The organism is Holdemanella biformis DSM 3989, from assembly GCF_000156655.1.
Lineage (GTDB): Bacteria > Bacillota_I > Bacilli_A > Erysipelotrichales > Erysipelotrichaceae > Holdemanella > Holdemanella biformis.
On record NZ_DS996841.1, the window covers coordinates 598,624 to 653,920 of the forward strand.

Here is a 55,297-nt window from a genome sequence, read left to right on the forward strand (position 1 = left end):
TTTAATTGCAGCTGTCAAAGGACGAATGTTAGTCAATTTTCTTGGAGTTAAGCTATCCATTTCCTGAATTGACATACGTTCTTTAACAACACGTTCCATACGAGATAAACCAATACGGAATTGGTTTTGAATCAATTCACCAACAGAACGAATACGACGGTTACCCAACATATCGATATCATCTGTTGTTCCTACACCTTCCATAACATTTAAGCTATATGAGAAGAATGCATACATATCTGAAACTGTAATTGTATGTTTATTTGCGAATGGGTCATTTCCAGCAACACGTACTTCATCCCCATTGTTATCAATAATATATACTTCTTGAACACATGCACCAATCAACCATGCCGTAATATCTTCGCTTAAAGCACGTTGCTTAACTTGTGTTTCAACATCACTATCGATGGCATCTGGACTTACACCAACCATATAACGGTTCGCAACTAATTCCATATCTGCATCAACAATATCTTCACCTTGCGCATTTGTTAAACGTCCAAGAGCATATAAACGTTGACCATAGTTAAATACAGAATCCATATTTTCGGCTGTTAATTTAACTGGTTGTGCAAACAATCCTGCAAAAATATCAACATTTTCAACAACCTTTTGGATTGCTAAAACATCTTGTTCAGTTAATACTGTACCAGCATCTAAATATGCATCTTCCGTTTCCACATCACTAGCCAATACACGACCAATTAATCCTGTAGTCCAGCTTGTTGGAATTGAAACGATATCTTCTTCATGGAATTCTGAGCGGAATGGATAAGCGACACAATAAGTACCTTTCGCTAATTCTTCACGCAATGCATTTCTTTCATCACGGTGAACCATTGTACCTTTTTCCATGAACACATTGCCATTTACATCAACAATATCATGAGCAAGGCTCATACCATACATACGATCGATCGCATTTAATTTCTTGCGTAATTTATAACGGCCAGCCTTTGTCAAATCATAACGACGGTGATCAAAGAATTTAGCCTGCATCAAAGTGATTGATCCATCTAATGTAGGAATTTCATCACTTCTCTGGTTTTCATAGAAAGAAAGTAAAGCTTCCTGCGTTGTTTTAACTTTATCGTTCAATAAAGAATTTTCGATTTCTTCATATTTTCCAAAGAAGGCAGTGTACAACAACAAATACATATTCATGTATTCGCGATCTTCTGCATCTGTAGCTACATCAGACCAGTTACGTCCCATTGCACGTAAGAACGTTTCCATCATTGATGTATCATGAGTATCTTCATTTACCCCAATATTCAAAGACATACCTATAGCCTTGAATAAGATACTGAATAATACTTTACGACGACGGTCAATAGAAACGTTGATCAAACGTCCATTTGTAGTTTTCTTTTGCTCAGTCATGAACTCTAACCAAGTACCACGACTTGGAATTAATTCACAGCTAAAGTTTTGTTTACCAGTCTTTTCATCATAACTATCCGCAAAATATGCGCCAGGAGAACGTACGATCTGACTAACGATTACACGTTCTGCACCATTGATGATGAATGTACCAGTTTCTGTCATTAAAGGGAAATCCCCTAAATATACTTCTTCACTCTTAGTTACTACTTCCCCAGTTTCTGAGTCCGTAACTTCTAATTCCATATCTGCATATAGAGGTGCTGCAAAATTGCATTCTCTATACATAGATTCCTCAGCGTTATATTTTGGTTCTTCAAAATGATAACGTAAGAAATTTAAGCGAATGTTTTTTCCATAGTTTTCAATTGGATAGATTTCTTCAAATACTTCTTGGATACCTTGTTGCGTAAACCATTTAAATGAATCTGTCTGGATTTCGACAAGATTAGGTAACTCTAATTTACCACTAACCTTTGAGTAATCTCGGCGGGAAGATTTTTTTCCACACGAGACAATACGATATGCTTTGTTGTTGTCCATGCATGCCATCCTTTCGTTCGAATTTGTACTATATTAGGAAGTTTTCATTCGAAAACTTACACTATTATGCAATTTATTATACTACTAGTAAAACCACCAAATGTCAAGAAAAACTTGACAAAACTATAAAAATGGGTTATAAATATTGCCTATCCTTTTTTAGCACCTTCACAAATTAGGTGCTTTTTTATTTGTCCATTTTGACAACCCATATATTTATGCATACAATAAAGAAGTTAAAAGGAGTCTTTAATGAAAAAAATATTAACTATAATCTTAACTTGTTTTTTATCACTTAACCTTGCAGGATGCTCGGCCTCAAAAAACAATGACGATATCCTTGCATTCTTCAATGCATTAGATAATACACTAAATTTAAAAAGTGCCCAAATCAATGGAACACTTGCAATGAAAGATTCAAAATTAAATATTGATGCACAAATTCTTCAAAAAGACGAATTACAGGTTTCTAGTTCCATTGGTCTTGTCGCAGGAAAAAATGTGCAAAATAACTTTTTGAACTTCTATATCAAAGATGGAAAAACATATTTAAATTCCATGGGAACAAAAACACAAAGTACAGTCGATAAAATTGGGTTAAAAAAGAATTCAAAATTAAATGCATACAACCCATTTCTAGATTTAACCGACGATCAATTATGTGAATTGTTTGATTCTTCTAAAAAAGAAAATGACACCTACACATTTAAAGTCAATACAAGCAAATTAGCAACACTACTCGATAACATGGGATCCGTTAAACTAGATCATGCTACACTTGTTGCAACCATCAAAAACGAAAAAATCTCACATATGATTTTAAGCTTTACCGGAACACAAACCGTTGATGATGCGAGTGCTGATATTGATGTTTCAATTGAACTAAGTATCAAAAAACTAAACAAAATCAACTTCCCAAACGATTTAGACAATTATAAAAACGAAACTGCAGAAGATTAATTCCTCTGCAGTCTTTTTATTTATTCACTTTTTCTTCAATCTCTTTTTGTTTTTGCATAACCTCATTAATTTTTTCTTGAATTAAATGAGCATATGCATCAGCACCAGATTCCATCGGATGTATTCCATCCTCTTCTAATAAATCTGTATGCTTAGAAATATAAGAGTTCCAATCTATAATTGTGACATTTGAATGTTTTTTAGCCAATTCATTCAGATATTTATTGTTGCTAGCTTCCCATTCAACTCCAGGCGCATATACATTGACCCAGAAAATAGATTTATCTGAACCAATCATTTCTAATGTTTGTTCAACCGTACTCTCATCCAATACCCCATTTGTTCCTAGTGACATCACAACTGTATTATGCACAGCCCCTTTTGACTCGTACCAACGCAAAACATCTGGTGCTTGTGACATTTGTCTTGAAACAGCTGCATCGACAGTTGCATCTGGATAAACAGCTTGTATATTTGTATATGCTGACAACATAACGGAATCTCCCAAACAGAATAAACCTTTATCAGATACTTTCTGTGAATTTCCACTAGGACTATAATCTACACTTTTAGCCTTTTCCATTTTGCCATCTGATTTTGCATTCTTTTTCTTATTCTTGATAGTTTCTTCATTTTCAGCAATACGTTTTTGCAACGCACTAGAATCCACTTCTTTTGAAGTTGCTAAAGCAATAACACCTGTGGCCTGAAATACAAACCCAACGATTCCACAAGCCAACACGGCTTTTTGAAATTTTGGTTTGATTTGCTTATATTTAAACACCTTTAAGAAATAATTTGTCCATACAACAAGTGCAATCAAAATTACAAATTCAAATAAATATATGATGAAATGTTTATTCCAATCCTTATACTGAAACAAATAAATGACTGGATATTGCCACAAATAAATTTCATAACTATGTTTACCAATCCAATCTAATATAGGCACATCCAACGAAACTGAGCTATTTGCCGTTTTCTCAATTAAGAACATAGACAAAATTGTCGTTAGTGTTAACACCAATAAATATACAATTGGCATTTTACCATCAAAAATAAAGTAAGAAGCTACTAATATAGCTATTAATGAAAGTGAAATGTAAAAATTCTTTTTCGTTTCTTCTTCCTTTGTATATATCCAACCCAAAAGCATACCCGCGAACAATGCATAAATTCGAGTATCCGTTCCATAATACAATCTTGTGACATTCACTTTACATAAATAAAGTATTGGCATTATTAACGCAAAAACAACAGTGACTCCAAGCATTGTCTTGATTGTATTCGACTTTCCTTTTTTTTCTTCCAACTTATATAATCCAAATAATAAAAGCGGAAAAATCAAATAAAACTGCATTTCAATAGACAAGAACCATAAATGAGAAAATGGTGAAGTATTCGCAATTCTAGTAAAGTAATCCAAACTTTGTGAAATCTGCCAAAAGTTATTAAAACCCGCAAATATACTTAATACTTGCATCTTCATTCCACGCAAACTATCATTAGCCAAAAAGAAATAAACACCTAAAGTTGTAAAAACCATTACCAACAATGGTGGATACAATCTTTTTATTCTTGATATATAAAATTTGATAGTAGAAAACTCTCTGTTCTCCATTTTTTTCTTATTTGTGATAACCATTAAAAAACCAGTTAAAACAAAAAATAAAACAACCCCTAAATAACCACCTTTAAACACATTAGGAAACATATGAAATAGCGTAATTCCGATAATCGCAATACCACGCAATCCATCCATTCCCTTTATACGATTTCCTTTTTCTTTCATATCCACATATCCCCTTATAACGCTATTATTAGCACTTTATATTCTAACACAAAAAAACCTTAACAATTATTAATAAATATATAAATTTTTAATATCCCTTTTTAAAAAAATACAATATAATATATTAAGATTCTGAAAGGATAATAACATGCAAAGTATTAAGACAATTTATAAAATCGGACCCGGACCTAGTAGTTCACATACATTCGGTCCAATGATGGCTTCTAAGTATATCAATGAGCATTATCCAGATGCCACACACTTCAAAATCACTTTATTTGGTTCCTTAGCACTTACAGGAAAAGGACACCTTACAGATAAAATCATTTTAAAAACATTGGGTGCTAGTAAATGCGAAATCATTTTTGATATGAAAACGGCTGTCGAACATCCAAACACAATGATTATTGAAGTATTTGACAATGATACAAAGGTTGCACAACACACATTTGTTTCAATCGGTGGCGGCAAAATTGAAATCGATGGTAAAAAAGGCAATGTAGATCCAGAGATTTATCCACACACAAAGATGGATGATATTCAAGTCTATTGCAACGAGCGTCATTTACGTTTAGACCAATATATCGATGAAGTGGAAGATTCTGATTTTGATTCTTATATGAATCAAATCTTTAAACAAATGCTAAAAACAGTAAATACAGGATTAAAGAAGACAGGTGTATTACCTGGAAGCTTAAAAATTGATCGTGTAGCCCATGCATTACACCAATCCGCACAAAGTTGTAGTGATATTCAAGATAAAAACAGTTTATTACTAAGCAGCTATGCCTATGCAGCCAACGAACAAAATGCCAGTGGAGGTATTGTCGTAACTGCTCCAACAATGGGTAGTTGCGGCGTTTTACCAAGTCTTGTATATCATTTCTATCACGATCAAAAATATCCTAAAAAGACACTTATTCAAGGTTTAAAGGTTGCCGGATTAATTGGAAATCTAATCCAGACAAACGCTACTATTTCAGGAGCTAAAGCTGGATGTCAAGCAGAAGTTGGTGCCGCTTGTTCTATGGGTGCTGCTTTTGTTGCTTATTGTCAACTTCAAAACAACGAACAAATTGAATGTGCTGCAGAAATTGGATTAGAACACCATCTAGGACTTACTTGCGATCCAGTTGGTGGATACGTAATGATTCCTTGTATTGAAAGAAATGCAGTAGCTGCACAAAGAAGCGTGGATGCCGCAAGACTTGCCAAATATTTACGCAACGTAAAAAAGAATCGTGTTAGTTTTGATATGGTTGTTAAAACCATGAATCTAACAGGAAAGAAACTTCCAATTGAACTAAAAGAAAGTGCACTTGGCGGCTTAGCCGTTGTTGTACCTGAAAAAGCATAAAGGTCTAATTCATATGAATTAGACCTTTTTCTCTATTTATCACGAACAAAACACTCTAACACTTTATAGCCCTTTCGCTCTAGATCTGCCTGCAAATCATCCGGATCTGTTGTATCACAACGAATAACTAGATTGGCAATTCCATCTTCAAAAGAATACACACCAATATGATTGATATTCACTTTGTTTTCAACAAAGATTTCCGACAACTTACCAATGGCACCAATTTCATCTTTTACGGAAACCGTAATTCTTGAACCCACTTCATCCCATCCAAGAACATTCAAGAAACATTTAAATACATCATTTTGCGTTACAATACCCGTAACTTCACCCGATGCATTGATGACCGGCAAACATCCAATATTGTTTTTCAACATTTTCTGTGTCGCATATTCCATCAATTCATTTTCATCCACAGAAATGACTTTTTTTACCATCACAGTACTTACAGTCGTTTTTGACAACAAATAATTTAATTCATATATACTTAAGCTTGTCGCATTCGTTGTACCCGAATTTGAAATCATACCCTCAGTAATCAATCCAACAAGTTGACCTTTTTCAACAACTGGAACACGGTGAATTTCCTTTTCCTTCATCAAATCAATGATTTGTGAAATCGTTGCATCTGGTTCAGCACATATAACATTTTTTGTCATATAATCCTTAACTTTAAACATCTTATTATCCTCCTAGATATGCCTTTTGAACATCCGAACTTTTGGCAAGTTCTTCCCCTGTACCTGACATTACAACTTTACCCGTCTCTAAAACATAGGCACGATGCGCAATTGACAAAGCCATCTTTGCGTTTTGTTCTACCAATAAAACCGTTGTTCCCGATTTATTGATTTCTTCAATAATATTAAAGATTTCCTTAACTAATATTGGAGCAAGACCCATGCTTGGCTCATCCAAAAGTAACAATTTAGGCTTAGCCATTAAAGCACGTCCCATCGCTAACATTTGTTGCTCACCACCAGATAAAGTAGAAGCATCCTGATTCATACGTTCTTTTAAGATTGGAAACTGTTCACAAACCTTTTCATAATCATGCTTAATTCCATCTTTATCTTTTCTTAAAAAAGCACCCATCATCAAGTTTTCATATACACTCATACCCGTAAAGATACGACGACCTTCTGGCACTTGCGTTAAACCCATCTCAACAATATGTTTCGGATTGGCCTTCATAATTGATTCATTTAAAAAGTTGATTTCTCCAGCCGACTTTTTAACAATGCCACTAATGGACTGCATCATTGTCGTTTTTCCAGCACCATTGGCACCAATCAACGCGACAATTTCACCTTCATTTACTTCTAAACTGATGCCTTTTAAAGCTTCAATAACACCATAATGCACATGAAGATCTTTGATTTCTAACATTGCCATACTAGATCTCCTCTCCTAAATATGCCTTAACTACAAACTCATTTTGCTTAATTTCTTCAGGCGTACCATTCGCTATCATTTTACCATAGTTCAAAACATAAATACGCTCGCAAATCTTCATAACCAAAGACATATCATGCTCAATCAGGATTACAGTTAATTTATATTTTTCTCGAATATGATCAATCAATTCCGTTAACTCTTTTGTTTCTTGCGGATTCATACCTGCAGCTGGCTCATCCAAATATAAAATTTTGGGCTGAATTGCCAAAGCACGAGCAATCTCCAATCGACGTTGTTTACCATAAGGAAGATTTGTCGCCAATTCATTTCTTAAAGAATACAATCCAACTTCTTTTAATAATTCTTCTGCCTTTTCTTCGACCCACTTCTCTTCTTTATAATATGTAGGCAAGCGCAAAATTGCAGCTAATGTTCCATAACGAATATTTTTATGCATCGCAACCTTAACATTTTCTAAGACTGTCATCGATTTAAATAAACGAATATTTTGAAAAGTTCGGGCAACACCTAAGTTTGTGATTTTATAAGGCTTCAATCCCCCAATCTGAATACTTTTATTTTGATCCATCAATTCAATCAAACCACTACTTGGTTCATAAACACCTGTCAATAAGTTGAATAATGTTGTTTTCCCAGCACCATTTGGACCAATCAAACCAATAAGCTCTCCCTCATTGATTGTCATAGACACATTAGAAACTGCACAAAGGCCACCGAAATTCTTTGTCAAATTTTTTACATTTAAAATTGTTTTCATGCAGATTTCTCCTTTCGCTTATCAAATAATTTCTTAAATGACAATTCTTTTGTGCCTAAAATTCCCGTTGGCTTAAAGATCATGATTCCAACCAATGCCAAGCCATAAATAATCATTCGAATTTCTGAAAAGTTTGCCAAAACAACATTGATAATACCAATCGCAACAGCTGCCAAAACACTCGATGTCATAGAGCCCATACCACCAAATACGACCATAACCAAGATATCGATGGATTTATTAAATGTAAATTGATCTGGCTTAATAACATAGAAGTTACAAGCAAACAATGCTCCAGCTAAAGAAGCTAATAACGCACCAATCACAAAGGCAATAACTTTATATTTCGTGGTATTGATACCCATTGCCTCACTAGCAATCTCATCTTCACGAATCGATAAACAAGCTCGTCCTGGAGCGGAATGCGTAAAGTTACAAACAACTAAAATTGAAATAACAGCACACACAAACAACAATGGAAATGTTGTTAATTTGGGAATTCCATTTAGTCCAGCTGCTCCATTTGTGATTTCCATATTCTGTACTAGGATACGAACAATTTCTGCAAATCCCAATGTTGCAATCGCCAAATAATCCCCTTTTAAACGTAATGTTGGAATAGAAACAATCAAAGCTACAATGGTTGAAAGAACAAAACCAATCAATACTCCAATAACCAAACCTGTCATATTTGGCATCATTTTAACCATAATACCAGCACAATATGCTCCAATACACATAAATCCAGCATGCCCTAAAGAGAATTGGCCACATACACCAATAACTAAATTTAACGAAACAGCTAAAATAATATTAATAAAAATATTATATAAAGTAATTGAATAATAAGATCCAATAATTCCAACTTTCATTAAAATTGTTAAAACTACAAAAGATACGACAGAAAGTAAAAGCCAAGCAAAATTTGCCTTATTCAATAATTCTTTACGCATGACTTACACCTTCTCTCTCACGTTTTTACCTAATAAACCAGCTGGTTTTAAGATCAAAATCAAAATCAAAATAATGTAAACAATCGCATCCTTATACAAAGAACTACCATATGCGGTAACCATCGTTTCGGCAATACCAATAAATAATCCACCAATCATGGCTCCTGGAATACTTCCAATGCCACCAAATACAGCGGCAATAAATGCTTTTAACCCTGGTGTCATACCCATTAATGGATTGATTGAGTTATAGTAAATACCAACTAGAACACCGGCAACACCTGCTAAAGCAGATCCTAATAAGAATGTAAAAGAAATTGTTTTATCTACATCGATTCCCATCAAACGTGCAGCATCTTCATCGACACTTACAGCACGCATGGCACGGCCCATTTTTGTCTTCTGAACAATAAATTGCAAAACAATCATTAAAATTACGGTAATGACAAAAATATAGACTTGTTGCATCGTAATCGTAACGGGGCCTAAATGAAAAGAGGCACTCGTTAATAATTTAGGATAGGTTCTTACTTCACTTCCCATAATATATTGTGTTGCATATTCCAACACATAACTTACACCAATAGCTGTAATCAATGCGGTAATTCGAGTCGCATGACGAAGTGGCTTATACGCAATGCGTTCAATCAAAACACCAACGACTCCACAAAAAACCATTGAAATCAATAGGGCAGGAATAAATCCCAATCCACAATATGTTGTTATTAGAAATGCACAATAAGCTCCTAACATATAGATATCTCCATGTGCAAAGTTGATCAATTTAATAATTCCATAAACCATAGTATATCCCAAGGCAATCAAGGCATAAATACTTCCTAAGGATAGACCATTGACTAGTTGTTGTAAAAAAGCAGTCATATTAACCTCCTTATTAAAAAAGAGGGGGAATTGTCCCCCTGAACAAATACTTATTTATTTGGATCTACTGATACGGCTTCAGTTTGAACACCATCTACTAAGTTAACAACTAATACAGATTTCTTAGGTGAATGTGTCTTATCAAATGTGAATGAACCCGTTAAACCTTCAAATTTAGCATCAGCGATAGCCTTTTGTAGATCTGCACCTGTTTTACCAGCTTTTTCTAAAGCTTGTAAACCTAAGTTAGTAGCATCATATGTTAATGCAGAGAACATATTTGGAGCTTCCCCATATTCTTTTGTATATGCATCTACAAATGCAGTTAAATCATCACTTGCGTTAACTGTAGTATAAGCAGTTGAATAGTAGCAGTTATTTAAATTTTCTTTACCTGCAAGTTCAGCTAATTTTTCTGATTCAAATCCATCAGCGCCTAAAATTGTGCAATCCATACCAGCTTCACGAGCCTGTTTAATAATTAATCCAGCTTCTGAATAGTAACCAGCGATGAATAATACATCTGCTCCTTTATCTTTTACTTTCGTAATGATACCTGCAAAGTCAGTATCTTTCGCATTATAACTTTCAGTAGCTACAACTTCTCCACCTAAATCTTCAAATTTTTGTGTAAATACTTTAGTAAGACCCTTTCCATAATCACTGACTTCATTGATAATAACCGCTTTTTTCTTACCTAAATTTTCATATCCAAACTTAGCCATTGCCTTACCTTGATATGAGTCTTCAAAACAAATACGGAACGCATATTCATAAGGAGAATCTCCATTCATTGTTGCATCGACCTGAGTAGCTGATGGTGAAATAACTGGAACCTGGTTTTGATCCGCTACTGGATATGTTGCGATAGAAGCACCAGAAGTTGCAGGTCCTACCACAAAGGCTACACCATCTTCAGTCATCAATTTTGTAGCCGCACTAGTCGATTCACTCGCATCTCCTTTATTATCCATTTTAACAGCTTTAATTTTATACTTTGAATCCTTATTTGCGTTATATTGTTTAATCGCAAGAGAAGCCCCTTTATACTCCGCTTGACCATAAGAAGCTACAGCACCCGATAATTCATAGTTCAAACCAATTTTGACTGTATCTCCCTCTTTTAATTCTGTACTAGCAGTTCCACTTCCCGAACTACATCCGACTAACATGCTTAATGCGACAACACTAGAAGCAAACGTTTTTAATAATTTACCTTTCATAATCTATACCTCCCTCGAGTTGTACTGATATAATAGCGCAAGCGGAAAACGTTTTCAAGTGCTTTTTACATTTTGTTACATTTGATTTTACATTGCATTTTACATTTTACATCGTTTTCAGGCATTTTCTTGGACAAAAAAAATAGCCAAGGTTTATTAAACCTTAGCTATTCAATCACCTATTAATACATTCCTTGAGGCATTGCAGGTGCAGCTTCTTCTTTATCGATTTTTGCCACTCCAGCCTCTGTTGTTAAGAACAAGGCTGAAATACTAGAAGCATTCATCAATGCATTACGAGTTACCTTTGTAGGATCAATAATTCCAGACTCAATCATATTAACCCATTTACCATTTTTGGCATCGAATCCTACATTTTCTTCAGCTGCTTTTTGTCTTTCAACAATCTCTTCACTGTTATATCCAGCATTATCGGCAATCTGAGTAATTGGAGCTAATAATGCATCAAATACAACTTTAATACCCTTTTGAACATCCACTACATCCGATTTCACTTTATCTTTTAAAGCCCCATAAGCCTTTACTAAACAAGCTCCACCACCAACTACAATACCTTCACTAACGGCAGCACGAGTTGAGTTCAATGCATCTTCAATACGAAGTTTCTTTTCTTTCAATTCACTTTCAGTTGCAGCACCCACTTTAATAATCGCAACACCATTTGATAATTTACCTAAACGCTCTGCCATACGTTTCTTATCATAATCACTTGTTGTGTTTTCCATTTGTGCTTCAATTTCAGATACACGAGCAGCCACTTCTTCTTTGCTTCCAGCTCCGCCGATCATTGTTGTATTATCTTTTGTGACAACAATCTTTTTAACTGTACCTAAATCCGATAACTGCATATCTTTCAATTCCATATTCAAATCTTTAGAATAGAATTTAGCACCTGTCATGATCGCAATATCTTGCAACATTTCTTTTTGATTATCACCAAAACCAGGAGCTTTTGTAGCTACTACATTGAATGTTCCACGAAGTTTATTCAATGCCAAAGTAGAGACAACTTCATTTTCTAAATCTTCTGCAATAATTAATAATGCACGATTTGCCTGAACCAATTGTTCAAGTAATGGCAAGATTTCCTGAATATTTGTGATTTTTTGATCCGTTACTAATACATAAGCATTTTCCATTGTAGCTTCCATCTTTTCACGATCACTAACCATATATGGAGAAACATAACCCTTGTCATATTGCATACCTTCACTAATTTCAAGTTCTGTTTCAAAGCCTTTTGAATCATCCGTTGAAATGACACCATCACGACCAACCTTTTCCATCGCATCCGCAATGATCTTACCAATTTCTTCTGAACCTGATGAAATTGTCGCAACATTAGCAATATCCTTACTGCTTTCTACTTTCTTAGAAACAGATAAGATATATTCACTTACAGCCTTAGCTGCCTTTTCAATACCTTCACGCATCAATACAGGATTTGCCCCACGATCAACTTGACGCAAACCATTTTCAATCATACTTTGAGCTAAAATGGTAGCCGTTGTCGTTCCATCACCCGCTGTATCATTTGTCTTATTGGCAACTTCATATACCAATTTAGCACCCATGTTTTCAAACTTATCTTCCAATTCAATTTCTTTGGCAATACTTACACCATCATTAGTGATTAATGGTGAACCATAATCTTTTTCAAGAACAACATTACGTCCCTTAGGACCTAGAGTAACACGAACTGCATTTGCCAATGTGTTAACACCTCTTAACATGGATTCACGAGCATCTTTTGAAAAACGTACTTCTTTAGCCATAATATATTACCTCCTACTATTTGCTTACCGCAATAATATCTTCATCTTTGATGACAATAAATTCTTCATCATCGATCTTCATTGTAGTACCTGAATATTCTTTATATAAAACCTTGTCTCCACAAGCATATCCAGCCTCTTTGACATCAGCTCCAATACTTGCGACAACTGCAAGCTTTGATTTCTCTTTTCCACTTGTCAAAATGATTCCACTTGCCGTAGTTTTTTCTTCTTTCTCTTTCTTTAATAAAACATAATCATGTAAAGGTTGTAACATAATTCATCCTCCTTTTAGCACTTAACTATTCTAACTGCTAAATACTATTATACTCATTTTTAGCACTGATGCAACAAGTTTGCTAAAATTTGACAAAAGAAAATGGCGAGGATTACTCGCCATATACATGAATTCTATTAATAGCTCTTTCTAAAGATAATTGAGCTCTTTTTAGATTCGTGTTTGAATCTTTCTTTTCTAAACGCTCTTTAGCACGTTCCATTGATTTTTTAGCACGCTCAAGATCGATATCTTTTTTACCCTCGATCGCATCAGCTAGAATCATGCCTTCATTTTTATTGAATTGTAAAAAGCCGCCAGAAATCGCATAGACTTCTTCTTCGTCATTTTCATTCTTTAAAACAAGTTTACAAGGAACTAAAGATGCAAAGATTGGCATATGATTCGGTAAAATCGTAGTTTCACCAATGACTGTCTTTACATGAATACTCTTTACGTCTTGTTTTAAATATTCGCCTTTAGGTGTTACAACTTTAAAAGCAATCATGACTATTCACCAGCCATTTTTTCAGCTTTTTTTTGTGCTTCTTCAATTGTTCCAACAAACATGAATGCTTGTTCAGGAAGATCATCGAATTCACCAGCTAATAAACGTTCGAAACTACGAATTGTATCTTCCAAAGGTACATATTTTCCAGGAATACCTGAGAATACTTCGGCTACATTAAATGGTTGTGACAAGAAGTTACGAACACGACGTGCACGGTTTACAACTTTCTTATCTTCTTCACTTAATTCATCCATACCTAAAATGGCGATGATATCTTGAAGATCTTTATATCTCTGTAGGATATTTTGAACTCCACGAGCTACTTTATAGTGTTTTTCACCAACCACAAGTGGATCCAAGATACGTGAACTCGATTCAAGTGGATCTACGGCAGGATAAATACCTAATGCCGCAATATCACGGTCCAATACGGTTTTTGCATCCAAGTGAGAGAATGTTGTTGCTGGAGCTGGGTCCGTTAAGTCATCCGCAGGTACATAAATAGCCTGTACAGAAGTAATAGAACCATCTTTTGTTGATGTAATTCTTTCTTGTAACTGTCCCATTTCTGTAGCTAATGTAGGTTGATATCCTACGGCACTAGGAACACGTCCTAATAAGGCACTTACTTCAGATCCTGCCTGTGTAAAACGGAAGATATTATCAATAAACAACAATACATCTTGATGTTCTACGTCACGGAAATATTCTGCCATTGTAAGACCTGTTAATCCAACACGCATTCTGGCTCCTGGACTTTCATTCATCTGTCCATAAACCAATACAGTCTTATCTAATACACCACTATCTTTCATCTCGTGATACATATCATTTCCTTCACGAGTTCTTTCGCCTACACCTACTACAACGGATTTACCACCATGCTCTTTGGCAATATTGTGGATCAATTCCTGAATCAATACGGTTTTACCAACACCGGCACCACCGAACAATCCAATTTTACCACCCTTTGCGTAAGGACATAATAAATCGATTACTTTAATACCCGTTTCTAATGGTTCACTCGTCGTACTTTGTTCATCAAATGCAGGTGCTTTTCTATGAATTGGCATAGTATTCGCATCTACATCACCTAAACCATCAATTGGCTTACCTAATACGTTAAACATACGACCCAATACATTTTCTCCAACAGGAGCTTGAATTGGCTTTCCTGTATCAATGGCATCCATACCACGTACTAAACCATCTGTACTTCCCATCGCAATACAACGTACTCGATCTGAACCAATATCTTGTTCGACTTCTACAATTAGATTTTCTTCATTTGGGCGTTCAATTTCAATTGCCGTTAATAAATCTGGTAAATTGTTTTGTGAAAACTGAATATCCACAACTGGACCAATGATCTCAACGACTTTTCCAATATTTTGACTCATCTTTACCCTCCTTTATGAAAGTGCATTTGCACCACCGACAATTTCAGTAATTTCTTGCGTAATTGCACCCTGACGTACACGGTTATATGCAAGTTCAAGATCATTCTGCAACTCTTCTGCATTGTCAGTTGCACTCTCCATTGCCATTCTTCGAGAAGCCTGTTCGCTAGTTTTACTTTCTAAATAACGAGAGTAAAGAATTGATTTTGTCACCATAGGAATCATGTTTTGTAGCATTGTTTCCTTATCTGGTTCAAAAATCATATCCGCATGCATGCCTGACTTCTTTTCTTCCTGAGGCTTAGAAACAGGTAAAACCGTTTCTAAAGTAGGAACAAATGTCAATGTATTTTTATAGTGCGTATATAAAATTTGAATTTTTGAAATTTCTTTCTTTTCAAACAAGTCTAATGCATCCTGCATACATTTCGATAAAGCATTATATACATCATCCTCGTCAAGATCACTTAATACAGTTTCAACATTATAGTCACGTTTTGAAATCCATGCAGCACCACGAACTCCAACCATAACTATATGATCCTCATTTGAAAACTCATCTTGTATCATACGATACACGTTCGCATTGTAGCCTCCACAAAGTCCCATATCGCTCGTAATCACAAAGATAAAGCTTGGCTTTCCTTGATTCTCATTTAAATACATGGAATCATTTCCAGCACTACGAAGTACCATTGTGAAAAGTTCTTGAAGACCTTGTGCATAACTACGGTTTTCTTCCATAATTTGTCTTTGTCTAGTTAATTTACTTGAAGCAATCAGTTGCATTGCTTTTGTGATTTTCTTTGTTGAACTAACGGAACTGATTCGAGCCTGAATAGCCTGTCTACTTTGTGCCATGTTGCGCACCCTTTTCTAGCGCATATTGATTTGCGTAGGCATCTAAAGCCTTCTTAATATCGGCTTCTAATTCATCGTCAATTGCCTTTTTCATTTCAATCTGATCTAGAACATAAGGATATTCACGATGTACATATTCCAACATTCCTTGTTCAAATTCACCAACTTGGTCTACTTCAACAGGTTTTAAATATCTATTTTTTGCAGCATATAAAGATAATACTTGTTCAGGCACTGTTAATGGTGAATATTGTTTTTGAATCAATAATTGAGTCAATCTTGCACCATGATCCAGTACATCTTTTGTACTTGCATCTAAATCAGAACCAAATTTCGCAAAAGATTCCATTTCACGATATTGGGCAAGCTCTAATTTTAATGAACCAGATACCTGCTTCATAGCCTTTGTTTGTGCAGCACTACCTACACGGCTAACACTTAAACCGCTATCTACACTTGGACGAATACCTTCATTAAACATATCTGTCTTTAAGAAGATCTGTCCATCTGTAATTGAAATTACATTTGTAGGAATATAAGCAGAAATATCTCCGGCTTGCGTTTCAATGATTGGTAAAGCGGTTAAAGATCCACCACCATAATTTTCATTTAAACGAGCAGCACGCTCTAATAAACGAGAATGCAAATAGAAGACATCTCCAGGATAGGCTTCACGTCCAGGAGGACGACGAAGAAGTAAAGACAGTGTACGGTAAGCTACGGCATGTTTTGATAAATCATCATAAACAATTAGTACATCTTCTCCATTTTCCATCCATTCTTCACCCATAGCACAACCTGCATATGGTGCAATATATTGTAATGGCGCTGCCTCAGATGCAGTAGCCGCTACAATTGTTGTATACTCCATAGCTCCATGTTGTTTTAATTTTTCAACAATTTGAGCTACAGTACTCGCTTTTTGTCCAATCGCTACATAAATACATTTTACGTTTTGACCTTTTTGATTCAAAATCGTATCAATTGCGATAGCTGTTTTACCTGTTTGACGATCCCCAATGATCAACTCACGCTGACCACGTCCAATTGGAATCATAGAGTCAATAATTTTTAAACCCGTTTGTAATGGAACAGAAACACTCTTTCTTGTCATTACACCTGGGGCAACACGCTCAACCGGACGTGTTTTATCTGTTTGGATTTCACCTAAACCATCAATCGGCTGCCCTAATGCATTGACAACACGACCCATCAAACTATCACCAACTGGAACTTCAATGATGTGACCTGTACGTTTTACAACGTCACCTTCTTTGATATCTGAATTATCACCTAAAAGTACAACACCTACTTGTTCATCTTCTAAGTTCATGACCATACCATATACATCATGAGGGAATAACAACAATTCACTCATCATGGCATTTTTCAATCCATATACCGTTGCGATACCATCACCAACTGTAAGAATAGTACCACTTTCATTCATTTCAAGATCCTGGTCGATACTTTGAATCTGAGCTTTGATTAATTTTGAAATCTCTGCTGGATTTAAACTCATCATATCACCTGCTTATCTATTAATTGCTTCCTTCATTGCGTTAATCTTCGCAACAAGGGTATTATCCATCACCAAGTCACTTGCCTGTACTTTAATACCTGCAATCAAAGATGGATCCACTTGCACTTCAAGTTCAAGTGTTTTATTTAATTTTTTCTCTAACATCTCTTTCAATCTTGATAATTGATCTTCATCAAGCTTCGATGCACTTGTAACCTTAACAATTTCAATTCTATGTCTCTTTCGATAACACGCTTCATAAGCATCACTAATTTTATCAAGATGAGAAAGTTCATTATGCTCATTTAACACAAGCAAAAAACGAAATACAGTTGTATCTAATTCGGATTCAAAAGCTGTCTGGATGATTTCCTTTTTCTTTACTCGAGGAATACTTGGATGTGCTAAAATTTGACTCAATTCTGACACTGAAGTAATCACTTGCGCTACTTGTTTTAGCTCAGACATCCAAGCAATTTCTTGTTTTGAATCTTGTGCTAATTCAAATAGAGCCTCGGCATAAGGCGTGTAATCTACCATTGTTTATCGCCTGCCTGTTCAATAAAATCTTCCACGAACTGCTTCTGTGTTTTTTCATCCATTTCTTTTTTGATCAACTGACTTGCAGCACTTAAAGCAACATCACTGATTGCTTTTTTCATTTCTTTTTGAGCGTCACGCTTTTGACGTTCAATATCTTCATTTGCGTTTTTCTTAATACGCAAAGCTTCATCATTTGCTTCTTTTATAATCTGCTGTTTTTCTTGATCCGCATGTGCTCTAGCTGAAACAAGAATGGTATGAGCTTCTTGCGAAACATTACGCAATTTTTCATCATACTTCTCTTTAACATCTTCAGCCTGCTTTTTAATAGCTACTGAAGAATCGATATTTTCTTGAATTAAATCTTGTCGTTTTTGAATTAAAGTTAGTAATTTATCCCAAAAGAATTTTTTGGCGAACATTACAATCAAAAATGTAGAAATACAAACTAAAACAACATCGGTCAATGAAATACGCAAATAATTGTCAATATTAAAGTCAATCATTACCGATTCTCCCAATCATTAACCTTTGATGAAAATTAATAAAATCGCAATGATCAACGCATAGATACCAGTTGTTTCGGCTAAGGCAATACCAAGTACCATGATTGATTGAATTTTACTTGCTGCATCTGGGTTACGACCAACACTTTCTGCACCTTTACTAGCTGCAATACCCTGACCAATACCAGGACCTAAACCAGCAATCATCGCAATACCTGCACCTAAGCAAGCCATACCACGTACGAAAAATTCATTAAACATTTTATTTTCCTCCTATTTATTAATCTTCCTGAATCGCTACTTGTTGTCCTAAGAAAAACGAACTAAGCGTAAAGAAGATATATGTCTGAATTACACCTGAGAATATATCAAAATACATATGTAAGAAAGGCGTTACTAATAAACCTAAAAGTCCTACTGGCATCAGCATTTTAATTAATGTATAGACCAACATAGAAATGATATATCCTGCCAAAATATTACCAAATAAACGCATTGTTAATGAGATAGGCAACGCCAACTCTCCTATGACATTCAATGGTGTCAACAAAAACATTGGTTCCGTCAACTCTTTCATTCGCGCTAATAATCCACCTTTTTTAATACCATTACCTTGGATCATCAACCACATTGTGACAGCCAATGTCGCATTAAAACTTACATTGCTCGTTGGATTTTGAAGTCCAATCAAACCAATTAAGTTGCTTACAATCATCATCACAATCAAAGTACCAAACAATGGAATATACTTCTTTGTTGTTTCCCTTAAATTATCTTTAATTACGTAAAGTACTAAGTTGTACATCTCCTCACAAATATACACAATCCCCTTACTTGATTTGGATGGATCCTGTGCCTCAATTTTCTTCCCCGCAAAATAAAAGAAGAACGCAAAGAAAACACAAATTCCAAGCCAAACAAGAATCGATTGCTGAATCTGTAAAGAGAACTTTCCTATGTGAATGATAATTGCACTTACATCACTCATGGAAATCCTCCTTTTCTTTTAGTGCATATAAAAGAATCGCTCCTTTATTACACATTAGCCCAACAAGAACAGCCAATATAGGCAATTCCATCAATTGACAAACAACTAGAACTAGACCATACATTAAATATCGTTTCATATATTCTTGTGTACCAATCTTTTTTCCAGCCGCTTCATCCGTTGGGATATTTAAAGCCATTTGAACAATCTTATGATATCCAACTAAACCTGTCAGACATCCAATCCAAACCGCTATAAATACTTGAATCATTTGAGAATGAAAAATCATTGCACAAGCTATAGAACAAAATAAGCTAAAAGCCAAAGTATACCTTTTTATTTTTTTATTCATTTGCTGCATTGTTCTACCTCGATTTTTTAATCAATAAAATTACGCTACCAATTATGCTATATAATAAACCAATAATCACAAATAGTGGAGTTGTATGTAACCAACCATCAATATTGTAACCAATAAGGCCAAATATCAACATACTTGTGCATAGCATTCCCGAAAAAGCATAAGGTTTCATCAACTATTTTGTACCGAAAATACGATCGCCTGCATCTCCTAAACCAGGAACAATATATCCATGCTCATTTAAATGATCATCTAATGATGCCAAATAAATATCTACATCTGGGTGTGCTTCTTCAACCGTTTTCACACCTTCAGGAGCTCCAACCAAACAAACTAATTTAATATTTGTAGCACCTTGTTTTTTAACCATATCAATAGCCGCAACACTAGATCCACCTGTTGCCAACATTGGATCCACAACAATTGTAATTGCTTCTTCTAAATTTTTCGGATATTTTTCAAAATAAGTGTGTGGTTCTAAAGTTTCTTCATCACGATACATACCAACATGTGCAATTTTAGCAGTTGGAATTAAATCTTGAATTCCATTTACCATACCAAGTCCAGCACGTAAAATTGGTACAATAACCACTTTTTTAGCCAATTCATAGCCAGTGTACGGACAAATTGGAGTTTCAATCTCAACTGGATTTAATGGTAGATCACGCGTGATTTCATAAACCATTAATCCTCCAATTTCATCTAAGTTTTGACGAAAATCTTTCGTCCCCGTATCCTTTTTTCGCATAACTGTTAGTTTATGCTTAATTAAAGGATGATCAATAACTGTTAACATTTAAATTACCTACCTTTATACTCATAATTATAACATCCTTATCCATAATAGAAAACACTGAAAGAAATGGATTCCTCCAAAAACTTCCAGTGTTATATTATATGAATATTCTATTTTTTATCATTAAACAATTTTACTCAATTGTCAAAATTTCAAACTGCTTTGCCGCCCTTACATCCACTTTAGAAGGATGTAAGTCCTTTCTAAGTAAAACATCTGAAAAAGTATCTAACGCCAAATCTTGCGTATTTGCCTCTTCACTCAAATGTGCCAAGACAATATTTTTTGTCTTCATATTGATCAATGAAGTTAGATTTAAACTTGAATCTTCATTATTCAAATGTCCACTATCACTTAAAATTCGCTGCTTCAAAAACATAGGACGCTTTGTCTGCATCAAACGATTGACATCATGATTACTTTCAAAAATATAATGATCGGCATTGGCAATATATGGCTTGATTTGATTAGGCACATACCCTGTATCCGTTACATATACTAGCTTTTCCGTTTCTGATTCAACCACAAAACCAATGGTGTGTGGTGAATCATGGGATAAACCAATAAATTGAATACTTAAATCGTTAATAATCATTTTTTGATTTGGGAATACATCATGCTTATCTAAAGCATCCTTTAAATCACAATAGGAATATACATCCAAATGTTTAAAATGTTTTAATTGCGAAACATGATCTGAATGCGCATGACTAATTAAAACGCCATTTGTATCATCCACACAAGCCCCAACCTTTTGAAAGCTTTCCATTAAATACTTTTTGGTTGAACCACAATCAATCAACAATTGCGTATCTTTATGTCGGATCAAACAACTATTGCCTTTTGAACCACTACACAACAAATCAATGCGCATAAATATCATCTCCGGATGCTTCTAAATTTGTAAAGCGAGATATGTTTTTTTCAAAGGCCAATTGAATCTTTCCAATACCACCATTACGATGTTTTGCCAAAGACAAATCTACCACTTCCGTTTCTTCTTGTGATTCCTTATCTTTATCATAATAATTACTACGATATAAAAACATGACAATATCGGCATCCTGCTCGATGGATCCAGACTCACGTAAATCGGACAACTGCGGTTCATGATCTGTTCTTTCTTCAACCTTACGAGAAAGCTGAGAAAGCGCAATAACGGGACATTCCATTTCTTTTGCCAAAATCTTTAAATTACGCGAAATATCACTAACCTCTTGTTGACGAGAATCGGCACGTGTTCCGGTAATCAGCTGCAAATAGTCAATTACAACTAAAGAAATAGAGCCATTTTCACTCTTTAATTTACGACACTTTGAAAATATCTGAGATACCTTGATACTACTTGTATCATCAATATAAATCTTTCTTTCACTCAAATGTGAACCTGCCTCATATAAACGAGACATTTCTTCATTTGTCAATTTACCACTACGAAGCTTATCTGAATATACCTGAGATTCAGAACTCATTAAACGTTTCATCATCGAATCACTCGGCATTTCCAGTGAGAATATCGCAACAGCTCCTTCGTTACGTTTTGCAACCTGGGCTGCAAAATTCAAGGCCAAGGCACTTTTACCCATGGCCGGACGAGCTGCAAGAATAATTAAATCACCTCGTTGAAAGCCATTTGTCATACGATCCAACAAGACATAACCCGTTTCGATTCCAGTTACACCTTTCATCGTACGAAGCTCTTTTAATTCATTAATAACACGAGTAACGATTTCTTCACTCGATTCAAATTCGCTTCCCCTACGATGCCTGGTTACATCCATAACTAAACGTTCCGCATCATCTAAAACTGTATCAATATCTTCACCAGATGAGTATCCTTCTTCACTGATTTTATCCGCAACATAAATCAATCTTCTCAATTGCGCCTTATTCTTGATTGTTTCAATATACGATCTTGATGTTGCACTTGAAATAGCTGAATCGGCCAAACGAATAATATAATCTGTTCCTTGACTAGACTCTAACTGATCTGTTTCCTGTAAACGCGTAACCACTGTATTCATGTCAATAGGCTGACCATTTTCATGAATTGTACAGATAGCCTGATAAATCTGCTGATGAGAAGGCAAATAAAATTCTTCTGCATGTAAATCAAGTTCCTGACAATCTTGAATGACTCTTGGATAAACCATTAAAGAACCAAGAACAGATTGTTCTAAGGAAACCGCATTAGGCATTTCACGAGACATATTATGCCTTTTCACTTACATGAACAACAATTTCACCAATCACTTGCCCATGATATAAGTCAACTGGAACACGAGTTACACCCAAAGAAGCAATTGATTGATCCAATTGAAGTTTTCTTTTATCAACACGAACTCCTTTTTTAGCCAATGCCTCAACAATTTGTTTACTTGAAACGGAACCAAAAGTAGCTCCATTTTTTCCTGTACTCAATCTAAACTCTAAAGTAATACCCTTTAAAGTTTCGCTTAAAGCCTCAGCTTCTTTTTTCAATTCTGCTTCATGCTCCGCTCTTTCTTCCATTTGTTTATCTAAAACTTTGGCAGAACCCTTTGTGTAGGCAATGGCAGACTTATTTTTGAACAAGAAATTTCTTGCGTACCCATCACTTACTTCTACTACATCGTCTTTCTTTCCTAATTTACGAATATCTTTAAGCAATATTACTTTCATTATTTTGTTCCTCCTCTATACATTTTAAGATCATATCCTTCATCTGTTGTACGGATACATCTGCCCTTTCAACAGCAGCCGCACTAAAGTGACCACCACCATTTAATTTTTCCATAATCTTTTGAACATTGTATGAACCATCACTACGAGCACTTACCGCAACCGCATTTGAATTGTTCTTAACTTTCGCAATTGTAAAACTTGCGATACAACCTTTGATCAAAAGCAACGCTTGTGATACTTGAGCCATCATCGTTTTTTCTAATGTTTCATCTTCAATAGCCGCAATCATAAAATGATTATAATAAGGCTTAGCTTGCTGAATCAATGCATTCTTCATTGAGAAATACAAATAATCTTCGCACAATGCTTTTTCGGCACGTTTTGTATTAGCACCCCAATTTTGTAAAGCAGCTGCAGCTTCAAATGTACGCGCATCCGTATGCATTTTAAAACGATTTGTATCCACTAAAATACCCAAATACATAATCGTTGCTTCCATTTCATAAATAGGAATATGATTTGGAATATTTTGAAGCAATTCAACAATCAACTCACAAGCTGAACTCGCACTGCTTTCAACATATGTCAACAAAGTATTCTTAACAAACGCATCACTACGTCTATGATGATCAATCACAAGAATACGATTGCACTGATTCACAAATTCTTTAACACTTGAAATAGCTGGAATACCATGATCTGCCATAATCAATAGATCTGAATTGAAATCCATAGAAGCCATTGCCTCATCTGGAGTAACCAAATTATGCCTTTCTTGAACAACTGAGCTAAATGAATTCATCACTTCTTGAAGTTGCTCATCTCTAGGTACATCTTTTAAAACGATATATACTTCTTTACCCAACGCATGCACCCAACTTGATAAGGCAAGACAGGCACCCATACAGTCAAAATCACTCATCACATGTCCAGAAATATAGACACGATTGGATTCCATAATAGCTTCTTGAATCGATTGTGCCATAATACGGACACGCACTTTAGAACGAGTCGAACTTGTCTCTGAGTTTCCACCCACAAACTGCACGGTTCCCCCACTAGCACGAATGGCCGCTTGATCTCCACCACGACTTTGAGCTAGTTCAATCAATTCATTAACCATATCATCTAAAACCGTGAAATCATTGGATCCATACGCAAAAGCCATACTTAAAGTAATCGAAACATCCAATTTATTCGCTTCATCTTTGATCAACTGTAGAATTGTAAAATTCTGCTTGCGTACTTGAGCCAATATCTCTTTATTTAAAATAACTAAGAAACGATCTGAACGCAAACGTCTGACAAACATTTTATTTTCTTTTGCCCAAGTAACTAAAGACGCTCTTAAATGCGTATTGATTTGTGCCATGATCTCTTCATTTTCATAAGATTGATATTCCATATAATTATCGAGTTGCAACAAACCAATCACAATTTCATTATCTAAATATTGTTGGCGCATATTATAATAATCTGTAATATCTTTTACATACAAAATTTGTGCATCTCTTTTACGCGTGATTTCATAGATACGACCTTCACTTTTTCCTATAACCATATCTACATCATCATCAAATAAAGTACGAATATTACTGATCCAGCTCGTTAATTTATCATTTGTTAGATTGATTCCTTTTTCTTTAAAGAAAGGAGAAGCCCACGTTACAATATATTCTTCATTGTATGTTACAATACCCACATCTCCAAAATTTAGTGCGTCCTTGGCATCTTTACCTAACACTCTTGATATATCGACTTCTGTTTTCATGCCATGCTTCTTTAATGACTTCCAAAAGCCAAAAAAAGCACACATTAAAATAATCCATATAACTAAGGCTGCAACCATGAATATATATTCTTTTTTCAAAAATAACAGAAACGATAGTATGCCACCTAAAACAAGGCCTGTAACGCATAGGCTACGCCACTTTTCAAATTGTTTCATATAGAAAACCTCTATTCTTTTCTCAACTGTAAAAGACAGTCTAATTCTCCCATAAACATCCACAATAAATTAAGTCCAGGTATAAAGGCACCAAAAATAGATAGAAATGACCATTTCTTTTTTTGATACTTTACACATAAACTCATAAAATAAACAACACCAAAATATAAAAGTAAAGCACAATCCACAAAAAATAAAATTTGTGCTAAATCTTGAATCCCCGTTGGACATTTTAACACATTTTGAATAAAAAAGAACGCAATCCATACCACAATAGAGCATACTCCAACCCATCTTGGACTTTGTACCTTTGATAATGGTTGTAAAGGAACAATATCCATATGCATACGCATGCATACCATTAATGCGACTAGATGTATACATAAAGCTTGTAAAAGTCCTAACATTCCTATCATCAAGTATGTAAATACTTTTAAGCTAATAAATGGAATGTATTGTGAAATTAAGCGGAAATCTTCATAGAAATCAATACCGAATAATGTACTCCACAATAGAATAATACATAAATTAGCCAAAACAGATAGAATAAAACAGAAAATAAAATTTGTCATATTCTTAACATGTTTAGACACCCCCACACCATATAAAAAACCAATCAATAATGATGTCCAACTATAAAACCAGGTCGTGAAGCCACCAAAAAACATGGTCATCAAGCCCATACAAATGGTTACCAAAATTCCCATTTTGACTCCGCTCATAGCTGTATAAATGAGTACAGGGAAAGCAAAAATCCAGGAAGCACTGGATTCAATCATTAATGCACTCTGTTGATTTAAAAATAATAAAGCTCCATAAATAGCGCAAACCATAGCGCCTTTTGTGATTTGTTTCGTTTTAATCATATTCTTATTATATAAAAATAAAAAAAAGACTTCAATATATGAAGTCTAATTAGTCAACCACGTAAGGTAACAAAGCCATTTGACGAGCACGTTTAATAGCTGTTGCTAACATTCTTTGGTATTTTGCACGAGTTCCAGTCACACGTCTAGGAATGATTTTTCCATTAGCGTTGATGAAACGTTTTAATAATTCTACGTCTTTGTAGTCGATTTCCTTAATTTTGTTCTTAGTGAAGTAACAAACTTTTTTACGACCCATACGTTGTTTTTTAAATGCCATAAGTAAGTCCTTCCTTTCTAGAATGGTAAGTCATCACTAGCAATATCTAGTGAATCATTCGCATTGAATGTTGAATCAAATGCGTTGTTTGTATTCTGCACAGGATTTGAGTATGAATTTTGATTATATCCATTCTGTGCAGGAGCAGTATATGTATTTTGAGCAAAACCTTGATTCATTCCATAATCTTGGCTTCCAGCTGAGTAATTTGATTGTGCATTTTTTGGTTCTAAGAATTGAACACTTTCTGCCACAACCTCTGTAACATATACCCTTTGTCCTTGTTGATTATCATAAGAACGAGTTTGGATACGTCCCTCTAAACCAATCAATGAACCTTTGTGTAAATACTGTGTCATCAAATCAGCTGTTTTATTCCAAGCTACACAGTTAATAAAATCTGCATCTGGCTGTCCTTGCGTTGAAACACGACGGCCAACTGCCATTGTGAATGAGCAAACACTTGTTCCACTTTGCGTTTTACGTAATTCAGGATCACGTGTTAAACGCCCAACTAATACTACTCGATTAATCATATTTATTTAACCTCGATTATTTTTCGCTTTCAGTTTTTACAACCATAATACGAATAACATTGTTGCTGATACGAGACAAACGTTGGAATTCGAAAACTCCCGCATTGTTTGCAGTTACGTTGATAACTACATAGTGTCCCTTCTTCATGTGATCGATTTCGTAAGCGAATTCTTTCACACCCCAGTCATCTACTTTGTCAATTGAACCACCGTTTTCAGTGATTGTTGCATGTAAACGATCTGAAACTGTTTTGAACGCTGCATCATCTAAAGATGCATTCACAATGTACATAATTTCATATTTTTTCATGTGTACACCTCCCTTTGGTCTTTTTTGGCTTCTTTCGAAGCAGAGAACAGGCATAAACCTGCTTTGTTATTATAACAAAAAAAGACTTTGCTTGTAAACCACAAAGTCTAATATTTTTTTAATTGATATTGCGCATTATAGTAAAGCTCATTAAATTTAGTTCCCGCAAACACTTCAAGCACATCGCTTAAGCCTGAAACCAACTTATAATCCTGAATATTCGATAATGGAATCCAATAGGATTCTTCATTTATCTTTCCATTAAACACATTCGTTTTATATAAGAATACAATATGTCTACAATTATCACTTGTGATAAACTGTTTAGTTCCACAAAGCTCTAATTGATCAACATCCAAACCTGTTTTCTCTTTTACATCACGAATTGCCGATTGCACAAAGGATTCACCAAGTTCAATATGACCTGATGGTAATGTGTATCCATTTGGATTTTTGCTATTTTGAACTAACACATTTCCTTTTTCATCTTGAACCATGACCATATTTGTTAATTCGCAATATTCAGCTTGCTTATTCGCATTCAATCGTCTTCTTTCAAGTGCTAGTTTACCATCTGCTACAATATTACGAATCTCTGTAGAAATACGACGTTCTGGGAAAGCTTTTGAAATATGTTTTTTTGCTTCTAAAGAGAAGTTATCTAAACTGCTTTGGAATTCTTCAATACGCTGGGATAAATCAGGACGAGACAACATCCATTCTTGAAAAGCTTCTTGCGCTTCTTGAACACGCAATTGACTTTCGGCTTCGAAATCCTTTTTGAAAGCTTCCATTTGTGTTTGCACCTTTTGGAATACTTTCTTGCGACGAAGTAAAGCAAGCACAGTAAATACACAGTCAATACCAAAACCAATCGTAAAGGCTGACAAAAAACTCATCAATGCCGTAAGTGGAATATCTAACACGATATCTTGAATCACTGGATGAATGATATAAACCACCACAATAGACATAATGCCAAATAAAGTGGAGTTCAACAAACATACGCGTCCATTAATATTCATAAATCTTTTAGAGTAATCCCACCATCTTGTTTTAAATAAAATTTCCATTACCCAACTCGTAATATATTCCAAAGTACTTGTGATAATGACACCCAAAATAAATACAAGTATTGGATAATCTTTCACAAATAACAAAGGATATAAAACCAATAAAGCACCTACTCCATAAATCGGACAATATGGACCATAAAAGAAGCCTCGGTTAATAAACTTCTTTGCGGGAATCCCACAATATAAGTCTTCACACACCCATCCTAAAAAGGCATACAAAATAAAGTAGGCATAGGCATATACAAATTCCATCATACACTCGCCTTCATTTCTTCACTTAATTTAGCGTTGGCCAACATCAATCGTATACGATTTTCCTGATTTACTTTAGATGCACTTGGATCATAATCAATCGCAACAATATTGGCTTCTGGATACCCATCCTTAATTTTACGAACCATACCTTTGGCAACAATATGATTTGGCAGACAACCAAATGGCTGTGCACTAATCACATTGGTAACACCAGATTTAATAAGTGAAACAACTTCACCCGTTAAAAGCCAACCTTCACCCATTTTTACACCTGGATCAATAAAGGCTTTTCCATTATCAATCACTTCACTAAAATCATCTGGTGCAATAAAAGTACCCTCTTTTTTCACCATATCTCTAAATGTTTTCTGCATGCGCATAATTACATCTTTTACTATATTATATATATAGTGATTTTTTTCGTGCATATGATAATATTCATAATCAATAATTGAATTTTCTACACAATATAACGCAAAATCCATCACGCCGGATAGAACGGGTTCAAAACCTTCTTCAATTAAATAGTCTTCTAAATGTTGATTTCCTAATGGAGAATATTTCATATAGATTTCTCCAACAATTCCAATACGAATCTTTGTCTGACTACGATCTTGTGGAATGAACTTAAACATTTCTAGCATTTTTTTATAAATACGCTTAGATTGTTTATAAGAACCATGTTCAAACATTGGAATCAATTCATCAATAAATTGATTGACCGCCTTATCTGTAGATCCTTTTTCAAGTTCATAAGGCTTCACCTGATTGCCTAGCCACATTAAGGCATCTCCATATAAAGCTCCATAAAGAATGCGAAGAATCAACGGCATTGTAAATTCGACACTGCTGCCTTTTTCTAGACCATTCGCATTAGCAGATAAACAAGGAATGTGTTGCCATCCTTCCATAGCCAAAGCTTTTCTCAATAAAGAAAGATAATTGCTAGCACGACATCCTCCTGCTGTTTGTGTAATGGCACAAGCTACATGATTCATATCATACTTACCACTTTTTAATGCGTCAATCATTTGACCAATTACTAATAATGCTGGATAACAAGTATCATTATGCACATGAGCTAAGCCTTCTTCACGTACTTGCTCCCCTTCATTTGTCAAAACTTCTAATTTATACCCACTTTTCGCAAAGACAGGTGTCAATAAGCGAAAGTGAATAGGAAGCATAGAAGGAACTAAAATTGTATAATCCTTCTTCATATCCGAATTAAATAATGTATATTCTAAACTCAATTTTAGACTCCTTTCCTTTGGGCAATCGCCTCTTTTAAAGAACGCAAACGAATTTTAGCAGCACCCAAATTATCAATTTCATCAATTTTGATTTGTGTATAAAATTTATTTCCATCCTTTAATATATCTCGAACCTCATCACTTGTAATGGCATCAATACCGCATCCAAAGCTAACAAGTTGAATTAAATTCATATCTTTATTGTCAACCACATAGTGTGCTGCTTGATATAATCTTGCATGATAAGTCCATTGATTTAAGACATTCACTTTATGTCCAATTTGGCGAGGAACACTTTCTTCACTAACAACCACAAAACCAAGTTGCGTCAATAATTGATTCATCTGGTGATTGATTAGAGGATCTAAGTGATATGGTCTTCCACAAAGAACAATAATTGGATGATTGTTTTCACGTGCATACGCAACGGCTTTAAGATGTTCCTTTACTAATTGTTCATGAAAAGCTTCATATTCATTTGTAGCTGCATTTTTCGCAATAATAATATCCTTTTCACTAAAATGAATACCCACTTTTTCAAAATGCATACAAATGGCCTTCGCAAAAGTTGCATCATGATCAAAATTAATAAATGGGTATACAATTTTTGTCTTACCAAAATCCATATTGGCCGCGATCACTTCTGGATAATAAGCAACCAATGGACAATTATAATGATTATCCGATTGATGTTCATCTACATTATATGTCATACATGGATAGAATATTACATCCACATCTTTATCAATCAATTGTTGAATATGCCCATGCACAACCTTGGCTGGAAAACATGCCGTATCACTTGGAATACTTTGTTGTCCTGAATGATACATTTCTTTAGTACTCGGTGTTGACCACACAATTTCATAGCCTAAACTATCAAAAAAACGCGTCCAGAAAGGTAATAAGTCATAATTATTTAAGACGAGTGGCATACCAATCTTTTTATTATGTTTGAATTTCTTTTTTTGTGCATCCAACATATCTGTTTTGATCTTATATAAATCTGGAAGTTCTTCCTTCTTTGTATCTAAATTATGCACCATCTTTTCACATTTGTTTCCTGCAACTAAACGCGTTCCATCATTGAATGTATTAATTGTCAATGAACAATGGTTGTTGCAACCTTGGCAAGCAACAGATTGTGATTTATGCGTAAATTTAACAAGTTGTTCATAGTTCAAAACATTACTTCTTGTTCGATGTAATTTTTTCGCATATAAAGCCGCTCCGTAAGCACCCATTAAAGGTGCAATGCTTGGTCGAATGACTTCAAGACCTAGCTCTTGTTCAAAACAACGAAGTACAGAATCATTTTGGAAGGTTCCACCTTGTACAACGATATGTTTTCCAATATCATCTTTATTTTTTGCACGAATCACTTTATATAGTGCATTCTTTACAACAGATTTACAAAGTCCAGCTGAAATATCTTCAATACAAGCCCCATTCTTTTGGGCTTGTTTAACCCCTGAATTCATAAATACAGTACAACGCGTTCCTAAATCGACTGGGTGTTTTGACTTTAATCCAAGTGTCGCAAATTCTTTGGCATCATACCCTAGTGATTTTGCGAACGTTTCAATAAATGAACCACATCCACTTGAACAAGCTTCATTCAGTACAATATCATCGATATGTCCATCACGAATTTTAAAACACTTAATATCCTGCCCACCAATATCTAGTATATAGTCTACTTCTGGATTGAAAGATCGAGCAGCTGTATAGTGTGCCATTGTTTCGACAATTCCACCATCTAAATGGAAGGCATGACGCATCAATTCTTCACCATATCCTGTGGCATAGGCTCCATAAATCTTAATATTTGGATTTGTTTCATAGATCTTCTTTAAATCCTCTAACACAACATCTAATGGATTTCCCTTATTCGATGTATAAGAATCATATAGAATCGCATCGTTTTCATCGAGTAAAACGAGTTTTGTGGTCGTTGAACCGGAATCGATTCCTAAATAGGCTTTACCTAAATAATCTTTTAACTGAGCATACTTCGCATCATGTGATTTATGACGTTCAATAAATTTTTGATAGTCTTCTTCACTTTCAAACAAAGGTTTTGATTCTGTTAATTTAGCTGGTGCATGCACTAAATCTTCTAAAGCCTTATACAATTCATCATATGTATATTCTTGATCTGCGCAAATGGCAGTTCCTAAAGCCACAAAGTTTATGGCTGTTTCAGGACAATTCACTTGTACATCACTTAATTTCAAAGTCTCAACAAATCGTTTTCTAAGTCCACTCATAAAATAAAGTGGTCCTCCTAAAAACAATATATTTCCTTCAATCTTTCTTCCTTGTGCTAGCGAAGTAATGGTTTGATCCACAACAGCTTGAAAAATACTCGCACACAAATCGCATTTATCCACACCTTGATTGATCAATGGCTGAATATCTGTTTTCGCAAACACACCACAACGAGATGCGATGGGATATAAACGATGATAGTTTAAACTCGCTTCATTCATTTCTTCCAAAGACATATTTAATAAGGTAGACATTTGGTCAATAAATGCACCTGTTCCACCAGCACAAGTTGAATTCATTCTTTGTTCTACACTTCCTTGAAAGAAAAGAATTTTCGCATCTTCTCCACCAAGTTCAATTGCACAATCGGTTTCTGGATATAATTTACTGACTCCAGTCGCACTTGCGAATACTTCTTGAACAAAAGGCAACTCGCCTTGTTCACATAATCCTAAAGCACCCGATCCACTGATCGCAAATTTAAATGGTTCTTTTGTATATTTCTTTAATTCTACTAATTTATCTAAAGCTTTTTGACGCACTTGCGCCTTATGTCTTTCATAACTTTTATAACAGATTTGGTTATTTTCATCTAAAACAACCGCTTTGATTGTTGTACTTCCAATGTCGAATCCTATACGATAACCCATAATCTCCTCCATTTTCTTTTCTTATATCAGTATTATTATACTCATTTTTCATTTTTTTTCATGTTTTCAGTTCAAAATTAAGACAACGCAATAAATATGTTCACTTTGTTGTAGATTATTCGCGACAAAACATATATCATTAAATTAACAAATAGTTAACAAGTTCAATACACAGGATTGTTATAATTATTTTTGGAAAGTTGGTAAATCAAATGAAAAACAAATTAACAAAACTTGAATTCAAGTGGATTTGTTACGACATGGGAAACTCTGCCTTTATTTTATTAGTCGCAACAATTCTTCCTATCTATTTTAATTATCTTTCAAGCTCACAAGGTGTAGCCGAATACAACTACCTAAGTTATTGGAGCTATGCTGCAAGTATTTCGACATTAATTGTTGCACTTGCTGGTCCAATTCTAGGAACACTTGCTGACTATAAAGATCACAAGAAGAAAATCTTCTTAACTTGTGCAATGCTAGGCGCATTAGCATTAGCTTGTTTCTGGATTCCAAGTTCTTGGTTTGCATTTCTAGTCCTATTTATTGCTGCCAAAGTTGCCTATTCTTTATCTTTGATTGTATATGATTCCATGCTTACAGACATTACTACTGAAGATAGAATGGATGCCGTAAGTTCAAAAGGCTATGCTTGGGGATATATCGGTAGTGTTGTTCCATTTATTATTAGTTTAGTCTTTGTATTAATGTATGACAAAATGGGCATGACATTAAAGGCGGCCATGATGATCGCATTTATTTTAAATGCTGTATGGTGGATTGCATTTACACTTCCTTTAGTAAAAAGCTACAAACAAAAATTCTATATTGAACCAAAGGCACATCCTGTTTTAGATACATTCGCTCGTTTAAAAAACACTTTAATGAAGGCAAAAGAACAAAAGAAAGTCTTCTTATTCTTATTTGCGTTCTTCTTCTATATTGATGGTGTTTATACAATTATCGATATGGCTACAGCCTACGGAACAAGTTTAGGACTAAATACAACTGGCCTTCTATTAGCTTTATTATTGACGCAAATTGTTGCCTTCCCTGCAAGTTTAACATTCGCTGTATTATCCAAAACAAAAGATACGGCTTCATTAATCAAGGTTGCGATCATCGCATACTTCTTAATTGCCTTATTTGCCATACAATTGGATAAACAATGGGAATTCTGGGTATTAGCGGTTGCGGTTGGATGTTTCCAAGGTGGTATTCAAGCTTTATCTAGATCATACTTTGCAAAAATCATTCCAGAAAATGCCAGTGGTGAATACTTCGGTTTATTTGATATCTGTGGTAAAGGTGCTAGCTTTTTAGGAACTATGTTGATTGGTGTTGTAACACAGATTACGGGTAAACAAAACTTAGGTGTTGCCGCTCTTTCCATCATGTTTGTGATTGGATACCTAATTTTTAATAAAGTATCTAAAATGGACGACTAAAAAAGATTGTACAAACAAAGTACAATCTTTTTATTTCTCTAATTTCATGATCATTCTTACAATTCCATACATGGCTGCATATAAGACGGCAGCAACAGGCCAAATCATATAGGTTACATCCCATTGTTTTGTCCATAAGCTCCAACCAAGATAAATAGCTGTCACAAGACACCAATACACACCTGTGAATGTTTCCGTTTTCTTCTTTGCGAGCTTTTCTTTTTTCGTATAATCACCTTCTTGCAACAATGTATCATAGCTACTTTTTATTGTGGAAACACGAATCAGAATATTCACACCAACGGAAACCAAAATGAGTAATACAGCTAAACATAATGTACATATATAATCAGATGCTTCCATGCAACCTGCAATAATCAACGGAATTACAGATAAAATACATAGAACAACACCACAAGCTAACGAAAAGGAGTAATGTTCTTGATAGCTTTGATTCTTTTCTTTGACAAGTCCTGTTACACCATATTCTGTTTCAAAGGGTTCTTGTTCTAAATATTGTAAAGGGCTCAATTTAATTCCCGTTTTAACAAAGATAAAAACCGCAAGTGCAACCGTCACTATTAAAGCAGTACACGCAATTCCAATGGCTAAACCATCATTTAAAGTTGAAACTAGAAACAAAGGAACCAGGCTTAAGATACACAGTGTTGTCGCATTCGCAAGCATAGGTGCTGCTTTTTTCTTTTCATCCATGTATGCATTTGCTTCTTCCATTGTGACACGATGTAATTCACAATCTGTATCACATGATATATCTGTATTTTCTTTTTCAATTTCATCTTTTAATAAATAATCTGTACTCACTTCAAATAAGTCAGCTAACTGAATGATCTTTTTTAAATCCGGAATAGCTCCTGCACTTTCCCATTTTGAAACCGATTGTCTGGATACACCTAGTTTTTGTGCAAGATCTTCTTGTGTCCACCCATTCTTTTTTCTTTCTTCAATTATTTTATCAGCTAGAATCATTGTTCTTCCTCCATAGCCAAAGTTTACTAAAATTTGCGGTTGCATTCTACCAACTAGACTTGTCAATTTATCAATTTACAGTTGCATAGACTAGAAAAGACTTGATTCAAGTCAAGTCTTTGTCTTATGCCACATATTTGCTTAATATTTGATCAAGCTTTTGTTCATCAATCGGTTTTGAGATTGAATCATTCATAATTGTTTGATCAATACTATATTCTGATTGTGCACTCATGGCAACAATTGGAATAGATGGATTGATTTTACGAATACATTTAGCCCCTTCATCCCCATTCATTTTTGGCATCATGATATCCATTAAAATTAAAGAGTATTGATTGGGTTGTTCCTTAACTTTTTCAACTGCTTCTAATCCATTCCATGCCTTATCTACATTAGCATGTACGGCATTCAAGTAAAACTCAGCCACTTCCATATTGATTTCATTATCTTCTACTAAAAGAATTCTTTTATCCTTTAAATCCAATTTTGAAGTATCTTGTTTTTCATTTTTAGATGTATCCAATTGGTAAGTAAGAACGACCTTGATTTGTGTACCTACACCCACTTCACTTTTAACATCAATATTGCCACCAAGCTTATCCACTAATCCCTTCACAATCGACATGCCAAGACCAGTTCCTTCATATCTTGTTCTGGCATCTTGTTTAGCTTGTGAAAATGGCGTAAACAAGTGATTTTCAATATAATCTTCACTCATACCAATTCCCGTGTCTTTAATTTCAAATTCAAATGTAACTTTTGAATCATCACTCGACATTTCTCTGACAAACATATCAATCGTGCCATTTGACTTATTGTACTTAATGGCATTCGTTAATAGGTTAATGAGAATTCTTCTAAGTTGTAACGCATCCCCAATTAAATGCGTATGGACTACATTCTCCATATGATTGTGATATGTAATATTTTGAAGAGAAATTTCTGCGTCAATCAAACTATTCAATTCTTCAACAAGACATTTTAAATCAAATGGTTCATTCACAATCTCCATATGATCTGATTCTAATTTAGACATATTCAAAATATCTTCAACCAATTCATTTAAATGTTTTGTCAAAACTTCCATCTTATTTAAAGAATCATCCAACTTATCCATATCACCCCAGTTTTTACGTATAATTTGCATCATACCTAAAATGCCATTGATTGGCGTACGAATATCATGGCTCATGCGATTCATAAAATCTGTTTTCGCTTTACTTTCTAAATCTACTTTTTGATATGCTAATTGTAGCTTTTCCTTATCTCTATCTTCCTTCTCATGAAATGTCGATGTATTTCTAAATAAAATAATGGCACGCACTATATTACGTTCCTTTTGAATATCTATATCATAAATTGTTTCTTCACTCATCAATATCATTTCTTGAACCCAAATCACTCGATCATCTGGCATTTTAATTTGATATTCAACCGTAACATGTTTATCTCCAGCCTTATAGCGATCTAATAAATTTTGACAAGATTCCACAATACTGAAACTTCCCAAACAATCTTCTAATACATTGGATTTCCATTGTTTAAAATATGTCTCATATGAACAAGGTAAAACAGGTTTTTTATTTTTCTGCATATATTTATCATAAATACCATCGATTTGATTCTGCGTTAAATTCACAGAAAAAATAGATTGCGCCATATTCATCAAGGCTTCAATATAATTCGCATTCTCTAAGATAGATTGTTTCAACTGATCATAGTAACGCATCAATTGTTTCTTTTCATCCATCTCAACCGTATCACTATACATCTTAAAGCCCAGCACAAAATGGTGAAGATTACCATACTCATCGCTATCCAAATAGACAGCCATGATTTTACCTTTCATTTCTGTATTATTCAATTGATGATAATATGGTATTTCGAATATAGGATTATCTTTTGTGACATGCTTATTCAAACTATCCACATTTAAAACATTTCGATAATCCTTTCTTTTATCTTCATTAAACAATTCATTTAAGATTTGTTCGATTGCTCCCGAATAATTTCCATCTTCAGCTAAAAAGAAAGAATAGCCAGCACGCAAAGTAAAATATGCGTCTGCCTTGGCATCACAATAAATACAATCTGAAAAATTGAATCCTTTTTCTTTTAATTGTTGAATCACATTTAAAATTAAATTTCGTTTATGATTCGCTTCTTTGATTTTTGCCTGGTTTTTATCAATATACATATTTTTATCCGCCTGACAAAAAAGTTCACGCATTGTTAATGTTGAAAAATCATTTGAATACGCAAAACCAGCCGCATAACTTAATGGAATTTCTGAACATTTAGCACATTCTTTTTTGATATTTTCTAAATTTCTTTTTACATCTTCCTTTGTCACATTTTTAAAAAAAACAATGAATTCATCACCGCCACAGCGACCTACAAATTGATTTTCATCCACACCTTTACGAAGACTTTTCGCAAACGAACGGATGTATAAATCACCTCTTTCATGTCCTTGTTGATTATTGATGATTCTAAGATTATTCAAATCAAATACGCAAATCGCCATATTTTGTTCAGCTTCTAAAGTTAAAATCTCTTCACACTTATTTTTATTTGGCAATCCCGTAGCTTCATCTAAATATATTTTGCTTTTTAATTCTCGATTCGCCTTCGCATAACGCAAAGCTTTAAGTAGTTCATACAAAATCATAAATACTAAGATAACAATATCAATAACCGTCAAAGTTTCAAATTGTTTAAGTCTTGTCGCAATTCTTTGTGAATACGATTCCGCAAGACCTGTCGCAACATCACATAAGTTAAAAAATATTTCACTCTTTTCAATTATATTTGTATTCTCATAGCCAACTTGTCGGACCAAATCAATTTCTTGTTTTAAAGTATCAAAATAATCATCTAATTCTTCCATCTTTGCTTGAAAAGCCTTATCATCTAAAGATACTAAATCTAGTTCTTCACTACCAAAACGAAGGCCTTTTATATAGCCTTTGACATCCGCAATCATATCATCTTGAGGCATTCTGGCATCTTCTAATTTAACGATACGCTGTGTTTTTCCACGTACTAATCCCGCATAATTGACTACACGTGCGGTTCCTTGAATACGTGAAACCATAAGTATGATAATTAAAATGAGCACAATTAAAAGACTGGTTAAAGCCGTCATTAAAATACGCATTATTTTTGAGAAACGATTCTTTTTCTTATTCTGCATACAACTATTGTATAAAGAAAATGAAATTATCACAAGAAAATAATAAAAGGACAAATCCTAACGATTCATCCTCTTATTAATCCATACTATGATCCAAATGCCAATGCCAATACACACTAAAGCCAAGCCAATCAGCATTAAAGCATTACCATCATGCATCGCACCATCATATCCTACATATGCGTTTATTTTCCCCTTTAAAAACAAGAAAACAGTTCCTGCAATTAAAAATAAATTTGCGATAAATGTAGGCGTAAAAACACGATCCTTTTGATCCATAATAACATCCCCTTATTGTTACCGATGTATTATATCATTTCATTCCTTTATTAAACCTTAAATTTCTCTTAACTTTCTTAGCATTTGATTGTACAATAGATAGGAATAAAAGAAGGAAGGATTCTTATGCAAAACATTGATGATTTAGTTGAATTACACGAATGCCCTCTATGCGAAGGTGGTTCGATTCTAGAAGAAGAAGGAAACGGATTCTATGCACAATGCATGGATTGTGGCTGCTATACAGTTCACGTTGATTATAAAAACGAAGAAGATCGTTTAGAAGCGGCAAAAAGAGCTGCTGAACTATTTAATACAGGTAAAGTATTAAAATCAAATCCTGGTGAATAAGAAAATGAGTGGAATTCCACTCATTTTTTCTACTCAATTGAATTTTGGTCTAACCACTTACCTCGAACCATACGAATAAAGAATAGAATACCTCTAAATACCAATTCGAAAGTCATTGTAACCCATACACCAATAACACCATATCGTTTGGTGAAGATGATAATTGGTAAAACACGCATGCCCCACATACTCAAGGCATTTAAGATAAAAGGACGTTTACTATCCCCAGCCCCACGTAATGCTCCCATGACTACAATACTTATCGCAAATAATGGTTCTGAAAAAGAAACAATTCTTAAGCATTCACTAGCTCCATCTATGACTTCTTGACTATTTGTCAAAGTTGAAGCTAAGAATGGCGCAAACACAAATAGAATAACACTCATAAATATGACAAGGACAAATGATAATAAAGTCGTTAAATACGCAAAGCGTTTCGCCATATCTTTTCGCTCTGCACCAATACTTTGTCCAACCAATGTAGTTGCAGCACCACCAATTCCATAGGCCGGCAAATAACATAACCCTTCTGCAGATACAGCTACATAATTGATGGCTATACTCACAGCTCCCATACTTGAAACAACACCTGTCATTACAACTTGAGCTAAAGAAAGTGTGACTCTTTCAAGCCCCGCAGGAATCGAAAGATTAACTACATTCTTTAAGATATCCTTATCAAACTTCCAAGATTCATCTCCTAAAAGACGTAACGAACTTTCCTTTTTGACTACTATATACATTAAAATAAAACCTACAACCAACTGCGCCATTCCCGTACCAAGTGCAGCTCCTGCAACTTTTAAATTCAATATATAAATAAAGAAATAGTTAAAAAGAACATCAAATACACACATTGAAATATTCATAAGACTTGGAAGCACGGCATTTCCTGAACATCTTAACATTCCTGAATGTAACATAGCCATCATATTAAATGGTATAAAAGCTCCTACAATAGCTAAATATAAAGTGGCATCTTTACATATTGATGGATCAGCCCCTAATAAAGTTGGCAAATAAAAACTGGCTCCTACTACAATTAAAGCCATACATAAGCCAAAAATAATATTAAAAAGTATCGACTGACAAACAACTTGCCTAGCCAGTTTGTTTTTACCCGCCCCTAAATATTGGGCTACTTGCACTGAAAAGCCTAATACGGCTGCTGTACAAATACCACCAAATAACCATGTAGTACTGGCAACTACACCAATAGCTGCCGTAGCCTTATAGCCTAAAGATCCAACCATCGCCGTATCAATATAACTCATGGCTGTTCCAACTAATTGTTCTAATATGGCAGGTACAGATAATAAAATGACAATTTTTAATTGATCTTTAAATTCTATTTTTTTATTTTCGCGCATCTGCGCCGTTATTTCCATCATATTCATAAATTGATTATACATAGAAAAAAGATGTATGTCACCATACACCTTAATCTTCTACCTCTTCACGCCACATTTTAGCACCTAAATGAGCTAACTTTCCATCTAAGTTATCATATCCACGATCAATATGATAAATATCATGAATTTCTGTAACACCATCTGCCATCAAGGCTGCGATCACAAGTCCTGCACCACAACGAAGATCTGTTGCGGTTACTTTCGAACCATGTAACTTTGTTTTTCCGTTGATAAATGCACTTGGTGTGTGTACATCAATATTCGCACCCATCTTATTTAATTCCGCACAATGCTTAAATCGCTCTGTATAAATCGTTTCTGTGACAACAGACTGTCCTTCACATTGCGTTAATAATACAGTAAATGGTTGTTGCACATCGGTCGCAAATCCTGGGTATGGTTTAGTCAATATTTCTGTGCGTTTTAACGGCTTATCACTCTTAAATACATGAATAAAATCTGAACCCACTTCCATATTGATTCCCACTTCTTGAAGTTTCATAACAATGGCTTCAAGATGTTGAGGAATAATATTCTCAATTCGCATATCATTAGCCATAGCTGCTGCCATAATCACATAAGTAGCTGCTTCAATACGATCCGGAATAATTTCATGAATACATCCCTTTAAGTAATCAACACCATCAATTACTAATGTACTTGTACCCATACCATGAATTCTTGCGCCCATTTTATTCAATAAAGTCGCAATATCAATGATTTCCGGTTCACGTGCCGCATTTTCAATGACAGTTCTTCCTTTTGCGTAAACAGCTGCCATCATAATATTGATTGTAGCCCCTACACTTGAGATATCTAAGAAAATATTTGTTCCTTTTAATTCTTTCGCATCCAATATATAACATCCATTTTCATATTGAATATCTGCACCCAAAGCTTCAAAGCCCTTCAAGTGTAAATCAATAGGTCTAGGACCTAAATAACAGCCTCCTGGCATTTTAATTTCTGCATGTCCAAATTTTCCTAACAAAGCTCCCATAAAATAGTAGCTTGCTCTTAATTTTGAAACAGCTTTAGATACCATAGGAATATTTTCCATATGAGTAGGATCTATATATAATGTTTCTTCATCTCGTTTTTCAACACAAACACCAAGTTCATTCAATAAAACGATTAAAGACTGTACATCTGAAATATTAGGTACACCATAAATTGTCACTGGCTCATTTCCTAAAACACATGCTGGTATTAAAGCCACAGTCGCATTTTTAGAACCACTAATACGAACTGTTCCATTTAAATGATGTCCACCTTCAATTTTAATGACTTTTTCCATTCATTTTCCCCCATTTCAAGGTAATGCCCATCTATTATATCCTATTCAATCCGGATAATCTAGAAAAAATTTGTAAATTCAAAAAGCCATCTATTTTAAGTGTTGTTCCATCCAATTTGTGATTTCATTTAAACGACGCAAACGATGTTGTGGAAGTCCCGTACGTGATAAATCATGATTTTCACCATGGAATAAGCACATGCGAGCCTCAATATTTTGATCTAATAATGCATTCAACATTTGTAGACCTTCACAAAGCGGACAACGATAATCCTCATCCGAGTGAATAAACAATGTTGGTGTCTTTACATTACGCGCATATTTCAATGGTGAATGCCACCATAATTTTTCTGGATTCTCATAATATGTAGCTAATTGTTGATCTTGCGCAAAATATGGCCCAATATCACTTGTCTGAGAGAATGAAATCCAGTTTGCGATACTTCTTTGACTAGCTGCACACGCAAAACGGTCTGTATGACCAATAATCCAGTTTGTCATAAATCCACCATAACTTCCTCCAGTCACGCCGACTTTACTAGCATCAATTTGAGGATATGTTTCCAACACTTTATCTGTAAACTGCATTAATTCATCATAATCAATCGTTCCATATTTCCCACGGATATCCATAAATTCATTGCCACGTCCATCTGATCCATGAATATTACAGAAGAACACAAAATAGCCTTTGCTTGCCCATACTTGCATCTCATGATAGAACACTTTTCCATATACAGTTTTAGGACCACCATGAATATCTAAAATAGCCGGATATTTTTTTGTTTCATCATAATCTTTTGGCAACAATACCCATCCTGTTAGATCTTCACCAAAACTTACTTCTACTGGATCTGCCACATACGTATCTTCCATCTTATTAAAGTCAGATAATTGAATCACTTTTCCATCTTGAACCTTATATAATTGTTGAAGACTCGCCAGATCTGCTCCAATAAAATATAATGTGTCATCTTCAAATGCGAAAGTCTGAATTGTTCCTGGCCATTCAAATACAAGTTCAATCTTTCCATTTTCTAATTTATAAAGATTATTATGATCATAAATGGTTGATACAAAATATAAAGCTTGATCTTTTACTAAAGTCGCATTTCCTGCAACTAAAGCACAATCTGTACCCACGCTGTTACCAACACATTCTTGCCAATCCACGATTAAATTAAAGTCTTGATCAAAGAATTTTGGATTCTCATTCAAACCATATTTTTCATGTGTACTTGCGATCAAAACTAATTTATCATCCACAAAATCAAAACTTTGAATACTTCTTTCTTTAGCCTCTACAACTGTACTTACTTCACCATCATACTTATAAAGATTTTCATATAAAGATTGTTTTCTTGTCCAATTTTGACCTGTATAATACAAAGCCCCATCATGAATTTTTGCGTTGGATACATCAAAAGTGCCTTTTGTAACACAAACAAGTTCTTTTGTATCCAAATTATATGTATATAAATGACTACGATGTTTATTTGTGACTCCCTGACCATTCATGTAGAAAGGAATCTCATCAAACACTTCATAATCACTTTCTTCTTCCACTAGTTTTTCTTTAGTCATCAAAGCCAAAGTATTCTCGTTTAAATATCCCAAAACACTCATTCCTGGTTTATCGAAGCGAGCAATTTCTTTGGCTTCTCCACCATTTAAAGATAAACGATATAAAGAAGTGGATTTTTCAATATTTTTACGATTTCCACAGAATAGAATCGAATTCTCATTTTCGATATAAAAACCAGATTCTTTTCCATAAGAAGTTAAATCATATACTTTATCGTCCTTTACGCATTTTAAAGTATAATCATAAGCATTATCTTTTTCTGCTGCTACTCCATCAACAAAGACTTTTACTCCATCTTTCACTTTTAAATTTCCATAAAAGTGATAAGACAATAAATCATTAATTTCAATTGACTTCATATATTTCCCCTCCAAATTATGCAAAAAGCAGGCATAAAGCCTGCTTTATTTAAAAACTTTAATTATTCAGCTTTTCCAGCAGAACCAAAGAAGTTTTCCATCATTTCTTTACATAATGCTGTGATTGCATCAGCACCTGGTTTTAATAATTTACGTGGATCGTATCCTTTTCCTTCTTGGTCTTTTCCAGCTTCGATGTATTTACGAGTTGCTTCAGCAAATACTAACTGGCATTCAGTATTTACGTTAACTTTAGAAACACCTAATGTGATAGCTTTTTGAACTTGTTCACGAGGGATTCCTGAACCACCGTGTAATACTAATGGTTTTCCGTTTGTTACGTTTTGGATTTCTTCTAAACGATCAAAGTTCAATCCAGCCCAGTTTGCAGGATATTTACCGTGGATATTTCCGATACCAGCTGCTAAGAAGTCTACACCTAAGTCAGCGATAGTTTTACATTCTTCAGGATCAGCTAATTCACCAGCAGATATGACACCGTCTTCTTCTCCACCGATTCCACCAACTTCACATTCAATTGATAATCCTTTTGAGTGTGCTAAGGCGATCATTTCTTTTGATTTTTCTAAGTTTTCTTCGAATGCATAGTGAGAACCATCGAACATTACAGAAGTAAATCCTGCTTCGATAGCAGCTTTTGCACCTTCATATGAACCGTGGTCCAAGTGTAAAGCTACAGGAACTGTAATTCCCATTGCATCGTGGATTTCTTTTACCATAGCAGCAACTGTTTTGAAACCACACATATATTTAGCAGCACCTTCAGATACTCCTAACATAACTGGTGATTTAGCTTCTTCAGCAGCAGCTAAGATAGCTTTTGTCCATTCTAAGTTATTGATGTTGAAAGCACCAATCGCATAGTGCCCTTCGTGAGCTTTGTTGATCATTTCAGTAGCAGATACTAACATTACTCTATTCCTCCTTTAAACATTTCTGTCATAACTATTCTACTCCATAACGCCTAATTTGAAAAGTGAAATTATTAACTAACGACGTGATTTCCCCGATAATTCGACGGGTTTCGATAAAGTACGAATTCTTTCTAGAATTCTTAGACTCGCAATCGTATTATTCGGTTTATTCGCAAGACGATATTGTTGTTCTAATTCTTCCATGGAATAATTCGATGTAAAATAAGTTTTCATTCCTTTATTCATACGCTCATCTAAAACCGGAAGTAAAATTTCATCACGCGTCCATTGCGTAATACTTTCAGCTCCAATATCATCCAAAACCAAAACATCACTATAACGCAAATGATTCATCACTCTTTGACGATATTCATTATCCGTCATAAATTGTTTTAATTCTTGAATCAATAAAGGAACTTGCACAAAAGAAACACTCTTATTACTTTTAGCATAATAATTACAGATTCCCTTCATTAAATACGATTTACCCGTTCCAGGATTTCCATATAAATACACACCCTGATTTAATGGAATACTACTTACACTTTGCGTATACGCAAGGCCATATTCCTTTTCTTTGGCAGCACTTAAAAAGGAAGCATCATTTAAATCAATCAAATAATCATTTAAAGACATGTGAGAAAAACGAAACTTACTTTGATGAGCCAAATGTTTATCACGATTCTGTTCATATTGACACGAAGCATAATATTCATTTAAAAAACCTGAATCATCGATTTTTAATTTTGAAACCTTACCACGAATCTTTTGAACACAATACTTTAATCCTTTGCAGTTTCTACAAGCACTCACACTTTTTAGCCACTGCAACAAAGCACCACTGTTTTCTTCTACAAAAGATGCATCTAAATGGTTTTGGTTTAAAAATAATTGAATTAATTCATTCTCTTTTAAACGTGCGATATTTCGTTGTCTTTCTAACATTTGTTCTTCGGAAAGTTTAATATTTAAATTCACTACAATTTACCTTCTTTCAACATCTTCTGTAACTCCAACATTTCCTTATGTAGCTGTGCATCTGATTTTTCTTCTTTTTGCGTATAGAATTTATCATCTAACACAACCTTCTCTGCCTTTTTATCCCTTTTATTTTCAAGAGGACTTTGATTGATGATATCCAAAGCCTTCTTTCTTGAATCCACACCCAAGCGAACCCAGCTTGCCGCTACTTTTTCTACATAATTTCGAGAAAACTGTTGATTCGTTTGTTGTAAAGTATATTCAATCAATGTATTTACGACTTCTATAGGAAATTGGAATTCTTTACACAAACGCTCGATCAACGCTTGATCCGATTTCACAACTGGAATTCCATTTTGTTTATTCTGCAAAAATTTAACTGGAGACATTTTATATGGATCTTTATTCACTTCCATAACCTTACGATTACGCATAACCATATCTTTTAGTTTTTCTAAATCGAATACATGCGTAGAAGGATTCGTACTTCTTTGTACATATTTACGCATATCTTTGGCATCAATTCCATATATTTTAGCCATTTCTGCGATACGATCCAAATTTTTGCTTGTACGTAAACGCACTGGAAAAATTCGATCCATCCCTTTAAAGAGTGTCGCAAAATCAAAATCATATTTCTGCTTTATCGTTGGCTTCACCTTTTCAAATGCGATTTCTTTTGATTCATTCCAAGAATCTAAAATAGAAACGTCCAAAGGACTTTCTACTTTTGTATATGAAGAAGAAACTGTTTTATCTTTATAAAGCATCGCCTTCACTTTGTCAAAACACTTTGCGCCAACACTTGCCAAATACAATCTTGAATATGTCTCATGACATAAAAACGAATCTGGCAATAATGGAGCATATAATAAAATCAACATATCCCCTTCATGAACGTATGTTTCAATCAAATGATATTGTTCCAAACGATTTCTTGCGATGTCAAATTGCGAAGCATTCATATTCAATAAAAGATATACATCTTCTAATTCAACCAAATTTTGAATAGAACCCAAAAACTCATATAGACAAATTGAGTTTTTCCCCATTAAAGGACCATACAATAAATTTAAAGATTGTCTTTGTTCGCTAGATAAATGTTCTATGCATCGTACTTCAATCGCCATTTAACTTCTCCTCTTTTAATGCATCCTCAATCTGCATATGCAACTGTTCTACCGTACTATTATTACGTAATACAATATCACTTTTTGCCATTTTCTCTTCTGGATTCATCTGTGATACAAGTCTTGCCAAAGCTTGTTCCCTAGTAAAATTACGATACGTTTGTAGACGTGATAATGCCACATCTAAATCAGCCACAACGCACCAAATAGAATCAAAATGTTCTTGTGCTGAAATCTCAAATAAAATTGGCATCTCCACAAAGACAATTAAGCTCTCTTGTTCATGGATCCATTTGTGCATTTCATCAAAGATTAAAGGATGTAGAATCGCTTCTACTTGTTTTCGATGCTCTACATTTGAAAACATATAGGAAGCTAGACTCTCCTTAATAATTTCTCCATTCGAATCCAATTCAACAATGTGTAAATCATTTAATTTCTGATAACCCAAATTTCCCTTTTTTAATAAATCCGCATTGACCTGATCACAATCTAAAACAGGATATTTTTTTCTTAGATATCGAGAAATTTCGCTCTTTCCTGAGCCCATTGATCCCGTGATTCCGATTACTTTCTTTTTTGACATTTTGGACATAAATAAGTCCCCCTTTGTGATACAGTTATTTTTTTTATTGCATGATGACACACTTTACATTGTGTCTGATCATGTACTTTTAAATGAAGTTGAAAACGCCCCGTTACACCTAAACTTGATGTATAGGAACGAATGGTCGTTCCACCATAGTGTGTGGCTCCTTGCAAGATCCGTCTTGTTTCTAAAACAATTTTGTCACAATCTTTTTTTGATAACTTGCAAGCACGACTTCTTGGATCTAAGCCTAGCGCAAAACATATCTCATCGGCATAAATATTTCCAATACCTGCCATAATCGATTGATCCAAAAGACAAGATTTTAAATTTCGTTTTAATGTATGAATACAATGATAGAAATACATTCCATCTACTCTTTGATCCATATAATCATATCCAACATTTTTAAAACAAGGATATGCATGAATATCTTCTTTTTTAGAATACAAATACATTCTTCCAAACTTTCGAGTATCATGATACGACATACAGATTCCATTATTTAATTTGAATACGACATGAATATGTTTGTCCTCGCAAATTTTATCATAAAGATAAAACTTGCCTTCCATTCTTAGATGAACAACTAAATCATAATCATCTAAGCCAAAAATCAAATATTTTCCAAGCCGATTAAATGTACGAAAGGATTGCCCAATCAATCGATGTTTAAAAGTTTCTACTTCTACATTATCAACAATCTTAGGATAATATATCAATACATCTTCAATTGAAATATCTTTAATTTGTGTTTCCAACGTACTTAATACGGTTTGTACTTCCGGTGCTTCCGGCATTATTTTGCCTCATACCAAGACTTGCCAACACTAATGCTTGCCTTTAATGGAACCTTTAATTCCATTGCACTTTCCATTGTTTCTTTGACAAGTTTTTGCATCAAGTCCAACTCTTCATCTGGCACCAAGAAAATCAATTCATCATGGATCTGAAGAAGCATTTTTGAGTTTACGTTGGCATCCTTTAAAGCTTGATCCATTTTCAACATCGCAATCTTAATCAAGTCTGCTGCACTGCCCTGGATTGGCGCATTCATCGCCGCACGCTTACCAAATTCTCGTGTCATAAAATTCTTGTCATTGATTTCTGGAATTTCTCTTCTTCGATGGAATAATGTTTCTACATATCCATTTTCTTTACAGAAATCAATCAATTGATTCATATACTCATGAATTTTTGGATAACTTTCAAAATACATCTTCATAAACTCACCCGCCTCTTTGCGTGTGATATTTAATTGTGATGATAAACCAAATTCCGTTTGACCATATACAATTCCAAAGTTTACTGTCTTTGCGATTCTTCTTTTGTGTTCATCCACTTCTTCTGGTGAACAATTAAAAATCAACGTTGCCGTTTTTGTATGAATATCCAATCCTTCATTAAACGCTTTAATCATATGATCTTCATTTGCCATATGTGCAAGCATTCTTAGTTCAATTTGCGAATAATCAGCTGACAATAAGTGATAACCCTCTTGAGCAACAAAAGCTTTACGAATTTCTTTTCCCAACTCATCACGAATACTAATATTTTGAAGATTTGGTTCACTACTTGAAAGTCTTCCTGTTTGTGTCATGGTTTGATTAAAAGAAGTATGAATCTTTTGATCTGAACGAATATGTTTTTTCAAACCATCAATATATGTACTAGATACTTTTGATATTTTACGATATTCCAAGATATCATCCACGATTGGATGTTTTCCACGAAGCTTTTCGAGTACATCAGCAGAAGTCGAACGCTTCTTACCGCCAGAGCTTAAATTTAATTCATCAAATAAAACATTCGCCAATTGTTTTGGAGAATTGATGTTAAAAATCATGCCGGCATGAGAATAAATTTGTTGAGCCAAAGTCTCTAGCTTTTCATTTAATAAAGCCCCATATTCATCCAAGAAGCTTTCTTGAATCGAAATCCCTTCTTGTTCCATAGAAAATAATACTCGTGTAAGTGGCATTTCAATTTCTCTATATAAAGAAAGCACATTTTCTTCTTTTAAAGATTGAAGGATTTCACCTTTCTTTTCATATAACTGTTGTGTCAAACTATGACAAAGTGCTTGTTCTCTATTCAAACTAAAAGCAGGTTCTTCTTTCGTCTTTTTGGATACATCATGAAAAGATTCTGGCAAAGTAATATGAAGAGCTTCTAGTACTGCATCACTATCTGTTGCAGTAGAATTCAATAAGAATCCTGCAATATGAAGATCATCATTAAATGTATTCCATTTAAATCCATATCGATCTAATAGATGCATCATTTCTTTGGTATCCCATGTACTAATTTCTTTTGTTTCTAATATTTTTTTAAAGTTTGTATCTTCCAACGCATTTTCTACGGAAATATAGTAAATTGTCTTATCTTTTGGAATCATAAAGCCATATAATTGCTGATCTAAGTATGGTTGTTGTGTACATACTGGTAGTACCATTAAATCCTCTATATCAAACATTTCAAAATGTTCCACTTCTTTTAATGGCCATTTTTCGTTCTTAGCTTGCTTTGTTCGATTCACTAAAGATCGCATTTCATATTTTTCATAGAATCCATTTACATCTTCTTGAATTCCTGTAAACTCACAATCATTTAAACTAAACGGAAGTTCCATCTTTGTATAAATGGTTGCCAATTCTAAAGACATAAACGCATTGTCTTTATCTTTTTCCAGCTTTTCCTTTAATTTCCCCTTTACCTCATCAATATGGGCATAAACATTTTCTACAGTTGAATATTGATTCAATAAACGCAAAGCCGTTTTTTCACCAACACCTTGCACACCTGGAATATTGTCGGCTGTATCTCCCATTAGTCCTTTCATATCAATGACTTGGCTTGGTGTAATTCCATATGTATCGAATAGATTTTGTTCGTCCATCAATTCCATTTCACTTAAGCCTTTTTTCATTAAAAGAACATGTGTACTTGGATCAATCAATTGAAGTAAGTCGCGATCACTTGTTAGAATGGTTGTTTGAATATCATTACAACATTTAGCCATACTTCCAATAATATCATCCGCTTCATAACCCTCTTGTTCATAACGCTTGATTCCAGCTGCATCTAAATATTCTCTTACAATTGGAAATTGTACGATCAATTCCTCATCTAAGGGTTTACGTGTTCCTTTATAGGCTGCAAATTGTTTGTGTCTAAAAGTCGGTTTTCCTGCATCCCAAGCAACTAGAATCTTGTCGGGCTCAATAATATCAATTGCCTTATTTAACATCATCACAAAGCCATAAACTGCATTGGTTGGAATCCCATTGGATGTTGTCATTCTGTGTGTATATAAAGTTGCATAATATGCACGAAATAGCATGGAGTTTCCATCTAATAATAATAGTTTTTTCATCTGAATACCTCTTTTCTTCTATTTTAACACATATGAAAAGAAGGAAACGAATCCACGACTCATTTCCTTCGAATATTTTGCATGTGCAACTTTTCCATTCGTTTAAAACGAATATTTTTTATAGTTGCATATCGATTGAATACTGTAATAATATAGAGCAATACAAATATCCAAGCCCCATTAAATATTAATGTAAGTGCTTCAACGTGAATAAACCATTTCACAAAGCTCATTGTAAGATATCCAAATAATTTTGCACCCAAAAAACAAATTAAATCATTTATAAACATCATTAAAAAGACAAGGGCAAATTGTACCCAGTGATCTTGATCCATTGCATTTTTAAATAGTCCCGATAGCCATCCAAAAAGGCCAAATAGAATCATTTTAAAAAACCAATCCGAAGTAAAGAACAATCCTACACAAAGGCCGCATAGGCATGCATATAAAAGTCGATTTAAGCTTTTTTCATGACTCACAACAAGTATGCATCCACAAAAACATAAATGACTGACAAAAGATAAGGAAGAATATGTAAAATCCACACTGAATAAAGATGCATTCATTTGATCAAGTATTGCTAAAATCAATAAGAAAATAAATGAGCAACGTTCTTTATTTATCATTTACTCTCCTCTTTTCCAATCACAAGACAATAGTCAAAGCTTTTCATATTCGATACCGGCGAAACATAGACTGTTGAAATAATCGAATCATCGTTTAAAGACACATCTTTTACTTCTCCAATTAAGATTCCACTCGGATAATTTCCACCCTTACCACTTGTAGCTACTTTTTGTCCTTTTGTGACAATCGCATCATTATCAAATAATGAAACACGATAGGCCTTCTTTTCAGTATCATAAGACTGTAGCACACCTTCTACGCTTGTTCCATCTTCTAATGACATCTTGATTGCAATATCATTATTCAAATGTTGACTTGTCAACAACTGAACAGTACTTGTAACGGTTTGTACACTATCCACTAATCCTATAGCGCCATCGCTTGTTGCCACAAGCATATTTTTTTCGACACCTTGTTTTTTTCCTGCTGAAATCGTTACCGTCTGAAGCCATGAATCGCCTGAACGTTCTAATACAGATACACTGATTGTCTTAGCATCCCCTAGACCACCTTTCATTTCCAACAAGGCTTCAAGTTGTTTGTTTTTATTTCTTTCATCTTCATATGCCGTTTGATAGTTTTTTTGTTGAGCTAATTGTTTCGTCAAATATTCATTATCGTCATAGGCATGCCATAAATTTGAAAAATCATTTACCGCATTTCCAATCGATGATAGTGGATATTGAATCAAACCATATTTCAAATATGTCCAAGCACTGTAACCAATATTTGTGATGGAGTTTTGTCTTAAGCCAAACATAGCACACGCTAATATACATAAAACGACAATAATCGTAAGTAATCTTTTTTGAATTCGAGTAAATTTACGCATAATATCCCCCAAACTAACTTATATTATAGCGATAAACCCTCCTTCTTTCAATCGAGATATTTGTGCTCTTTAAATGAATAATATTGATTTTTACATACAATAATATGATCCACTAAACAAACCCCCATTGTCATCGCTACATGAACCATTTTGTAAGTTACTTCAAAATCTGCTTTTGAAGGCGTACAATCCCCCGAGGGATGATTATGTGCAATCAATACTGAATTTGCGTTTTGTAAAAAAGCCTCCTTAAATACTTCACGTGGATGTACCACGCTTTCATTTAATGTTCCTTTAAATAAAACACGATGCGAAATTAGCTTGCTTTTTGTGTCTAGATAAAGGGCGATAAAGCATTCTTGCGACATAGTTCCATACTCAAATTTGAACCATTCGATCACATCTTCTGGTTTTAAAATAGGAGCATGATATACTTTTGATTTAATAACACGCTTACTAAGTTCTACACTTGCCAAAAGTTGTAAAGCCTTAACTTCACGAATTCCTTGAATCTGCATCAATGTATTTACGTGCATTGTCATTAATTTTGATAAACCTTCACTTTCTTTCAACACATCAGATGCAATTTCAAATACGGAACGGTTTTTATTTCCGCTTTGCAGAATCAACGCAACCAATTCTAGATCGCTTAATGATTCTAAACCATAGCGCAACGCTTTTTCTCGTGGGCGTTGCTCCACTTCCATCTCTTTTACCTTCATATACTCTTATACGAAAAAAAATACACTTTTTTTAATTTATTTTCATTTTTTGCTTGCAAAGAAGAGAATCACATGATATATTATACAAGCGTTAAGCAATTATGGCGGTTGTGGTGAAGTTGGTTAACACAGCGGATTGTGGCTCCGTCACGCGCGCGTTCGAATCGCGTCAGCCGCCCCACAAAGATTTTTAAGCTTCGAGAGATCGAAGCTTTTTTCTTTACTTTTTTTTATTTTATTTGTATATTAGGAGCATGAAAAAATTTTTACTCATACTTTTAAGTCTTACATTATGTGCGTGTCAAACACAAACAAAGAGTACAACTTCAACTTCAAAAAAGGCTTGTGATGTTACAAGTGAAGAAAAAACATGCAACACAAAAGATGACACAAAAACTAATTTTAATGAAATTAGTTTTGATGAAGCTATTCAATATTTTACACAAGAAAAATCAGATGTTTTATATTTCGGATTTTCAAGTTGTCCTTGGTGCAAAGAAGCAAAACCCATTTTAAAGAAAGTGGCCAAAGAAAACGGAATCGACATCCAATATGTAAAGGTAAGAGATGAAGAAAAAAATCGTCTTTACACGGATGAGCAAAAAGCGATTATTGAACCATATATCCAAGATTATATGTCCAATAATGATGAAGGTGTTCTAACCTTATACGTTCCTTTAGTACTTGTGGTAAAGGATGGAAAAGTCGTTGATGGACATGAAGGAACATTAGAAAGTCATGATGCGACCGAAAGAAAAATGACGGATGATGAAAAAAAAGAGTTAACAAAAATCTATACAAAATTAATGAGTGAAGCCAATTAACTTCACCCATTTTATTTTCTTCGTATTTTGATTTGATCATCCAAATTCAATTGTCCAATCAATAAACTAGAATTCACATCATGCATTTTATAGTTTGACACAATTTGTTTGGAATCAAAATTGGCATAACAATATTTGCATCCGTGTAAACAAGAATTGTAAGCACCAACATCCACCATATTCACACAATGGCAATCTCTTGCCTTCCACTCTTTAAAAAGCTTGCCTGTTCTTTCAAAAGCATATTTAATGCTGATGCAACAATCCTTTTCATCCCCAATTTGATATTTATTTTCCATACAACTAATGATCTTTATATTGTTTTTTTCGAACTCTTCTTTTAATTTAAGATATTCCTCATTGGATGGTTCATGATAATCCAAATGATTATTTCGAACATTTTTATAATCATCCACAAAAGAGACAATCATTTTAGATACATATCCTTTTAACATTGTGCATAATTTGTTAAAAGCACGAACGTGATAATCAACATTATATTTGGAATTCAAAAGGATAGGATCATATCGAACACATACGTTTTCTTTGCCTAAATAAGATGATAGCTTTTTAATGCATTCAATGACTTGTTTCTTATCCAAAACATTAGGCTCCATATCTTTAAAGTATCCAGTGATGGTAACTTGTAGCTGAATGGGTACAGAAAATAGATGTATCGTATCTAATAATGGCAATGGATTTTTTGTGCAAAATACAATCATATCTACATCCGATACAAAGATACGACTGACAAGTTTTGGATTAAAAGGGTTTCTTACATCAAAATATCCTTCATTCCATCGGTTCACAAACCAATCCATATAATAGGCGACAATATCTGTTCTTCCACTTGCGTTAATAATCATAGATTTATTAAACTAAGAAACAAAAAAATAGTCAATATAAAGAAAAAAGCCATCCTAAGATGACTTATATTTCTAAATGGCGGTCCAGATGGGACTCGAACCCACGATCTCCTCCGTGACAGGGAGGCATGTTAACCACTACACCACTGGACCAATATTCAATTTTAAATGGAGCAGATGAGGGGAATTGAACCCCCGTATCAGCCTTGGCAAGGCTGTGTTCTACCATTGAACTACATCTGCATGAATGGCGGTCCAGATGGGACTCGAACCCACGATCTCCTCCGTGACAGGGAGGCATGTTAACCACTACACCACTGGACCATAATTTTCCAAAAATAAGATGGCGGAGAAGGAGAGATTTGAACTCTCGCGCCAGTTTCCCGACCTATACCCTTAGCAGGGGCACCTCTTCAGCCACTTGAGTACTTCTCCAAGAATATTTTCAGAATACTTATTTTTTAGAACAACCTGCGTTATCCGTAACGCCCGTTTATAATAACATGGATAAAAACTTATTGCAAGCAATTTTTTCAAAAAAGACAAAAAA

52 protein-coding genes, 5 tRNA genes and 1 pseudogene are annotated in these 55,297 nt (G+C 34.4%); 6 read left to right on the forward strand and 52 right to left on the reverse strand.

The features are described 5' to 3' along the window. Positions 1 to 1,929 (reverse strand): annotated as a pseudogene (locus EUBIFOR_RS04485) (DNA-directed RNA polymerase subunit beta); the annotation flags it as partial. A 252-nt stretch (positions 1,930 to 2,181) separates the two neighbouring features. On the opposite strand from EUBIFOR_RS04485, the gene EUBIFOR_RS04490 reads away from it, so the two are divergent. Then, positions 2,182 to 2,889 carry a hypothetical protein gene (locus tag EUBIFOR_RS04490; protein ID WP_003864757.1) on the forward strand — a complete coding sequence of 236 codons (708 nt, stop codon included), beginning with the start codon at positions 2,182 to 2,184 and terminating at the stop codon, positions 2,887 to 2,889. 16 nt (positions 2,890 to 2,905) lie between these two features. Here EUBIFOR_RS04490 and EUBIFOR_RS04495 read toward each other — a convergent pair whose 3' ends face one another. After that, the gene (locus EUBIFOR_RS04495; protein WP_003864758.1) at positions 2,906 to 4,681 is read right to left on the reverse strand and encodes an acyltransferase family protein; all 1,776 of its coding nucleotides are present in this window, start codon (positions 4,679 to 4,681) and stop codon (positions 2,906 to 2,908) included. A gap of 148 nt (positions 4,682 to 4,829) precedes the next feature. Here EUBIFOR_RS04495 and EUBIFOR_RS04500 point away from each other — a divergent pair, with 148 nt between their 5' ends. After that, on the forward strand, positions 4,830 to 6,038 hold the full coding sequence (locus tag EUBIFOR_RS04500) for an L-serine ammonia-lyase, iron-sulfur-dependent, subunit alpha (RefSeq protein WP_003864759.1): 1,209 nt from the start codon (positions 4,830 to 4,832) through the stop codon (positions 6,036 to 6,038). Between the two features lie 32 nt (positions 6,039 to 6,070). On the opposite strand, the gene EUBIFOR_RS04505 is transcribed toward EUBIFOR_RS04500, so the two are convergent. The 30 genes from EUBIFOR_RS04505 to EUBIFOR_RS04645 form a co-directional block, all read right to left on the reverse strand. Beyond that, positions 6,071 to 6,721, reverse strand: a complete 651-nt coding sequence (locus tag EUBIFOR_RS04505) for a CBS and ACT domain-containing protein (RefSeq protein ID WP_003864760.1) — start codon at positions 6,719 to 6,721, stop codon at positions 6,071 to 6,073. Positions 6,722 to 6,725: 4 nt separating this feature from the next. After that, positions 6,726 to 7,430: an ABC transporter ATP-binding protein gene (locus EUBIFOR_RS04510; protein WP_040466211.1), complete on the reverse strand. Its 705-nt coding sequence runs from the start codon at positions 7,428 to 7,430 to the stop codon at positions 6,726 to 6,728. A 7-nt stretch (positions 7,431 to 7,437) separates the two neighbouring features. Continuing rightward, complete coding sequence (locus EUBIFOR_RS04515; RefSeq protein WP_003864762.1) at positions 7,438 to 8,217, reverse strand: ABC transporter ATP-binding protein; 780 nt, start codon at positions 8,215 to 8,217, stop codon at positions 7,438 to 7,440. Continuing rightward, positions 8,214 to 9,170, reverse strand: a complete 957-nt coding sequence (locus EUBIFOR_RS04520) for a branched-chain amino acid ABC transporter permease (RefSeq protein WP_003864763.1) — start codon at positions 9,168 to 9,170, stop codon at positions 8,214 to 8,216. The genes EUBIFOR_RS04515 and EUBIFOR_RS04520 overlap by 4 nt, the downstream gene beginning before the upstream one ends. A 3-nt stretch (positions 9,171 to 9,173) precedes the next feature. After that, the gene (locus tag EUBIFOR_RS04525; RefSeq protein WP_003864764.1) at positions 9,174 to 10,052 is read right to left on the reverse strand and encodes a branched-chain amino acid ABC transporter permease; all 879 of its coding nucleotides are present in this window, start codon (positions 10,050 to 10,052) and stop codon (positions 9,174 to 9,176) included. A gap of 50 nt (positions 10,053 to 10,102) precedes the next feature. After that, the gene (locus tag EUBIFOR_RS04530) at positions 10,103 to 11,275 is read right to left on the reverse strand and encodes an ABC transporter substrate-binding protein (protein WP_003864765.1); all 1,173 of its coding nucleotides are present in this window, start codon (positions 11,273 to 11,275) and stop codon (positions 10,103 to 10,105) included. A gap of 182 nt (positions 11,276 to 11,457) precedes the next feature. Then, entirely contained in the window at positions 11,458 to 13,071 is a 1,614-nt protein-coding gene (groL, locus tag EUBIFOR_RS04535) for a chaperonin GroEL (protein ID WP_003864766.1), read from the reverse strand. A 16-nt stretch (positions 13,072 to 13,087) separates the two neighbouring features. Continuing rightward, on the reverse strand, positions 13,088 to 13,348 hold the full coding sequence (locus EUBIFOR_RS04540) for a molecular chaperone GroES (protein ID WP_003864767.1): 261 nt from the start codon (positions 13,346 to 13,348) through the stop codon (positions 13,088 to 13,090). Between the two features lie 112 nt (positions 13,349 to 13,460). After that, complete coding sequence (gene atpC / locus EUBIFOR_RS04545; protein ID WP_003864768.1) at positions 13,461 to 13,856, reverse strand: ATP synthase F1 subunit epsilon; 396 nt, start codon at positions 13,854 to 13,856, stop codon at positions 13,461 to 13,463. Between the two features lie 2 nt (positions 13,857 to 13,858). After that, a complete protein-coding gene (gene atpD, locus EUBIFOR_RS04550) occupies positions 13,859 to 15,259 on the reverse strand; it encodes a F0F1 ATP synthase subunit beta (protein WP_003864769.1) in 1,401 nt (466 codons plus the stop codon). 12 nt (positions 15,260 to 15,271) lie between these two features. Beyond that, complete coding sequence (gene atpG, locus EUBIFOR_RS04555; protein ID WP_003864770.1) at positions 15,272 to 16,120, reverse strand: ATP synthase F1 subunit gamma; 849 nt, start codon at positions 16,118 to 16,120, stop codon at positions 15,272 to 15,274. Continuing rightward, positions 16,107 to 17,642 (reverse strand): F0F1 ATP synthase subunit alpha, encoded by a 1,536-nt coding sequence (gene atpA, locus EUBIFOR_RS04560; RefSeq protein WP_040466149.1) that lies wholly within the window; start codon positions 17,640 to 17,642, stop codon positions 16,107 to 16,109. Before atpA ends, atpG begins: the two co-directional genes overlap by 14 nt. A 12-nt stretch (positions 17,643 to 17,654) precedes the next feature. Continuing rightward, positions 17,655 to 18,182 (reverse strand): ATP synthase F1 subunit delta, encoded by a 528-nt coding sequence (atpH, locus tag EUBIFOR_RS04565; RefSeq protein ID WP_003864772.1) that lies wholly within the window; start codon positions 18,180 to 18,182, stop codon positions 17,655 to 17,657. Next, a complete protein-coding gene (gene atpF, locus EUBIFOR_RS04570; protein ID WP_003864773.1) occupies positions 18,176 to 18,691 on the reverse strand; it encodes a F0F1 ATP synthase subunit B in 516 nt (171 codons plus the stop codon). The genes atpH and atpF overlap by 7 nt, the downstream gene beginning before the upstream one ends. An 18-nt stretch (positions 18,692 to 18,709) precedes the next feature. Beyond that, positions 18,710 to 18,952, reverse strand: coding sequence for an ATP synthase F0 subunit C (gene atpE / locus EUBIFOR_RS04575; RefSeq protein WP_003864774.1), 243 nt, complete (start codon positions 18,950 to 18,952; stop codon positions 18,710 to 18,712). A 19-nt stretch (positions 18,953 to 18,971) separates the two neighbouring features. Next, the gene (gene atpB, locus EUBIFOR_RS04580; RefSeq protein WP_003864775.1) at positions 18,972 to 19,679 is read right to left on the reverse strand and encodes a F0F1 ATP synthase subunit A; all 708 of its coding nucleotides are present in this window, start codon (positions 19,677 to 19,679) and stop codon (positions 18,972 to 18,974) included. Then, the gene (locus tag EUBIFOR_RS04585) at positions 19,672 to 20,040 is read right to left on the reverse strand and encodes a hypothetical protein (protein ID WP_003864776.1); all 369 of its coding nucleotides are present in this window, start codon (positions 20,038 to 20,040) and stop codon (positions 19,672 to 19,674) included. The genes atpB and EUBIFOR_RS04585 overlap by 8 nt, the downstream gene beginning before the upstream one ends. Positions 20,041 to 20,044: 4 nt before the next feature. Then, a complete protein-coding gene (locus EUBIFOR_RS13525) occupies positions 20,045 to 20,212 on the reverse strand; it encodes an AtpZ/AtpI family protein (protein WP_083783520.1) in 168 nt (55 codons plus the stop codon). Positions 20,213 to 20,215: 3 nt separating this feature from the next. Continuing rightward, positions 20,216 to 20,836 (reverse strand): uracil phosphoribosyltransferase, encoded by a 621-nt coding sequence (gene upp, locus EUBIFOR_RS04590; RefSeq protein ID WP_003864777.1) that lies wholly within the window; start codon positions 20,834 to 20,836, stop codon positions 20,216 to 20,218. Between the two features lie 133 nt (positions 20,837 to 20,969). After that, complete coding sequence (locus tag EUBIFOR_RS04595) at positions 20,970 to 21,710, reverse strand: MBL fold metallo-hydrolase (protein WP_040466150.1); 741 nt, start codon at positions 21,708 to 21,710, stop codon at positions 20,970 to 20,972. Then, positions 21,700 to 23,046, reverse strand: a complete 1,347-nt coding sequence (gene dnaB, locus EUBIFOR_RS04600; protein WP_003864779.1) for a replicative DNA helicase — start codon at positions 23,044 to 23,046, stop codon at positions 21,700 to 21,702. Before dnaB ends, EUBIFOR_RS04595 begins: the two co-directional genes overlap by 11 nt. A 1-nt stretch (position 23,047) precedes the next feature. Continuing rightward, on the reverse strand, positions 23,048 to 23,497 hold the full coding sequence (gene rplI / locus EUBIFOR_RS04605; RefSeq protein ID WP_003864780.1) for a 50S ribosomal protein L9: 450 nt from the start codon (positions 23,495 to 23,497) through the stop codon (positions 23,048 to 23,050). Further along, positions 23,478 to 25,448 carry a GGDEF domain-containing protein gene (locus EUBIFOR_RS04610; RefSeq protein WP_147587367.1) on the reverse strand — a complete coding sequence of 657 codons (1,971 nt, stop codon included), beginning with the start codon at positions 25,446 to 25,448 and terminating at the stop codon, positions 23,478 to 23,480. The genes rplI and EUBIFOR_RS04610 overlap by 20 nt, the downstream gene beginning before the upstream one ends. 11 nt (positions 25,449 to 25,459) lie before the next feature. Then, the gene (locus EUBIFOR_RS04615; protein WP_003864782.1) at positions 25,460 to 26,314 is read right to left on the reverse strand and encodes a DUF2232 domain-containing protein; all 855 of its coding nucleotides are present in this window, start codon (positions 26,312 to 26,314) and stop codon (positions 25,460 to 25,462) included. Between the two features lie 49 nt (positions 26,315 to 26,363). Beyond that, complete coding sequence (gene rpsR / locus EUBIFOR_RS04620) at positions 26,364 to 26,594, reverse strand: 30S ribosomal protein S18 (protein WP_003864783.1); 231 nt, start codon at positions 26,592 to 26,594, stop codon at positions 26,364 to 26,366. A gap of 17 nt (positions 26,595 to 26,611) precedes the next feature. Further along, positions 26,612 to 27,130 carry a single-stranded DNA-binding protein gene (gene ssb / locus EUBIFOR_RS04625; RefSeq protein ID WP_003864784.1) on the reverse strand — a complete coding sequence of 173 codons (519 nt, stop codon included), beginning with the start codon at positions 27,128 to 27,130 and terminating at the stop codon, positions 26,612 to 26,614. Positions 27,131 to 27,146: 16 nt separating this feature from the next. Then, positions 27,147 to 27,440, reverse strand: a complete 294-nt coding sequence (rpsF, locus tag EUBIFOR_RS04630) for a 30S ribosomal protein S6 (protein ID WP_040466151.1) — start codon at positions 27,438 to 27,440, stop codon at positions 27,147 to 27,149. A 107-nt stretch (positions 27,441 to 27,547) separates the two neighbouring features. Further along, positions 27,548 to 28,771, reverse strand: a complete 1,224-nt coding sequence (locus EUBIFOR_RS12120) for a putative ABC transporter permease (RefSeq protein WP_003864786.1) — start codon at positions 28,769 to 28,771, stop codon at positions 27,548 to 27,550. Further along, positions 28,768 to 30,024 carry a 2-hydroxyacyl-CoA dehydratase gene (locus tag EUBIFOR_RS13380; RefSeq protein WP_261795745.1) on the reverse strand — a complete coding sequence of 419 codons (1,257 nt, stop codon included), beginning with the start codon at positions 30,022 to 30,024 and terminating at the stop codon, positions 28,768 to 28,770. The genes EUBIFOR_RS12120 and EUBIFOR_RS13380 overlap by 4 nt, the downstream gene beginning before the upstream one ends. Before the next feature lie 2 nt (positions 30,025 to 30,026). After that, positions 30,027 to 32,945, reverse strand: a complete 2,919-nt coding sequence (locus tag EUBIFOR_RS04645; RefSeq protein WP_147587368.1) for an acyl-CoA dehydratase activase — start codon at positions 32,943 to 32,945, stop codon at positions 30,027 to 30,029. 212 nt (positions 32,946 to 33,157) lie between these two features. Between EUBIFOR_RS04645 and EUBIFOR_RS04650 the strand changes: the two genes are divergently transcribed. Beyond that, positions 33,158 to 34,393, forward strand: a complete 1,236-nt coding sequence (locus EUBIFOR_RS04650) for an MFS transporter (RefSeq protein ID WP_003864789.1) — start codon at positions 33,158 to 33,160, stop codon at positions 34,391 to 34,393. Between the two features lie 30 nt (positions 34,394 to 34,423). Here EUBIFOR_RS04650 and EUBIFOR_RS04655 read toward each other — a convergent pair whose 3' ends face one another. The 3 genes from EUBIFOR_RS04655 to EUBIFOR_RS04665 form a co-directional block, all read right to left on the reverse strand. Beyond that, the gene (locus EUBIFOR_RS04655) at positions 34,424 to 35,428 is read right to left on the reverse strand and encodes a helix-turn-helix domain-containing protein (RefSeq protein WP_003864790.1); all 1,005 of its coding nucleotides are present in this window, start codon (positions 35,426 to 35,428) and stop codon (positions 34,424 to 34,426) included. Positions 35,429 to 35,507: 79 nt separating this feature from the next. Further along, positions 35,508 to 38,582, reverse strand: a complete 3,075-nt coding sequence (locus EUBIFOR_RS04660) for an ATP-binding protein (RefSeq protein WP_003864791.1) — start codon at positions 38,580 to 38,582, stop codon at positions 35,508 to 35,510. Between the two features lie 57 nt (positions 38,583 to 38,639). Continuing rightward, entirely contained in the window at positions 38,640 to 38,861 is a 222-nt protein-coding gene (locus EUBIFOR_RS04665; protein ID WP_003864792.1) for a DUF3955 domain-containing protein, read from the reverse strand. A 126-nt stretch (positions 38,862 to 38,987) separates the two neighbouring features. Here EUBIFOR_RS04665 and EUBIFOR_RS04670 point away from each other — a divergent pair, with 126 nt between their 5' ends. Further along, positions 38,988 to 39,212, forward strand: coding sequence for a Lar family restriction alleviation protein (locus EUBIFOR_RS04670; RefSeq protein ID WP_003864793.1), 225 nt, complete (start codon positions 38,988 to 38,990; stop codon positions 39,210 to 39,212). Positions 39,213 to 39,241: 29 nt separating this feature from the next. Here the strand turns inward: EUBIFOR_RS04670 and EUBIFOR_RS04675 are convergent, their stop codons facing one another. The 12 genes from EUBIFOR_RS04675 to radC form a co-directional block, all read right to left on the reverse strand. Further along, positions 39,242 to 40,609, reverse strand: a complete 1,368-nt coding sequence (locus EUBIFOR_RS04675; protein ID WP_040466215.1) for an MATE family efflux transporter — start codon at positions 40,607 to 40,609, stop codon at positions 39,242 to 39,244. A gap of 43 nt (positions 40,610 to 40,652) precedes the next feature. After that, positions 40,653 to 41,921, reverse strand: a complete 1,269-nt coding sequence (locus EUBIFOR_RS04680) for a UDP-N-acetylglucosamine 1-carboxyvinyltransferase (protein WP_003864795.1) — start codon at positions 41,919 to 41,921, stop codon at positions 40,653 to 40,655. A gap of 90 nt (positions 41,922 to 42,011) precedes the next feature. Beyond that, the gene (locus EUBIFOR_RS04685) at positions 42,012 to 43,865 is read right to left on the reverse strand and encodes an alpha/beta hydrolase family protein (RefSeq protein WP_003864796.1); all 1,854 of its coding nucleotides are present in this window, start codon (positions 43,863 to 43,865) and stop codon (positions 42,012 to 42,014) included. A 62-nt stretch (positions 43,866 to 43,927) separates the two neighbouring features. Further along, positions 43,928 to 44,797: a class II fructose-1,6-bisphosphate aldolase gene (gene fba / locus EUBIFOR_RS04690; protein WP_003864797.1), complete on the reverse strand. Its 870-nt coding sequence runs from the start codon at positions 44,795 to 44,797 to the stop codon at positions 43,928 to 43,930. A gap of 78 nt (positions 44,798 to 44,875) precedes the next feature. After that, a complete protein-coding gene (locus EUBIFOR_RS04695; RefSeq protein ID WP_003864798.1) occupies positions 44,876 to 45,778 on the reverse strand; it encodes an ATP-binding protein in 903 nt (300 codons plus the stop codon). After that, positions 45,778 to 46,911 (reverse strand): DnaD domain protein, encoded by a 1,134-nt coding sequence (locus EUBIFOR_RS04700; protein WP_003864799.1) that lies wholly within the window; start codon positions 46,909 to 46,911, stop codon positions 45,778 to 45,780. The genes EUBIFOR_RS04695 and EUBIFOR_RS04700 overlap by 1 nt, the downstream gene beginning before the upstream one ends. Beyond that, positions 46,901 to 47,506 carry a dephospho-CoA kinase gene (gene coaE / locus EUBIFOR_RS04705; RefSeq protein WP_050755938.1) on the reverse strand — a complete coding sequence of 202 codons (606 nt, stop codon included), beginning with the start codon at positions 47,504 to 47,506 and terminating at the stop codon, positions 46,901 to 46,903. The genes EUBIFOR_RS04700 and coaE overlap by 11 nt, the downstream gene beginning before the upstream one ends. After that, the gene (gene mutM / locus EUBIFOR_RS04710; protein WP_003864801.1) at positions 47,479 to 48,300 is read right to left on the reverse strand and encodes a bifunctional DNA-formamidopyrimidine glycosylase/DNA-(apurinic or apyrimidinic site) lyase; all 822 of its coding nucleotides are present in this window, start codon (positions 48,298 to 48,300) and stop codon (positions 47,479 to 47,481) included. Before mutM ends, coaE begins: the two co-directional genes overlap by 28 nt. Beyond that, the gene (gene polA, locus EUBIFOR_RS04715) at positions 48,300 to 50,876 is read right to left on the reverse strand and encodes a DNA polymerase I (protein ID WP_003864802.1); all 2,577 of its coding nucleotides are present in this window, start codon (positions 50,874 to 50,876) and stop codon (positions 48,300 to 48,302) included. The genes mutM and polA overlap by 1 nt, the downstream gene beginning before the upstream one ends. A gap of 59 nt (positions 50,877 to 50,935) precedes the next feature. After that, on the reverse strand, positions 50,936 to 51,502 hold the full coding sequence (locus tag EUBIFOR_RS04720; RefSeq protein WP_003864803.1) for a hypothetical protein: 567 nt from the start codon (positions 51,500 to 51,502) through the stop codon (positions 50,936 to 50,938). After that, on the reverse strand, positions 51,499 to 52,335 hold the full coding sequence (gene mreC, locus EUBIFOR_RS04725; RefSeq protein ID WP_003864804.1) for a rod shape-determining protein MreC: 837 nt from the start codon (positions 52,333 to 52,335) through the stop codon (positions 51,499 to 51,501). The genes EUBIFOR_RS04720 and mreC overlap by 4 nt, the downstream gene beginning before the upstream one ends. Positions 52,336 to 52,382: 47 nt before the next feature. Beyond that, on the reverse strand, positions 52,383 to 53,057 hold the full coding sequence (gene radC, locus EUBIFOR_RS04730) for a RadC family protein (RefSeq protein WP_003864805.1): 675 nt from the start codon (positions 53,055 to 53,057) through the stop codon (positions 52,383 to 52,385). Positions 53,058 to 53,161: 104 nt separating this feature from the next. Between radC and EUBIFOR_RS04735 the strand changes: the two genes are divergently transcribed. Both EUBIFOR_RS04735 and EUBIFOR_RS04740 read left to right on the forward strand, forming a co-directional pair. Continuing rightward, positions 53,162 to 53,238: transfer RNA gene (locus tag EUBIFOR_RS04735), tRNA-His, on the forward strand. Between the two features lie 73 nt (positions 53,239 to 53,311). Continuing rightward, positions 53,312 to 53,881 carry a thioredoxin family protein gene (locus tag EUBIFOR_RS04740; RefSeq protein WP_003864806.1) on the forward strand — a complete coding sequence of 190 codons (570 nt, stop codon included), beginning with the start codon at positions 53,312 to 53,314 and terminating at the stop codon, positions 53,879 to 53,881. Between the two features lie 11 nt (positions 53,882 to 53,892). Here the strand turns inward: EUBIFOR_RS04740 and EUBIFOR_RS04745 are convergent, their stop codons facing one another. The 5 genes from EUBIFOR_RS04745 to EUBIFOR_RS04765 all read right to left on the reverse strand — a co-directional run bounded on the left by EUBIFOR_RS04745 (position 53,893) and on the right by EUBIFOR_RS04765 (position 55,182). Further along, entirely contained in the window at positions 53,893 to 54,747 is an 855-nt protein-coding gene (locus EUBIFOR_RS04745) for a DUF1848 family protein (RefSeq protein WP_003864807.1), read from the reverse strand. A gap of 77 nt (positions 54,748 to 54,824) precedes the next feature. Continuing rightward, a tRNA-Asp gene (locus EUBIFOR_RS04750) sits at positions 54,825 to 54,900 on the reverse strand. Between the two features lie 16 nt (positions 54,901 to 54,916). Next, positions 54,917 to 54,990 (reverse strand) — tRNA-Gly (locus tag EUBIFOR_RS04755). A 5-nt stretch (positions 54,991 to 54,995) separates the two neighbouring features. Then, positions 54,996 to 55,071, reverse strand: a tRNA-Asp gene (locus tag EUBIFOR_RS04760). Positions 55,072 to 55,091: 20 nt separating this feature from the next. Then, positions 55,092 to 55,182 (reverse strand) — tRNA-Ser (locus EUBIFOR_RS04765). Between the last annotated feature and the right edge of the window lie 115 nt (positions 55,183 to 55,297).

Coding starts and splice junctions, on each gene's coding strand:
- EUBIFOR_RS04490 (WP_003864757.1), top strand. CDS start 2,182: ATGAAAAAAATATTAACTATAATCTTAACTTGTTTTTTATCACTTAAC.
- EUBIFOR_RS04495 (WP_003864758.1), bottom strand. CDS start 4,681: ATGAAAGAAAAAGGAAATCGTATAAAGGGAATGGATGGATTGCGTGGT.
- EUBIFOR_RS04500 (WP_003864759.1), top strand. CDS start 4,830: ATGCAAAGTATTAAGACAATTTATAAAATCGGACCCGGACCTAGTAGT.
- EUBIFOR_RS04505 (WP_003864760.1), bottom strand. CDS start 6,721: ATGTTTAAAGTTAAGGATTATATGACAAAAAATGTTATATGTGCTGAA.
- EUBIFOR_RS04510 (WP_040466211.1), bottom strand. CDS start 7,430: ATGTTAGAAATCAAAGATCTTCATGTGCATTATGGTGTTATTGAAGCT.
- EUBIFOR_RS04515 (WP_003864762.1), bottom strand. CDS start 8,217: ATGAAAACAATTTTAAATGTAAAAAATTTGACAAAGAATTTCGGTGGC.
- EUBIFOR_RS04520 (WP_003864763.1), bottom strand. CDS start 9,170: ATGCGTAAAGAATTATTGAATAAGGCAAATTTTGCTTGGCTTTTACTT.
- EUBIFOR_RS04525 (WP_003864764.1), bottom strand. CDS start 10,052: ATGACTGCTTTTTTACAACAACTAGTCAATGGTCTATCCTTAGGAAGT.
- EUBIFOR_RS04530 (WP_003864765.1), bottom strand. CDS start 11,275: ATGAAAGGTAAATTATTAAAAACGTTTGCTTCTAGTGTTGTCGCATTA.
- groL (WP_003864766.1), bottom strand. CDS start 13,071: ATGGCTAAAGAAGTACGTTTTTCAAAAGATGCTCGTGAATCCATGTTA.
- EUBIFOR_RS04540 (WP_003864767.1), bottom strand. CDS start 13,348: ATGTTACAACCTTTACATGATTATGTTTTATTAAAGAAAGAGAAAGAA.
- atpC (WP_003864768.1), bottom strand. CDS start 13,856: ATGATTGCTTTTAAAGTTGTAACACCTAAAGGCGAATATTTAAAACAA.
- atpD (WP_003864769.1), bottom strand. CDS start 15,259: ATGAGTCAAAATATTGGAAAAGTCGTTGAGATCATTGGTCCAGTTGTG.
- atpG (WP_003864770.1), bottom strand. CDS start 16,120: ATGGCACAAAGTAGACAGGCTATTCAGGCTCGAATCAGTTCCGTTAGT.
- atpA (WP_040466149.1), bottom strand. CDS start 17,642: ATGAGTTTAAATCCAGCAGAGATTTCAAAATTAATCAAAGCTCAGATT.
- atpH (WP_003864772.1), bottom strand. CDS start 18,182: ATGGTAGATTACACGCCTTATGCCGAGGCTCTATTTGAATTAGCACAA.
- atpF (WP_003864773.1), bottom strand. CDS start 18,691: ATGATTGACTTTAATATTGACAATTATTTGCGTATTTCATTGACCGAT.
- atpE (WP_003864774.1), bottom strand. CDS start 18,952: ATGTTTAATGAATTTTTCGTACGTGGTATGGCTTGCTTAGGTGCAGGT.
- atpB (WP_003864775.1), bottom strand. CDS start 19,679: ATGAGTGATGTAAGTGCAATTATCATTCACATAGGAAAGTTCTCTTTA.
- EUBIFOR_RS04585 (WP_003864776.1), bottom strand. CDS start 20,040: ATGCAGCAAATGAATAAAAAAATAAAAAGGTATACTTTGGCTTTTAGC.
- EUBIFOR_RS13525 (WP_083783520.1), bottom strand. CDS start 20,212: ATGAAACCTTATGCTTTTTCGGGAATGCTATGCACAAGTATGTTGATA.
- upp (WP_003864777.1), bottom strand. CDS start 20,836: ATGTTAACAGTTATTGATCATCCTTTAATTAAGCATAAACTAACAGTT.
- EUBIFOR_RS04595 (WP_040466150.1), bottom strand. CDS start 21,710: ATGCGCATTGATTTGTTGTGTAGTGGTTCAAAAGGCAATAGTTGTTTG.
- dnaB (WP_003864779.1), bottom strand. CDS start 23,046: ATGTCTCGTGAAATGCCTAATGCGGTTTCCTTAGAACAATCTGTTCTT.
- rplI (WP_003864780.1), bottom strand. CDS start 23,497: ATGAAAGTAATATTGCTTAAAGATATTCGTAAATTAGGAAAGAAAGAC.
- EUBIFOR_RS04610 (WP_147587367.1), bottom strand. CDS start 25,448: ATGAAACAATTTGAAAAGTGGCGTAGCCTATGCGTTACAGGCCTTGTT.
- EUBIFOR_RS04615 (WP_003864782.1), bottom strand. CDS start 26,314: ATGATTAAAACGAAACAAATCACAAAAGGCGCTATGGTTTGCGCTATT.
- rpsR (WP_003864783.1), bottom strand. CDS start 26,594: ATGGCATTTAAAAAACAACGTATGGGTCGTAAAAAAGTTTGTTACTTC.
- ssb (WP_003864784.1), bottom strand. CDS start 27,130: ATGATTAATCGAGTAGTATTAGTTGGGCGTTTAACACGTGATCCTGAA.
- rpsF (WP_040466151.1), bottom strand. CDS start 27,440: ATGAAAAAATATGAAATTATGTACATTGTGAATGCATCTTTAGATGAT.
- EUBIFOR_RS12120 (WP_003864786.1), bottom strand. CDS start 28,771: ATGATGGAATTTGTATATGCCTATGCCTACTTTATTTTGTATGCCTTT.
- EUBIFOR_RS04645 (WP_147587368.1), bottom strand. CDS start 32,945: ATGGGTTATCGTATAGGATTCGACATTGGAAGTACAACAATCAAAGCG.
- EUBIFOR_RS04650 (WP_003864789.1), top strand. CDS start 33,158: ATGAAAAACAAATTAACAAAACTTGAATTCAAGTGGATTTGTTACGAC.
- EUBIFOR_RS04655 (WP_003864790.1), bottom strand. CDS start 35,428: ATGCAACCGCAAATTTTAGTAAACTTTGGCTATGGAGGAAGAACAATG.
- EUBIFOR_RS04660 (WP_003864791.1), bottom strand. CDS start 38,582: ATGCAGAATAAGAAAAAGAATCGTTTCTCAAAAATAATGCGTATTTTA.
- EUBIFOR_RS04665 (WP_003864792.1), bottom strand. CDS start 38,861: ATGGATCAAAAGGATCGTGTTTTTACGCCTACATTTATCGCAAATTTA.
- EUBIFOR_RS04670 (WP_003864793.1), top strand. CDS start 38,988: ATGCAAAACATTGATGATTTAGTTGAATTACACGAATGCCCTCTATGC.
- EUBIFOR_RS04675 (WP_040466215.1), bottom strand. CDS start 40,609: ATGAATATGATGGAAATAACGGCGCAGATGCGCGAAAATAAAAAAATA.
- EUBIFOR_RS04680 (WP_003864795.1), bottom strand. CDS start 41,921: ATGGAAAAAGTCATTAAAATTGAAGGTGGACATCATTTAAATGGAACA.
- EUBIFOR_RS04685 (WP_003864796.1), bottom strand. CDS start 43,865: ATGAAGTCAATTGAAATTAATGATTTATTGTCTTATCACTTTTATGGA.
- fba (WP_003864797.1), bottom strand. CDS start 44,797: ATGTTAGTATCTGCTACTGAAATGATCAACAAAGCTCACGAAGGGCAC.
- EUBIFOR_RS04700 (WP_003864799.1), bottom strand. CDS start 46,911: ATGGCGATTGAAGTACGATGCATAGAACATTTATCTAGCGAACAAAGA.
- coaE (WP_050755938.1), bottom strand. CDS start 47,506: ATGTCCAAAATGTCAAAAAAGAAAGTAATCGGAATCACGGGATCAATG.
- mutM (WP_003864801.1), bottom strand. CDS start 48,300: ATGCCGGAAGCACCGGAAGTACAAACCGTATTAAGTACGTTGGAAACA.
- polA (WP_003864802.1), bottom strand. CDS start 50,876: ATGAAAAAACTATTATTATTAGATGGAAACTCCATGCTATTTCGTGCA.
- EUBIFOR_RS04720 (WP_003864803.1), bottom strand. CDS start 51,502: ATGATAAATAAAGAACGTTGCTCATTTATTTTCTTATTGATTTTAGCA.
- mreC (WP_003864804.1), bottom strand. CDS start 52,335: ATGCGTAAATTTACTCGAATTCAAAAAAGATTACTTACGATTATTGTC.
- radC (WP_003864805.1), bottom strand. CDS start 53,057: ATGAAGGTAAAAGAGATGGAAGTGGAGCAACGCCCACGAGAAAAAGCG.
- EUBIFOR_RS04740 (WP_003864806.1), top strand. CDS start 53,312: ATGAAAAAATTTTTACTCATACTTTTAAGTCTTACATTATGTGCGTGT.
- EUBIFOR_RS04745 (WP_003864807.1), bottom strand. CDS start 54,747: ATGATTATTAACGCAAGTGGAAGAACAGATATTGTCGCCTATTATATG.